Genomic DNA, 55,427 nt, shown 5'->3' with positions numbered 1-55,427 from the left:
TGCGAATATTCATGCAGAATTCATGAATATTAAATTGTAATAAACAAAACCCAATGCCAGAGCGACTTGTGTGACAATATGAAATTGGTAAGACCAATGCTTGCATTAATAAAAGTACTGTTTATGATGCGGGCGGATAATTGCCACCTATCGTTAAAATCCGGCAATTCATCGTAGATTCAGGAACTTTAGCCGAACCTGCATGGACTGAATGAACTCAGGTGTAGCTGGCTTTTGTCAGTTCTGAAATATTTTTACAAATGCCGACAGCGCGCTGTTGAGTTAAACACGGGTGTCCAATATCATAGCGCCCAAATTTCTAGCCTTTTTCAGATGTTCAGAGGTGTTTCCCGGTGGCAGGCCAGCTTTCAGTCCTAAGTCTTATTCTCGAAGCCAGTATCGTTGTAAAAATCGTCATGTTGATACTGATGTCCGCTTCCATTGTGTCTTGGGCCATGATCATTCAACGCAATAAGGCGTTGAGCCAGGCACTGGATGAAAGCAAAAAGTTTGAGGACCGATTCTGGTCCGGTATTGACTTATCCAAGCTTTATAATGAAGTCAGTGCACGAGCCAGCGTGACCGGTATGGAATCCCTGTTCAAAGCCGGTTTTAAAGAGTTTGCCCGCTTACATAAAACGTCAGCGCGCTCACCAGGTGCCGTGATGGAAGGAACACAGCGCGCAATGCGAGTAGGGCTTTCCCGTGAAGTTGAGCGTCTGGAAGCGCATTTACCATTTTTGGCTACCGTTGGGTCGATCAGTCCGTATATCGGCTTGTTCGGCACAGTCTGGGGGATCATGAACGCGTTCATGGCTCTGGGTGCAGTGCAACAAGCCACACTGGCGATGGTTGCACCGCCGATCGCGGAAGCTTTGATCGCAACAGCGATCGGTTTGTTCGCGGCGATCCCTGCCGTTATCGCCTACAACAAGTTCTCTCACAGCGTCGAGCAGCTGGAAAACTCCTATGCGAACTTTGTTGAAGAGTTCTCCAACATCCTGCACCGTCAGGCTGTCAGCAGCGGAGACAGTCACTGATGTACGTGCGTAAAAAACGCCGGATGGTGGCGGAGATTAACGTAGTCCCGTATATCGACGTGATGCTGGTGTTGATGGTTATCTTCATGGTCACTACACCAATCATTACGCAGGGCGTGAAGGTCGAGCTGCCGAAATCCAAGGCAGAACCTATCGAACAGATGAAAGACAACAAAACGCCTATTGTTGCGACTATTGACGAAGCAGGACTGTATTACTTCGAGAAAGACAGCGTGCAGAAAGGTCCGTTTAACGCTGAAGCGCTGCAGGCAGAAGTCATGAGCACTCTGACGATTGAACCAGGCACCCAGGTAATTATCAAAGCGGACGGCCGGGTTGATTACAACTCAGTGATCCATTTACTCAACATGTTGAAAGAAGCTGGCGCCCCTGCAGTCGGACTGATGACTGAAGACGTGGAGTCTAAGTAAGATGGAACCGGCGTTTAAAAAGGCGCTGCAGATATCAGCGTCTCTTCATCTTGCATTGTTGTTGGCGATGTTTATCAATTTCAGCTTTTTTGATAAAAATGAAGTGGTCGAAGTGCCGTTGTATTCGGCGTCGAATGCACCGTTGCAGGCCAGTGTGGTCGAAAATCCCAATCTGAAAGAAGCTGACAAGCCAACACGCAAAAAGCCTGAACCGAAAAAAGAACCACCAAAACCTGAGCCAAAACCTGAACCGGAAGAAGATCCGCAGGAAGAACTGCAAAAGCAGGAAGAAGAAAGGAAGATCCAGGAACAAAAAGAAATCCAGGTTCGTAAGAAGCAGGAAGAAGCGAAAAAGAAAAAACAAGAAGCCGATGTTGCGCTGAAAAAGAAAAAAGAAAAAGAAAAGCTGGATAAGCAGAAAAAAGACGACGAACGCAAAAAGGCGGAAGCCGAAAAGAAAAAGAAAGAAGAATTAGCAAAGAAAAAGAAAGAAGAAGAACTAAAAAAGAAAAAAGCCGCTGACGCGAAGAAAAAAGCCGATGCTCTTAAAAAGAAAAAGGCCGAAGATAAATTGCGGAAGCAGGAGCTTGACCAGGCAGCTGAAGAGCTGATGCTCGAAGATGAGCTGGCTGAGGAAGCTGACGAAGCGCGTCGTGCAGCGCGTCAAGGCCAGTTACTGACCGAAAAACAGCGTTATGTTGCAATGATTGTCGAACGGGTCCGCCAAAGCTGGTTTACCGATGACACAATGAATGGCAAAGAATGTATTATTGAGCTGAAACTGGCCAGTAACGGTTTTGTCACCAGTCTTAATATTGTCGGTGGTGACGCCGGTGTGTGTAGTGCCGCGGAAAATGCGATTAACCGGGTTGGTCGTTTCCCGATGCCGGAAGATCCTGATTTAAACCAGGAATTCCGTGAATTGAAATTACCGTTTAAGAAATAACAGAGACGAGACTTTATGAATTTCAGATGGATAACGAAGTCAGTGATTGCAGTAGCGGCGCTGATGGCCAGCTACGCCCAAGCCTCATTGGAAATTATCATTACCGAAGGTGTAGACAGTGCGCGCCCCGTGGCCATTGTTCCTTTCGCTTTTGTTGGTGCTACAAAACCGACACAGGATATCGGCCAGATTGTGTCTGCCGATTTAATGCGCAGTGGCAAATTTAATCCAATCAATGCTATGCGGATGCCACAACAACCACAAAACAGCAGCCAGTTTAATGCCAGCGCCTGGGACAGAACTGGTGTTGAAGCTGTTGTGATGGGTACTATCAAAGAAGTAGGAATGGATCGATACACCATTAGCTACGAGCTTGTCGATGTGGTGAAAGCGAAAGGCGGCGTTGGCCAGCCAATGATGAATGCCGCAGGCCGTATTGTGGGTGGTACCAATCATATCCTGCATGCCAGTGAAATTACCATTACCGGTAAGCAGTTCCGGCAATATGCTCATCGCATGAGTGATGTGATTTACGAAAAACTGACCGGTGAACGTGGTGCGTTTTCTACGAAGATTGCTTATGTGCTGGTCCGTGATAAGCAGGAATATCGTTATCAGTTAGTGGTTGCTGATTATGACGGTGAGAACGAGCAAGTATTACTGCGGGCGAAAGAACCGTTGATGTCTCCGAGCTGGTCGCCCGACGGAACTAAATTGGCGTATGTAACTTTTGAACGTAAACAATCGCAGATTTACATTCAGGATGTGTATACCGCCCGTCGCAGTATTCTGACTTCATTTAAAGGCATTAACGGTTCACCGGTGTGGTCGCCGGATGGCCGCAAAATGGCAATGACATTGTCAAAAGATGGTAATTCAGAAATCTATGTGATGGACATTGCCACTAAAGCATTAACTAAAGTTGCACCACACCGCGCAATTGATGTAGAACCTACTTGGGCACCAGATGGAAAAAGTATTTTGTTTTCATCCGAACGCGGTGGCCGCCCACAACTTTATTCTGTAGAACTGGGCTCAAACCAGGTTTCCCGGGTTACTTTTGAGGGTGAAATGAACCTGGCAGGCAAATATACGCCAAATGGTCAAGCAATAGTTATGGTAAACCGGACAAACGGTCAGTATAATATCGCCCGCATGGATAGAACTACAAAGTTTATGCAAGTGCTGACTCGTACTTACCTGGACGAGTCACCGAGCATTGCGCCGAATGGCTCAATGATTATCTATAGTACTTTGCATGGTAGTAATACCCAAGTACTGGCACTGGTGTCCATGGATGGTCGCTTTAAAGCAAGGTTGCCAGCTACCAATGGCCGGGTTAAATCGCCGGCCTGGTCGCCGTTTTTATAAAATACAAAAATTTGGTTAAATCGTAATACTAAGGACAACATCATGAACTTAAATAAAGTTTTAAAAGGTTTGTTAGTTGCTGTGCCAGTGCTGACTTTAGCTGCATGTAGCTCTAACAATGAAACTGACGCTGGCGATGCAAACGCAAACGCTACTCAGCCAGTAGTTGCAGATCAAGGCATGAGCGATGCAGAACAACTGCGTCAGCAATTAGAAGCCCTGCGTCAGCAAAACACTATCTACTTCGACTTCGACAAGTCTGATATCCGTTCTGAATTCGCTTCAGTTCTGGATGCACACGCTGCATTCCTGCGTGCTCGCACAACTATCTCTGTAACTATCGAAGGTCACACTGATGCACGTGGTACTCCAGAGTACAACATCGCACTGGGCGAGCGTCGTGGTCAATCAGTTCAGAAATACCTAGAAAACCTGGGTGTTGCTGCTGGTCAGATGTCAGTAGTGAGCTACGGTGAAGAAAAACCAGTTGATGCTGGCAACACCGAAGAATCATTCGCTAAAAACCGTCGCGCTGTTCTGGTTTACTAATTTAAGTTGTGAGTTTGCATGACCGTTAAGACGTCGTTTGTTACTGTATTAACATTGCTTGCAACCGCTGTGGTTGCTGATCCTGCTCCTGTAGCAGATCTCAGCCGCAGCAGTGCTCAGGGTATTTCTACACAGACTGCTGTTCGCAGCGGGTCAGTTTCAGAGCGGCTTGCTGCTTTGGAGCGTGTAGTTGAGGCCAGGGCAGCTGCTCAGCTTTCAATGCAACAACAGCTCGAGACTTTGTTAACAGAAGTCAGTGAGTTACGCGGGACGACGGAAGAGCACTCATACAAATTAGAACAGATATTACAGCAGCAGCGGGATATCTATCAGGAAATTGACCGCCGACTCGGTGGTGCAGCAGCGGGTACGACGTCTTCACAGACGACGGGCCCTGCGCAACAACCAGAAGCCGTAGTGCCGGCGGGCAATCCTGCAGCCGTTGTAGCAGCCGATGAGGCTGCTGCAGCGGAATCTGCAGTACCAACACCACAACCTACAACTGGTGGTGCTTTAACCGAAGCGCAGGCTTACGAGCAGGCCATCAATTATGTTGTGAAAGACCGCAACTATACTGCGGCGATCCCGGCATTCGAAGAGTTTATCCAGAATTACCCAAACTCTGAATACACATCTACCTCTCATTATTGGTTAGGGCAGCTGTATTATCAGAAAAACGAATTCGCAAAAGCCAAAACGCATTATGAGCGTGTGGTAAAACAATTTCCGAACTCCAGTAAAGTTCCGGACGCATTATTGAAGCTTGGTTTAGTCGCTGATAAACAGAATGATGCTGCAGCTGCAAAAAAATACTACAACCAACTCATCAAAAGTTTTCCAAAATCTAAGGCTGCAACAACTGCAAAAGCCAAATTAGAATCCCGATAAAACCGCCAGAGTGCGGTTTTTTCTTATCTGTAAAGACGAATTTCCCTGCAGTCAATCATTCACTCTTTTGCCGGAATGCTGATTTTTTCAGCACTGTCGAACTCCCCGTGTTGAAGATACAATATTGTATCAACTGACCAGATCTGTTACTTCTTCGCCATAGTGCCGCACTTTTAAGCAGTCAGTACATGAAAACGATGTTTTTGCCAGATTTTGGTTGCACTGTGCGCGTAAATAAGTAAGATATGCGTCCTCGAGAGGGGTCATTAGCTCAGCTGGTAGAGCAGCGGACTTTTAATCCGTTGGTCGATGGTTCAAATCCATCATGACCCACCACCTTTCGCAGTTTAGTCTGAATTGGGTCATTAGCTCAGCTGGTAGAGCAGCGGACTTTTAATCCGTTGGTCGATGGTTCAAATCCATCATGACCCACCAGTTCAGACAGTCAGATTGGGTCATTAGCTCAGCTGGTAGAGCAGCGGACTTTTAATCCGTTGGTCGATGGTTCAAATCCATCATGACCCACCAATCTGACACACCTCTTATGAGGGTCATTAGCTCAGCTGGTAGAGCAGCGGACTTTTAATCCGTTGGTCGATGGTTCAAATCCATCATGACCCACCAATTTTTTGAATCACCGAATAGCCTATCCCGCGTGTGTCTCTCTGCCATAAAGCTGTGTATAATACGCCACCTTTTTCTGCCCGGAGTTTATCCGCATGAATCAAGCGCTGCATTTTAACGAACTCGATTTTGTCTTTCCCAAGAAGCCTGTGCCATTGTCCTTCGAAGACAAGCAAGCGTACAAGGCCCGGATTAAAACCCTGTTACAGCAAAAAGACGCCGTTCTGGTCGCGCACTATTACACAGACCCGGAAATTCAGGCTTTAGCTGAAGAAACCGGTGGTTGTGTTTCAGATTCCCTTGAGATGGCGCGTTTTGGCAACGCACATCCGGCGAAAACTCTGATTGTTGCCGGCGTCAAATTCATGGGTGAAACCGCAAAAATCCTGAATCCGGAAAAAACCGTCTTGATGCCCACGCTGGAAGCGACCTGTTCGCTTGATCTGGGCTGCCCGGCCGATGCATTCGCTGCGTTCTGTGATGCGCACCCAGACCGCGTGGTGGTGGTGTATGCCAATACTTCTGCTGCAGTGAAGGCTCGTGCTGATTGGGTCGTTACTTCGTCAATTGCGTTAGATGTAGTTGAGCATCTGGATAGTGAAGGCAAAAAGATCCTCTGGGGCCCGGATCGGCATTTGGGCGCTTATGTCCAAAAGCAAACCGGTGCGGACATGATTTTATGGCAAGGCGCTTGTATCGTACACGACGAGTTCAAGGCCAAAGCGCTGGTTGAACTGAAAAAACAGCATCCGGACGCTGCTGTGCTGGTGCATCCGGAATCACCGGCAAACGTGGTCGACCTGGCCGATGCCGTGGGTTCTACCAGTCAACTGATTAAAGCCAGTCAGACCATGCCGAATTCAACGTTCATCGTCGCCACAGACCGCGGTATCTTTTACAAGATGCAGCAGGCGATGCCAGACAAGACTTTTATCGAAGCACCCACGGGCGGTAATGGTGCCACTTGCCGCAGCTGTGCGCATTGCCCATGGATGGCGATGAATGGCCTACAGGCGATTGAAGCCGCGCTGACGGATGGCGAAGGTCACGAGATTTTTGTCGATGCCGCTTTACGTGAACAGGCGTTGGTGCCTTTAAACCGGATGTTAGGTTTTGCCAAAACCAATAAGGTCGCTGTCAAAGGCAATGCCTGAAGAATCAAAGCGCTGCGAAACTGCTGAAAAATACAGCGAATAGTGCCGCGCGGCTAATTTCCAGTTGCCAAGGCATGGGATTTTACCTAGTATGTCGGCGCTTGCTTCGGCAAGTCCCGGAGAGATGGCTGAGTGGCTGAAGGCGCACGCCTGGAAAGTGTGTTTAGGTTAACCCCTAACGAGGGTTCGAATCCCTCTCTCTCCGCCATATTCAGCGAAAAGCCCCGCATTTTAATGCGGGGCTTTTTTGTTGCTGCAGCCAACACTTTGCCGGTTTGTGGCCTGTGTTGGTTTTTCCGATTATTCCATGCGACCCGGCGGTGGTTTTGCTAATATTGCCACTTTGACCTCCATCGGATCCGTAATTTGTACTGCGAAGCTTTTGCCAGTGGCAAGTGTGTGTCTTGCCCGCATATCCATCAATCCTATTTGCAGCAGTTGCAGCGCAAACAGGCGCTACTACAGCAGATTTTCCCGGGGCTGCCGCTAGAGCTGCCGTGCCCAAGCGAGACTGCGCATTTCCGCAATAAAGCCAAAATGGTGGTGATGGGAACCAGCCAGGCACCGGTACTCGGGATCCTCAATGGGGAAGATCAGGTCGACCTGACTGCTTGCCAACTTTATCCAGCTAGTTTTCAGCAAGCTTTTGCCGATCTGGTTGATTTTATCCGCTTAGTCGGCATGGAACCTTATCAGTTGGACAGCCGGCGCGGTGAGCTGAAGTTTATCTTGCTCAGTTACAGCGAGTTGGATGGTTGGTTACTGCGGTTTGTCTTGCGCTCACAACATCATCTGGCCGCGATCCGCAAGCATCTGCCGGCCCTACAGCAGCAATGGCCAGCCCTGAAGGTTGTCACGGTGAATCTGCAACCGCAGCACAAGGCGATCCTGGAAGGGGAGCAGGAATTTGTGCTGAGCGCAGAAGCGATGCTGCGCCAGCAACTGAATGACGTGGTGCTTTATCTGCAGCCGCAAAGCTTTTTCCAGACCAATAGTGATGTTGCCGCTGCGTTGTATCAAACCGCCCGTGATTGGTCTGCTGCGCTAAAGCCTGCCCGGATCTGGGATTTGTTTTGTGGCGTCGGCGGATTTGCGTTGCATTTGGCGTCACCTGAAGTGCAGGTCACCGGTATCGAAATCTCGGCCCCTGCCATTGACTGTGCCGGCCGGGCTGCTCGTGAGCGCGGTGTCAGTATTGATTTTCGCGCCTTGGATGCCACAGCTTTTGCTGATGCGGCCGCACAGGCGCCTGACTTACTGGTCGTCAATCCGCCACGCCGGGGATTGGGGGAGGCGCTATGCCAGCGCATAGACGCGTTAAAACCCAAAGCGCTGTTATATTCGAGCTGTAATCCCATCACTTTGGCAAAGGACCTGCAAAATTTGGCGGCCTATCAGCCGCAGCGGGCGCAACTCTTTGACATGTTTCCGCATACAGAACACGCCGAAGTGCTGGTGCTATTGCAGCGTCATGGCGACTGACAGACGTTAGCGCTGGCAAAGTGCTGGCAGAGGCAGTTGCAGAATTTGCATCGACCATTGCTCACCGGCGCGGGTCAGCTGATAAATCCGGCCATAATCATCTTCCTGCAGCGCCGGTGCAGCCAGTTGACTCAATAACGTTGCCAGTTGTGGCGTGGTGTTGCTGTGACCGACCACCAACGCGTTAGCTTCGGTATTACGCAGTTGTGCGGCCAGTGCCGGTAAATCTTTTGCATCATACTGCTGGAGCTGCCGACCCGCTTTCAGGCTGGCTGCTGCAGTTTGTTGTGTGCGCTGATACCCGCTGTGGTACAACAACGGCAAGTTCACATCCTGTAATAAGGTCGCCAACGCAGTGGCTTGTGCCTGACCACAGGCAGAGAGCACCGGGTCTTTGCTGAGATCGGCTTTTTCAGCATGCCGGACCAGATAGAGCTGCTGGATATCAGCGGCCTGTGCTGTGGGCAGCCAAAGCGCACTCAATATGAAACCTGTACTAATGGTTTTGACCGCGTGAAAAAATTTTAACACCATGTTCACCCCTTTTATTTTTCTGCTGCGTCCAATCTCTGACACCGGAGCATCAGGCTTCGCATCGCGCTAAAACGCGCTTTTCTTGGAGTAGCATCATGACAACCATTTCAATGCGAGACAATCCTCAAGTTTCTGCCGTACTGCTGGATCAGCAGCATGATTCGCAGCCGTTAACTCCGCTGCCAGCGCTTGGACGGGGCCTGACCATGACCCTCACTGCTGCACTGATTAGCTTTGCCTTGTTTCAGCTGATGGCGCAGCTTGTTCAGTCTACAGCGCCGATCACAGCGAAGGTCGATACCGTGTTCGATGTCACCCCGTTGGTGCCGCGAGAGGAATCTGCTGCGAAAAAAATCATCCGCGAGATCCCGCCGCCGCCGGTGCCACAGCTGATACCAAAGCTTACGGTTCCAACATCAGCTGAACCGGGAGATTTGCTGGATGTGCCAATCAGCGCCCAACAGCCGGTGATGTCATTACAAGGGCCGACATTAGAGACTCCGGCGGGCCATGATAAAGCTGCCACCCCGCTTGTGCGGATTGAGCCTAAGTATCCGCCGGCAGCTGCCCGGGATGGGGTGAACGGCTGGGTCCGGCTGCGTTTTAACATCGCCGCAGACGGCCGGGTCACTGATGTGAAGGTGCTGGCCGCCGAACCAAGACGGGTGTTTGATCAGGAAGCGATGCGCGCACTGAAGAACTGGAAATATCAGCCAAAACTTGAAAATGGCCGTGCCGTTGCGCAAAGTGATTTGGAGGTTCAATTGGACTTCCGGCTTGATCAGCAAGGCTAAAGATGATCTGATGCCAGCGCAAGTCGCAGTGGCTGTTGGCAGCGCTTGATGGCAGGGGGATGTTGTATGGGATGGAAGTGGATGGGGCGGTTGGCGCTGCTGGGGCGCCCGCAAATGGCCGGTATGCTGCAGACTGACAGCCGGTTGTTGTTGCTGCAGTATCAACAACAGCCTGATCCGGCCTTATTACAGCAGTTATTTTTACGCTATGCCGATGCTTTGTATCATTTCTTGCTGAAACAAAGTGATGCTGAAATGGCGCAGGATCTGAGTCAGCAAGCCTGGATCCAGTTAATGCTGCATGCCGGCAGTTATCAGGGGCAAAGTTCAGTCAAAACCTGGTTGTTCAGCATTGGCCGCAATCTGCTGATTGATGAGTGGCGCCGGCAAAGGCCGCAAGCCGAGCAGGAGCTGCTGGAGCAACTGCCGGATCCGGCAGCAAAACCACTACAACAATTGCTGCAGGCCGAACAACTTGCTGATTTAGACCAGGCGATCCAACGTTTACCTGCGGTGCAACGTGAAGCTTTGCTGCTGCAACTGGAAGATTTTTCGCTGGCTCAAATCAGTGAAATTACCGGTGCCGGTGCTGAAACGGTAAAAACCCGGCTCCGGTATGCGCGGCAACAATTGCAACACTGGCTGACGCCGGCTGAGGAAGAGAGCGATGAGCACAGATAAATCAGTTCCTGTACCGCAGGAACCCGGTACCGATAGTCCGGCCGCCACGGAAAGCATTGCCGCGCAACAGCTGGACCAGGCGCTACGGCAGTGGCATCAGCACAGCAAGCAGCACCATCGGCTGGATAGTGCACAGCGTCTGGCATTGCAGCAGCTGGTATTGCAGGAAAAACCGCTACGCCGCAGCGGGCACTGGCAACGCGGTGTGCAACAAGTGGTCGCGCTGGCTGCCTGTGTTCTGGTGTTGGTGGTCTGGTTAACGCCGCCTGAGTTGATATATCAGATTGAACAGCAGCAACAAGGTTTATATACCATTCAGGTCCATCAACTGTCGCCGGCTTCTGACTTACACCAGCCTGCACCGGTGGCATCGGCGCCGACTGCTACACAACAACGACAACAGCAATATCAGCTGGTGTATCAGGATTATCTGCGCAGCCAGCAACAGGTGGCCCGCACGGTGTCAGTCTGGCGCGAGTCCACGGCAGACGGCTGGCAGTTACAGAGTTGCGATCATTTACAAGTGCAGGTGCAGGCCGATTTGTTGGCGGCGCTCAAACAGCAACAAGCGGATCAACAGCAATGGCAGATGCTGGAACAGAGTCGTTATTTGTTGCTTACCACAGGTGCGCAGGGGCAAATTCTGGCGCTGAAGCCAGCTACTGAAGCGCCGCACTGTGCGATCTAACCGCTGCCCCAACACAGGTTGGCTTGGTCGGCGCTGGCGCGGCGGGTACAATAGTGTTTTTGGCATTCGCAGCAACACTCGCAGCGTAGTAACAAAGGGGCAAAGCGCCGGTGGATTTACCTTATTTACGGCAATATCCGGAAACGATCCAGCAGCAGGTTCGGGCTTTAGTGCAGGCCGGCACTCTCGGCAGCTCATTAAAAAAACGCTATCCGGATACTGTCCACGACATTCAGTCGGATGCCCGCCTCTACGAATTTACCATGGCGCTGAAACAGCAGTTTATGCGTAGCTCAGCGCCAATCAGCAAAATCTGTTTTGACCCTAAAATTCATATCGTCAATAACGCGCTTGGGCTGCACAGCCAGGTGAGTCGGGTGCAGGGTAAAGCGCTGAAAAGCAAAAATGAAATTCGCGTAGCTAGCCTGTTAAAAACCTTGCCGATGCCACTGCTGAAAATGATTGTGGTCCATGAATTAGCGCATTTGCGGGAAAAAGATCATAACAAGGCGTTTTATCAATTGTGTCAGCATATGGAACCCCAGTATCATCAACTGGAACTTGACCTGCGGTTGTTTCTGACCTGGCAGGATCTGGCTGGAGGAGCACCGGATGCAACCAACTGAGCATATTTTCGTCTACGGCTTATTGATGTTTCCGGAGATTGTCGAAGCGATCGCCGGCGAGCGTTATCAAATGCTCGATGCCGTGTTGGCGGACCATCAGCGCCGTGGCCTCAGTCAAAGCCCGCTTGATGCACCTGTGCCTGTGTTAACCGAAGCGCCGGGGCGTGTCCAGCAGGGTAAACTGCTGCTGAATGTCGGTCCTGACGCCGTCAGAGCGCTGGATTTCTTTGAAGAAATCGATTCCGGTCATTATGTAAAAAAAGCCGTGCGGGTACAGGCAGCAGGGCAGTGGTATTCGGCATTCTGTTATGCGATTGGCCCGGCTTTAACACCTTATATTTCGGGTGACTGGCAACCGGAACTGGTCAGTGAGGCGCAAAAAGCGCATTTTATTCAGCAAGTGATCCCGCAGATGTTGCAGGCATTGGCAACAACAAAAAACTGATTTTGTTGTGACAGTGCTCTCCGGCAGGCCTGAGCTGCCCAGCTGTGACCGCGGGACAGGATATTCATCTATGTGGAAATTTACTGCAGTCGCAGGCCTGTTTTTATGGGCGGGTTCTGTGCTGGCTGCCCCTTCGATCGACGAATTCGCCAATCAGTTTCATCGCGAATTTCAGCAGAAAATGACAAAAAATCGGGTGCCCGGTGCCGTGTATGTCATTGTTAAAAATGATAAAATTGTTCGGGTTGGTGCTTACGGCGTGCGTGCCGTCGGCAGCAAAACGCCGGTCGACGCCAATACGATTTTCCGTCTGGCTTCAGTATCGAAAACCTTTGCGGGTGCATTAGCAGCACAACTGGAACATGAAGGCCGTTTTGACTGGAATGACCGCGTCACCCGCTACGTGCCGGGTTTGCAGTTCCGCAGTCAGGCGATGACGGCGCAGCTGAAAGTCGAACACTTGCTGGGCCAGAATGCCGGCTTAGTCGACAATGCGTTTGACGAGCTGATTGAAGCAGGTCAGACACCCGCACAAATCCTGCCTAAATTTCAGAATATCAACCCACGTTGTGTGCCTGGTCGTTGTTATGGCTACCAGAACGTATTATTCAGCCAGATTGAAACCGTGCTGCTGAAAACCACAGGTCTGCCTTATGAAAAGCTGATGGACCAGCGCATTTTTAAACCGTTACAAATGCACACCGCCAGTGTCGGTTATGCCGGCTTTCTGGCCAGTAAAAACCGCGCCATGCCGCATATCGGCACGCGCAAAGGCTGGGCCGAAACCAAAGTGGTGCCGACTTATTACCGGGTCAATCCGGCCGCAGGCGTCAATGCCAGCGCGATGGATATGGGCAAATGGCTGATTGCACGGCTCGGCCACCGGCCGGCGGTGCTGTCTGCAGCGGTACTCAACGATTTGCAAACGCCGCGCGTGAAAACGGCGGACAACCTGCAAGGCCGTACTTATGGGCCTTATGTCAGTACGGCGCAATATGGTCTGGGCTTGCGGATTTACCAGTTTGGTCAGCATAAAGTGTATCACCATGGCGGTCTGGTCCGCGGCTATCGCACGGACATGTCGTATTCGCCGGAAGCAGGCCTCGGCGTGGCCGTGTTGGTGAATGCCCAAACCAATGCGGTTGCTGAACTTGGCAGTTACTTCTGGCATCAAATGCTGGATACACCGGCGCAAGCCGTGCCGGTGCCGCCGAAAAAAGCCGGTAAAAAGCCGGTGAAGAAGCTGACTAAAAAGACGCAGAAACCACCGGTGAAGAAGAAACCGGCAGCGAAAAAAACAGCTCAGAAAAACGCCACAGCAAAAAAGTGACACACAGGCGCTACCACAATGGTTTGACGTAGCGCCTTCAGTCCCTTCGTCCGCGCAATACGGACCGACCTCTTTAGTCTTTCAGGTACAAGTCCAGATAAAAATCCAGCTGGATCGCCGGCAATTGCTGGCAGAGCGTCTCGCGCATCTGAGGATTGAGCTTGTAGGCCAGCGGGATCATCTCAATCAGCTGCAGCATCGCTGCTGCATCAGGCGCTTGCCACAAACTTTGCAAGCGCTCGCGGCGACAATGGCTAAAGCCTGCTTCAGTTTTCACTGTATCCGCATGCAGCCGGACTTCGTTGTAAGCTTGTTGCTTAAACTGCAGCAAATGCTCGGGTGCCGGACTTACAGTCAACAAATAGCCGCCCGGACGCAGTACCCGCGCCATTTCCACGGCATCAGAAGGGGCATAAATGCGTAACAGTGCAGCAAAAGCACCATCAGTAAACGGCAGGGCATAGCTGCTGGCGACACAACAACGGAGCTGTTTGTAGCGTTTAGCGGCGTAACGGACTGCGGTTTTGGAAATGTCGAGGCCATAAACGGTTAACCCAGGAATCGCATTAGCAAGTGCGGCACTGTAATACCCCTCACCACAACCAATATCCAGCAGCGCAGCAGGGCCCTGTTGCACCATGCTTGGTAGCACAGTAGTGAGCTGCTGATTAATCGCATTTGATAGAAACTGATAATGGCCGGCGTCCAGAAAGGCGCGGCGGGCCTGGATCATCTCGGCATTATCGCCCGGATCCAGTGACTTCTTTTGTTGCACCGGCAACAGATTGACATAACCTTCCCGCGCCATATCAAACTGGTGACCATGCTGACAACGCCAGGCGTTCGCTTGCTGGTGCAGTGTTTCAGCACAAAGGGGGCAACGATACATCTGATCTCCGGGGCTGGCGCAAAAGCGGCGATTATAGCCAAGGCCAGCGCGCCCCGCACCTTAATTCAGGATCTCGCCAGGCTGGTATTCGCGGTCATTCAGTTCAGCCATCAGCCCGGCAAAAATGTGGGTCCAGCCTTCAATTAATTGCTGTCGAAACGGCGCCCATTGACCTGATGTCTGATGACTGAGTACCAGCTCACAGCCCAAAGGATGTGATTGAAACTGCATTTGTACCATGTCGGGTTCACCCCGCCCAGGTTGGGTGCCACTGGTGGTGCAGCTGAATAACAATAAGTGTGGTTTGTGGATTTGGTGATATTCCCCGGTGTGCACCCAGGTACGGCCCTGCAGCTGTTCGGTCACGCGGAATTGATGATTGGGCGCGAGTTCGAGTTTGAGATGATGCATCCGGCCATGGGGCGTGGCAAACATCCAGCGGCCGGCCTGATGCTCGGCCAGCCAATGGTCAAACACCTGTGTTGGCGGCTGACGAAATAAATGACGCACCTGGACAAGCACCGAATCGACCATCACACCACTCCTTGTTGGCTGCAGTTCCCGGCCGCACTTGCCGGTCTGCTCAGTGTAGGAGTGGGAATGTGACTAACCCAAGTCAGGTCGATGATTTGTCACAAAAATATCAGCTATTTTTCCGTTCAATCAAGTCCCATAAGTTGCCATACAGGTCGGCAAAGACGACAACAGTGCCATAGGCTTCCACGCGTGGTTGTTCGTTAAACACGACACCAGCAGCCAGCATCCGTTGATAATCGCGTGTAAAATCATCAGTTTGCAGGAATAGCCAGACACGGCCGGCGCCCTGGCGGCCAATCAGCGCTTGTTGTTCTGTATCACTGGCGCGTGCCAATAACAAAGCCGAACCACTGTCGCCCTGCGGTGCGACTACAACCCAGCGTTTATGGCCCTGCGGGGTATCTTCAACCAGCCGGAAGCCGAGTTTCTGGCAATAAAATTCGATGGCTTCGTCATAGTCGCGGACGATCAGACTGACGAGGGCGAGTTGTTGTTGCATGATGACATTTTCCTGAAAGAGTTAATGCAATAAACCAAGGTCGATGGCTTTGAGTACTGCCTTGGTTCTGTCGCGCACGCCTAGTTTTGCCAAAATGGCCGACACCTGATTTTTCACTGTGCCTTCGGATTTAAATACGGCGGCGGCAATTTCCCGGTTACTGAAGCCGGCAGCGAGCAGTCGCAGCACTTCCAGTTCTTTGGGCGACAGATTTTCGCTGTCAGTGTGGCCGGCGTCAGCATTTCGGGCCTGCAGGATACGGTCGGTCAGCGCCGGTTGCAACAAAGTGCCGCCGGCGGCAACGGTACGGATCGCCTGCAGCAGCACATCCAGCGCCACATCTTTGAGCAGATAACCGCGGGCGCCGGCCAGCATTGCTTCCAGCACTTGTTGATGATCATCAAAAGTAGTCAGCATCAGCACCGGCACCCGCAGCTGCGCCTGTTGCAATAAGTGCAGCGCGTCAATGCCATTGACCAACGGCATGCGGATATCCATCAGCAGCACGTCTGGCTGAAACTGTTGCACCAGCGCGACCACGTCGCTGCCGTCAGCGGCCTGCGCGACGACTTCAATTTCGGCGTCCAGCTGCAATAAGCTGATGATGCCCTGACGGACTAAAGTCTGGTCGTCAATCACAATCAACCGGATGCTCATGCGTTCTCCGCCGGTAATTCAATATCGATCTGCAATTGTTGTTGCTGATTCGACAGCAGTAACTTGCCGCCGGCCTGCTCGATCCGTTCGCGCATGCCGGTCAGGCCATTGCCTTCATGAAGTGGCCAGTGTGACAGCGCCCCGTTGTCACGATAGCGAAAAAACACCTGCTGTTGATGAGTCCACACCTGCAACTGTGCCTGAGTGGCGCCACTGTGGCGGATACTATTAGTCACCGCTTCCTGACTGACGCGAAACAACAGCGCGGTCGACAGTGGGTCTGTCGGCAATCCGGGTGGAATTTGCAAATCTAACTGCAGTTGCGGCACATTTTGCGCCAGGGCTTTGAGTTGCAAAGCCAGCTGCGGCAGCGCCGGTTCACGCAGTTGTGACACTGTGTGGCGGATCTCCTGCAGCAGCTGTTTAGCTAAATCATGGCAATGATTAATTTGTCCGGTCAGCGCTTGCTGAGGCGCGCCTGGTACTGTGTCATCTGCCGCCAGCTGGCTACTTTGGTAGCCTGCCACTTGCAGCTGGATCACCAGCGCAGTCAGATGGTGGCCCAAGCTATCGTGCAGGTCGCGTGCGATGCGCAGCCGCTCTGCGTCCGCGGCCTGGATCGCCAATTGTGACTGTGCTGCCAGCAGCGCCTGATGCGTTTTTGCTAAGGCTTCGCGCGCCAGTTTTTCCTCACGCGCTTTGCTCATCGCATACATGGCAAAAAACTGAAAAGTGCCACAAACGAGCACCATCAGTCCTTCGCCAAGCTGTAAACCGTTCAGACTTTGCATGATCAGCACCGGCAATAAGGCTGGTGCAATCATCAGATATAACCAGCGTGCCGGCACAAACCAAGGCAACAGACAAACCCATAACACGCCAAGTCCGGCAGAAAAACCATTCGGTACCAGCACAGCCGTGGTGGTCATCGCTGCCCACATCAGCAACAACGCGACCGTTGGCGTGGAGTTTTCTTCACAGGACTGACAATAAAAAAACAAGCCAATAAACAGCAATAAACTGGCTGCGCACAGCAGGCTCAGCGGATGCCAGTTGCCAAAGATATGCATGGCGCCACTTTGCTGGATATAGGCAAACACCAGCCAGCTTAGTACTGCAGCCAGATTTTCTTTTTGTAGCCAGCGCGACGGTGGTACATCAGCAGGCAAGGGGACCGCAGGGTGAGTCATCAACAGCTCTTTATCAGGAAAAATTCAGCAAATGCCGCAGTATGCGCGAGGGCAGGTTCTGCCGGCAATAGGCCGGAAGTCACAGTGACGATCGTGACTTCCGGCACTGTGGCATGGCAAGCAGAACCGGCATGCTGACTACAGTGAATCCCGCAACAGCCTGGAGGGCTTATGCAAACTCTGCATCAATATTTATTAATACTGCATGTTGTCAGTGGCGTGTTGGCATTGTGCGTGTTTTGGGGGCCCATGCTGGCGAAAAAAGGCAGCCCCTGGCATGTGCGCAGTGGGCGTTGGTATAGCCAGCTGATGTATCTGATTTGCAGCGCTGGGATCCTGATGTGCGCGCTGGTGTTGACCGCGCCGCTGGTGGTGAAAGCGGCTGATTTATCGCCGGGCCAAGATCCCGCCAAGTTTGCGGCCGCTGTGCGGCAAATGTCCGGTTTTTTATTGTTGTTATGTCTGCTGGCATTGATGAATTTGCGCCAGGGATTACTGGCCCTGCAAGCCGGCCCAGCGCGTTTGTCGCTGCGGCACTGGACCCATCAGGGCTTAGTGGTTCTGACTCTGCTTTGTGCGTTCTGGACTTTGTGGCAGGCGGTGCCACGTCAGTTTGTGTTAGGGCAGATCTTTGGTGGTATAGCGCTGTTTAGCAGTGTTGGTTGTCTGCGGTACATCCATCGCGCCAGCGTTGAGCGCTCAGATCTGTTAAAAGAACATATCGGTAATATGCTGGCGTCTGCGATTGCTGTATTTACCGCGTTTTTTGCCTTCGGCGGCCGCAAAGTGCTGGATCTTGGCCCGGAGTTGCAATTGCTGAGCTGGATCCTGCCGTCAGTGTTGGGGATTGGCGCCACGCTTTGGTACAACCGGCGTTATGTAAAAGGTCGGGCGGGCCTCAAGACGGCAGCAGCGCGCTGAGATATACTGTGCCCGTTTTTATCAGCGGGGATGTGGAATGTCGGATAGTTTAGAACTCTGGTCGATGGATGAACTTTGTGATCATGCCTTTGCCATTTTTGAAGAACTGGCCAGTGAGAATCTGAGTCCTGAGGACTATGCGCTGTACCAGCAACAGTATGAAACGCTGGCTTATGTTGACCTGGTCCCTGCCGGCGAAGACTGGCTGGAACTGATTGGTGCCGAGTTAGATGCCGAACTGCATCTGGAAGCGCTGATCGGCCTGAGCGGCATTGATGGCGCCCCTGATCTGGTATTAGCGCGCATTTTGCTAAGCCGGGAAAAACACGACTCGCTGTGCCATGCCCAGTGGCGTGGACAATAAGTGGCGTGGGCAATAAGCGGCGCGGGCAATAAGCAGCGTGTGCAAAAAGCGGTCGTGACGGAGAAGCAATGACAATCATTACCACATTGATCCCGGCATCACAGCAAACCGTGACGCAATGGGCTGGTGGTGAAACCAGGCAGTTGGCCATAGCGCCTGCCGGTGCCACCGTTGCTGCCCGTGATTTTCACTGGCGTTTTAGCACGGCAACTGTGTTGCAATCCGGCCCCTTTACTACTTTTGATGGCTACAACCGTTATCTGGCGATACGCAGTGGCGCCGGCCTTGAGCTGGCGGTGACAGCGCCGGGGGCGCCCCAGCAGCGGATGCAGCTGACCAGCCCGCAGCATCAGGCCTGTTTTGCCGGTGCTGCAGATACTGCGGCGGAGCTGCTTGATGGTCCGGTGCGTGATATCAATCTGATGTTGTCTGCCGGCTTACAAGGCGGGTTGCGTGCACTGCAACTTTTCGCGCAACAACCTATGGCATTGACTTGTGTGACCAACGCCAGTTGGCTGCTTTATGCTGATGGTCTGCCTGCAGGTCAGCACATTCAGGTACAAAGCGGAGCGCAGCACTGGCTGTTAGTTGCCGGTGATGTGCTGATCTTACCTTTGGCAAACTGCACTTTATCAGCAGCTGTTGATTGCAACTTGGTCGCGGCCTGGATCGCGCCCACAACATAAAGTCAGCTGGTTTTTACTGCTGTAAGAATGAATTGTCTATCGGTGGCAGAATCTACTGGTACTCAGACGCTATTTTTGGCAAGCTCAGGTGCATGCTTATCTTGGGAATGCCGGCATGTTGCAGATCCGCGCTCTTTCTTTTTTAAAATTGTTTATTCACAGCGCTGCTCGTTTGCCAGGCAAGTATTGGCGGACGCCTCTGTTCATCGCTGGACTCTCAGTTGGACTTGCGGCTGCAGCGCCGGCAGAAGCCGCTGATCCGTTAGCAAATCCGACAGCCAAAATTACTGCGCAGGCAGAGGCAAAACCCGCTTCGAATCCAGTGTTGCTGGCGCCCGTATTGCGATTGCCCGTACCGTCTGAAATCTCGCTCGGTGAGGACAACTTTAGACGATGGCAACAACAAGCAAAGGCTCTGCTCAACAATGCCTTGTTGTTGCCAGCGGCAGATCCAGCCTTGATCGCGGCAGCAACACGGATCAATCCTCAAGACAAAACCAGCTCTGAACAGTGGCGACTGCAGCTATGGCAGCCGCTGGATTTGTATCTGTACAAACCGGTCACCCTGCGCCAGGACGCGGTGAATGCGGTGATCCTGTTACATGATCATGGCGCCGAGTTTCGCATTGGCAAAGACAAATGGCTGCCGCCCGGGCTAAGCGACCAGCCTGAACTGGTAAGCCAGTGGCAGCAGAAGTATTTTGATGGTGTCGCTATTGCTGAACTGTTGCGGGCGCAGGGATATCTGGTATTGCTGGCGGATGCGCCGGGTTTTGGTGCGCGTGGCCCGCTGCAATACAGTGAGCAGCAACAGCTCGCTGCGAATCTGCAGGCCCAGGGCTTGAGTCTGGCAGGCCTGATGGCGCGGGAAGATGAAGCGGCAGCAGCATTTCTGGCACGGCAACCTGGAGTGAACGGCATCGCTGCGGTTGGGTTTTCAATGGGCGGGTTTCGCGCCTGGCAGCTGGCAGCTTTGTCTGCGGATGTGGATGCGGCAGTCAGTGTTGGTTGGTTCAACAGCCTGCGGTTTTTGCGGGAACCAGACAATAACTTCAGCCGTGGTCAAACTGCTTTTTACCTGATCCACCCGGGGCTGTACCGGCAATTAGATTTAACGGATATCGCCGCGCTTAGCGCGCCAAAACCGCTATTGTTTCTGCACGGAACTGAAGATCCGCTGATGCCGCTGCATCAGGTCGAACTGGCATTTAAACGCATTCAGCTGCGTTACCGGCAGTGCGGGGCATCAGGCCCTATGCTGCGAGTGGCAAAGGGGCAGGGTCATCGGTTTGGCCAGTCCTTGCAACAACAGATGCTGCAATGGCTGGCTGATCTTCAGTTACCCGTGGCAGGCTGTAACAATTGATCAAGCTGCCAGGCCAGCCGCACCGCGGCCTGTAGCAGGCGTTGTTCGATCACCGGACCGTCCCGGTCCAGCTCTGGCTGGCTGAATAACATGCCCGGTTTGTAGTCCCGGTAGATACGCCGGGTCTGGTCCAGTGATTGCTGCGCCCAGACCAGCGGCTGACCGCTTTGCCAGCGCCGCACTGTCGCCGGTTGTAACTGCGCCAGTTTGTTTACCGCCAGTTGCGGATGTTCCGGATAGCCGAGACTTTTCAGCATTTCACTGTCCCAAACACTATGCAGATTCCAGGGCTGGCCAAAATAATACAAGGCTGTTTTCCCGCCTCCCAGGTCGTCGGCATAACTGACGTGCAATGGCTGATGCAAGTCAGCGATAAAATGACTGTAAAACAACAAGGCTTCCGCCCGTTGCCGGGTTTGTCCACCTTGTTTTAACAATGCGCCATAGTGCTGTATTGCGCTCAACAGACAACCTTTGGCGGCACAATCTGTTGGTTTGACCTGTTGTTGCTGGCGTGGCACATTCAGATAATGATGCGGCGCCGTGAACTGATAAGCTGCTTCGCTGCGCATTTCGTCTGGCCAGACACAGCCTCTGGCAAACTGTTGCTCCGGGCCAATCGCCAGCAAAGCATCAATCTGTTGTTGTGTGGCGGGTTTCACCAACTGATAGGCTAGCGAGCAGATCTGTTGATGGCCGATGGCGCCAAATGCCAATGCTTTAGCCGGTAGCCACAGCAGGAATGCCCCAACGAATAGGGTGAACCGCATTATTCCTCCACCAGCTGCTGAACTGTCCACTGCACCTTGGAGCCCAGCAGCGGTGCGATTTCGCTCAGCGCCTCACGCATGTCATTGGCCAGCGTATACGGCGGGTTGATCACCAGCATGCCACTGCCAGTCATGCCAAAACCGCTGCTGTCCGGCAGCGGGCACAGTTCAATGCGTAATTGATTGCGGATGCCGGTTCCGACAATCGCATCAATGACGGCTTCAATACTGGCGCGTTCAATCACCGGATACCAGATGGCAAAAGTCCCTTGCGGAAAACGCTGTACCGGTTGCTGCAGGCCTTTGACCAAATCCTGATATTCGGTTTTCAGCTCATAGGGTGGGTCAATCAGTACCAGACCGCGTTTGTGCAGCGGCGGTAACATGGCGCGAAGGCCGGCGTAGGCGTCCATCTTTTCAATGCGGCAATGCCGGCGGCCCTGAAACTGAGTTTCTAACAGCGGGAAATCCGCCGGATGCAATTCAGTTGCCTGAATGCTGTCACCGTCACGTAGTAACAGCCGGGCGATACCGGGTGACCCCGGATAAAACTGCAGCTGACCATCAGGGTTCAGTTCACGCACCAGCTCCAGATAGGTCTGTACTGCGCTATTGTGGGCCTGATGGTGGAACAGCTTGCCAATGCCGGTTTGGTATTCACTGGTTTTGAGCGCCTGCGCGCTGTCGAGACTATATAAACCGGCACCGGCGTGGGTGTCGTGGTAGCAAAACGGTTTATCTTTTTTCATTAAATACATCAGGATAGCGACTTCTACCAGATGCTTGATCACGTCGGCGTGATTGCCGGCATGAAAACTGTGACGGTAACTGAGCATATATATTCCGAAACGGCGCAAATTGGCGCCAGCTTACTGCAGCCAATAACAAACTCAAGTCTTTCTTCGATACGGCGGGTTTTTGCGTTAAACTGAAAGCTTTTCCGGCCTGCAGGCCCGTCAGATACAGGATCTTTTATCGTGGCATATCCGCCGAAAAAACCGAGCCAAACCTCATCTTCCCGACCGCCCCGTCAACGCGATAGCGACGGCGCTTTATTGCAAAAACCATGGAAAGGCGCTGCCGGTAAAAATACTGACGCAAAGCCCGCTCAGCCGCGTCAGCACAGTGGCCGCCGGCCGGAGCGCGCAGAAGGAGCAGCCACCGAGCGCGCCGCCAAAGTTGCAGTGCCGGCAAAAGCCGTTTCACCATCGCAGCTGAAACAACAAGGCCAGCATGAAAGCCGGGTGCTCGGCGAAAATGCCTGCCGTGTCTGTTTTAATGAGCGGCCGGATGCGGTGATCAAGATGTACCTGCATGCCGACTATGCACCGCGTTTTGCCGACGTGATGAAATACCTGGCGGCAAACAAACGGGCTTATCACATCGTCGACAATACTGAATTAGAGAAAGTCAGTGGCAGTCAGCACCACGGTGGCGTGATCTTCGTGGTGAAAAAGCGCGAATCTCTTTCAGTTGCAAGCTATCTGACTTTGCACCGGAAAAAAACGCAGGATTGTTTGTTGGCGCTGGATGGGGTCGGCAATCCACATAACCTCGGCGCAATCGCCCGCAGCTGCGCCCATTTTGGCGTCAGTGGCATTATTCTGACCGCACCAGAAGCATTGCAATCCGGCGCAGCAGCACGCACTGCCGAAGGCGGCCTGGAGTTTGTTGAAGCGCTGCAAACCGACCATCTGCCACTGGCACTGAAACTTTGTAAAGAAGCAGGTTATACGCTGATCACAACGTCAAGCCATGCCGGGGTGTCGTTGTACAACAGCCAGTTGCCGAAAAAAGTGGTGGTGGTATTTGGCGAGGAGATGCAAGGTGTGTCAAAAACGGTCGCGAACAGTGCCGAAATTGCCTTGCAGATCCCGGGTACCGGCAAGGTTGAATCACTGAATGTCAGTGTGGCAGCTAGTTTGATCCTCGGCGAATGGTATCGTCAGCAGCAATAGATCCAGCTGGTTTGTGATGATGGAGCTGCCTGACAATTCCCTGATCAGCGGCTATAAATGAAACAACTCCGCTGAGCGGCAGCGGAGCTTGTTTGCAGGAGACTTTATGCTCGACCAGACGGCCTTGTTACTGCTGATTAAAGCATTTAAAGATCAACAAATCTCGGCGGAGGCGTTTTACCGTCAGCTGACCGAAACCATCACCAAACAACTGCATTGTTCCCGCGCCAGCTTGTGGCTTTATTCCGACGCACTGCTCAGCGAAATTATCGCCGTCGACTTGTACGACAGTAACGAGGATGCCCATTATCAGGGCATTGCACTGCATGAAGATGATTTTGCACCTTATTTTGAGGCTATGCGCAATAACGGTGGTATCAATGCGCCCGATGCCGCTACCCATCCGGCGACTTCCTGTTTTAACGACGCTTATTTTGAACCCAATGACATTCTGTCGTTGCTCGATGTTGGCATCCGCTACAATGGCCAGTTGGTTGGTGTGTTTTGTTGTGAACAGGTGGGCAGTATTATGAAATGGGATGCCAGCCAGATCACTTTCCTGGAGCAGGCCGGCAAACTGATCACTTTTGCGTTAAAACCATTATTGCAGGAAAAATTTGCCGCGCTGTTTTAACCATTGCCGCGCTGAAAAACAAAACGGGGCAGAAGCCCCGTTGTATTTCGCGACGCACAGGCTTTTATCATTCGCGCATATGGTCATCCGGGACAGTGATCCGGCCTGAGATCTGCTGGTAACTCAGTTCGCCCGAACCATCATCATCCACGGTCAGGCCACCGGCCTGAGCAACCCGAATATCGCCCGAGCCATCTTCGATAGTGACGGTGCCCTGGACCTGACTAATTTCGACATCGCCTGAGCCATCCGTCAAAGTCAGCGTGCCGCCGATCTGGCTGGCGTTGATATCGCCAGATCCATCATCAATACTGACGTTGCCAGTCGTTTGCGCCAACGACAAATTACCCGAACCATCTTCAATCGTGACCTGACGACCGCCAGCAACTTGCAGATTACCGGAACCATCCGAAATCAGCAGGTCACCGGTTAAGCCTTCAACCCGCGTATCGCCTGAACCGTCTTCCAGTTTCAGCGCAAAACGTTCCGGCACCCGAACCACTAAATCGACCGAAGCGTTATCAACATAACCAAAGGACACTTGTTCTTTATTGCGGGCAATCAGCACTGCAGCATTGCCTTTGGCTTCCAGTGTCAATTCCAATTGGTCGATGTTATCAAAATTGATGCGTGCTTCGACTTCAATCTGCTCACGACCTTTTTCACCAATAATATGCAGATCGCCGGCTTCTGTCTCGGCAACCAGTTGTTGCAGGTTATTGGCATTGAGTTGTAACTGACGGTTCTGAATATGGGCAGGCTCGTTCGCGCCGACATGGATCACACAGGCATTTAATAAGGTTAACGAACAAATGAGTGGAACAATCTTTTTCATGACACATCCTTTTTAGTGAGAGTACAGACTCGTGGGCAAAAGCTATACCATATAAAATATTTAATAAAATCAATATTATGTAGAAATAGGTGCCATGGGTCACTGTGTGTTTCACCAAAATTTAGCCAAATTGGTGATGGACTGCATGGGTTCTTAAAGTGATAGTCGCGGCAGCGCTTTGAATGGTTTAAATCAGCTGCAAATAAAATGGCTGTAGATATTTAAAGCGTGGCGGACTGTTGCTGATAACGACGAAGCAGGATATCCACACGCTGTAAATAAGCGCGGGTTTCGGCATATGGTGGTACCCCAGCATGGCGGCTGACGGCGCCGGGGCCGGCATTATAAGCCGCCAGTGCCAGACGGCGGTTGCCACTAAACTGCTGCAATAAGCTGGCGAGGTAAGCTGCACCGCCCTGGATGTTTTGCTGCGGCAACCAGACATCACCGACCCCCAGCTCTTTCGCGGTGTCCGGCATCAATTGCATCAACCCCTGCGCACCCGCTTTTGAATAGGCTCTTGGATTAAAACCGGATTCTGCATGGATCACCGCGCGAAGCAGACTGGGTTCAAGCTGATACTGCCGGGCTGCAGTCTGAATTTCCTGATGATACTGCTGTAAAAACAATGGGGTCGTATGAAAGTTAACACTGGATGTGACGCCACAGGCGAAGCAGTCGTAGCGTAATACTTTAAAAGGACTGTCAGCGGGTGGTTTATCGCTAAAAGCGACAACACCATTTGGCTGAGTGTATTGATATACCTTTAACTGCTTGCTGTGAGCCGGTACGCAGGATAACAAAAGCAGGCAGGCGAGGGCGCCTGCTGCTTTTATCAGAACGTTTTGTTTCATTCGATCTAGCGACGGAACGAGAAAACAGAGCGGAAACCGCCACCAGCAGAAGATCCGCTGCGTTTCTCCGCGCGCCGGCGCCGTAACCAGGAATGCAGTTCCTGTTTTTTCGTTTCCAGCCAGTCAGCCTTGCTGATCTGAGCGTCCGGGCCACGGCGTTCGATTTCATTGGCACGGAAAGTACAAAATTCGGTATAGGCTTCAAAATCATCCGCCAGCGACTGCACAACCAGTTCGATCATGATGGCATCATCGAGGAAACCCAGAACTGGCAGGTGGTCTGCAATTAAATCTTCCGGTTTGGTGAAGTAGGCCAGTGCAGACAGCACATCCAGCTTCTCTTCTTCGGTCAGATCCCAATCGGCGTCTTCGACCATCGCCACCAGTGTTTCCAGTTTTTTCAGCCGGACCGACACAAATTCTGGCACCTGATTTTGTACTTCACCGGCCAGTGCTTTAGCGGCGTTCAGGATCTCTTCACTGTTGTGATGACTGACCACACGCTCAGTTTTTTGCATTAATTGACGGAAGTAATCTAAATCCTGCTCTTGCAGGTCAAAGCTGATGGTCAGTGCCATGGTCGTTCCCTTGTTTTTTTGGTCGGAGTTACAGTATAGAAAGCAGACTTCGCAGCGACAAGCCAAGTCAGCCCGGCTGATTATTGCGCTAAAAATTACATCAATTCAACAAAATAAATACGCGACGCTCTGTAAGGGCGGCTATCATGGGCTTTTGCCGAAGTTCAGGAGTTTCAGATGCAAAATCAATCGCTTGCCCAAGCAGTGGGTCCTAACTTTTCAATAGCCGCGATGCAACAGGCGCAGACGCAAGCGTTGTTGGTGCTGCAGCAGCTTGCCGGCCAAATGCAGCCTGGCATGACTGAGCAACAAGCCTGCACACTGGCGCAGCAATTATTGCAACAAGCCGGTGCTGAGCAGCACTGGCACCCGCCTATTGTCAGATTTGGTCACAATACTGCGAAAATTTATAGCGAAGCGTCCGATGCTACAGTGTTGTTGCAGGCCGAGGATATCTTTTTTGTCGATATCGGGCCGGTGTTTGCCGGTCATGAAGCCGATGTCGGCGCCACCTTTTGTCTGGGGCAAAATCCGCTGCATCATAAAGTACAACAAGCTGTACATCAGGTGTTTGACCAGGTTGCAGCTCACTGGCGTCAGACCGGCTGTTCTGGCGAGGCGTTGTATCAGTTCGCTGCAGATGCGGCCGCACAATATGGCATGCAGCTAAACCATCAAATCAAAGGCCACCGGGTCGGTGATTTTCCGCATAAGTTGTATGCCAGCGGTCAGCTGGGGGGTTGTGACGGCGAAGTCCGCAGTGGTATTTGGGTGTTAGAGATCCAACTGCTGGATCCAGCCACCGGCTTAGGTGGTTTTGTTGAGCAAGTGTTGTTTTAACTGCGCTTACTTATGATTGTTCCTGTGGCAGGTTGATGCCACGGAAGCGCTGGATCCCTAGCTGCTGCATCAGTTTGTACAGGGCCTGCCGTAACGTCTGATTTTGTGGGTCGTAGCGGCAGGCTCGACGCAGCATTTTGGCCGCGGCCAGCAGATTTTGTTGTTGTAGATATCGGTTGGCCATTTGTTGATAGGCGACCGCTCTGATTGCGGCTGGATAAACCAAATCGAAAGCGTGCTGGTGTAAACAGCCAATAAATACCCGATGGCAGTTGTCCAGCATCGACTGGATTTGGTTGTCCGCGTAAAACAGCAAATCGGCGGCCAATTGGGTTTGCTGCAGACTACTAAATACCAGTGCCGCATGGCACAGCACGTAGGCCGGTTGTTGTTGCCATTGCACTTCGCGTAAATGATCCTGGATTAACTGCAGCGCTTTTTCGGTACTGTCGCGGAATTGCCAGACATGCGCTTCCAGTAAACACACCGACACAGCAAACACAGTCGCAGTTTTGTCTTGCCGAATTTGTGTCTGTAGCTGTTCCAGCTGACTTAACAAGGCCGGATGCTGCTCGGCGGCGCTGTGTTGCAGCCGCCATAAAACGGCCCGCGTCTGTGCGATACTGAGCTGGACATATAATTCCCCCCGCACTGCTAACCTGCGTTTACGCTCAATAAAATCCTGCGCCCGTTCAAATTCGCCTGCCAGCATCATCACCAGGTGGGCGAGGCGCACTAAATTACTCGACATGCCAACCGCCGGAATCTGATTCACCACCTGCAGTGCTGCGGCATAATCGCGCTCCTGCAACGCAAGATAGATCAACCAGAGTTCGCGTCGTTGCATGTAACGGGCGAGTTCTTCTGAACTGTCTGTCAGAAAAGCCTGACAGGCTGCTATATCGCCACGCTCATATCGGACGCGGAACAGTGCCCACAATGCCCAGCCTTGTTGTTCCGCAATAGGGGTTTTCAGCAGCGGAACGACGGCATCAAACTTGTGTAAGTCCAGCATCAATTGGACCCGCAGGCGTTGTAATATCTGTTCAAGGCCGGGTGGTAATGGCTGGCTTTGGGTGTGTAATAACAGTTTCAGACAATCGGCATAGCGGCCAAGCCCAGCCAGTGTCAATAATGGTCGCAGCTGCGGGGAATACAGCACATGCTGTTTCAGCTCTTGATCTAAAGTGACCTTATTAAATGGCCGTTCCAGATAACTGATTAAATGATATGGATATTCAATGGCATATTGCGCCCGGTCATTTTGTTGTGCCATCAGGACCAGCCGGGTCCGGTTTGGCAGGATACCGTGCTGGATCAGCTGGTCGACAATCTCACCCCCGGTCAAATGGGTGTCGACGGCGTAATCAAGAAAAATAATATCGACATTGACCGGCGTCTCCCGGGCCAGCAACTCGTCGATTTGCCGCGCGGTTTCAATCTTACGGATCCCCAGATTCAGCAGCATTTGTTTAAACAAATGCAATAAATCAGGGTCTGCTTCTATCAGCAGCACCTGCAGGTCGAACAATTTGCTTAAATCGAGTTTAAATTGGTTCATTGGCTGGTTGATGTCTGCCGGAACACCGGAAAAATCACGCTTAATCAAGGTGTAACATTCAAGCAGCTTAGACGGCACTCTCTGATGTTGCAATGTGCCGGCCGAACTTGCCTGCTTGCTGAGTTTGTTGGTTTTTTGCAAAAAACTCTATTGTGTTCTGCGACTTGCGCCCCCATTTCCGATGCAGCAGTAATTGTTGCCGGATAGGGCTGTCAGACGGACAAAATGCGTGTTTTTCATCGTTAAAATAGATTAGATGAATTCATTTTATTCGTTATACGCAATTGTCACACTGGACTACTATGCTTGCAACGCCACAGCTTTTGTAGACAAAGCATTCATATTAACCACAACATGGAGAACGACAAATGTCGATTATCAACAGCAAAATCAAGCCATTTAATGCTCAGGCTTTCCATCAGGGTAAATTTGTTTCTGTATCTGATCAGGACCTGATCGGCAAATGGTCTGTCGTTGTGTTCTACCCGGCTGACTTCACGTTCGTCTGCCCAACTGAATTAGGTGACCTGGCTGATTTCTACCCGAAATTCCAGGAAATCGGTGTTGAAGTGTACTCAGTGTCAACTGACACGCACTTCACACACAAAGCGTGGCATGACGCTTCTGAAACCATCAAAAAAATCAACTACCCGATGGTGGCTGACCCAACAGGTACTATCACCCGTAACTTTGATGTGATGATTGAAGAAGAAGGTCTGGCACTGCGTGGTACTTTCGTGATCAACCCGGAAGGTGTGGTGAAAGTTGCTGAGATCCACGATCTGGGTATCGGTCGTTCAGCTGCTGAACTGTTCCGTAAAGTGCAGGCTGCACAATACGTTGCAAACCATGACGGCGAAGTATGTCCGGCAAAATGGACTCCAGGTGAGAAAACTCTGGCGCCATCATTGGACCTGGTTGGTAAAATCTAACTAAGCCTCATTTAAGGCATTGAATAATAACAGCCGGACTTTGTCCGGCTGTTTTGTTTTTGGCTGGTCCGAATGCAGTCAGTGTGCAATTGCAATCGATAAAACAAATTGAATGAATCCGTTTAATTCGTTTTATAAGATTGGTGATTTTGCCTAAGATAGCTTTATCAAACAGAAACCCAGTTGCCGGTCAATTGAAAAACGGGCAACACCCAGCTTTCGCCATGAAGAGGAACTCAGCATGTTAGACAACAATTTAAAATCAGCATTAAAAGGCTACCTGCAACACCTGAAGACACCAGTGGAACTGGCGTTGGCAGTTGATCAAAGCGAAAAAGGCTTAGAGTTAAAAGCACTGGTTGATGATATCGCCAGTCTGTCGGAATTGATTGTCGTCACGCAAAACCAAAACGCGAGCCGTGTGCCTTCGATGCAGGTGCGTTCACAGGCTAAAGGCACAGTGATGACCTTTGCCGGTGTGCCAATGGGCCACGAATTTACATCACTGGTGCTGGCGCTGTTGCACTCCGGTGGCCATACCATCAAAGAAGAAGTTGCGGTATTAGAGCAGATCGCGGCGCTGCCAGGTCAGCTGAATTTTGAAGTCTACGTATCGCTGAGCTGCCAGACCTGTCCGGAAGTGGTACAGGCGCTGAATCTGCTGGCGGCCGTCAACCCAAATATCACCACGACTATGGTGGATGGTGCTGTGTTCCCGCAAGAAGTGGCCAATCGCAACATCATGGCGGTGCCAACGGTGTATTTAAACGGCGAACAGTTCTCGCAGGGCGCCATCAGCCTTGGCAATATTCTGAACAAAGTCGATGCGTCTGCAGCAACCCGTCAGGCCGAAGCACTGGCGAAAAAAGATAATTTTGATGTACTGGTCGTCGGCGGTGGCCCTGCAGGCTCTGCGGCAGCGATTTATGCAGCGCGCAAAGGCCTGAATACCGGTGTAGTTGCAGAACGTTTTGGTGGCCAGGTTGCTGATACTGTCGGTATTGAGAACTTTATTTCAGTCAAAGAAACTGAAGGGCCGAAGCTGGTGGCGAACTTAGAAGCCCATGTGCGTCAGTATGAAGTCGACATTATGCACAGCCAGAAAGCGGTGAAGTTGTCGCAAAACGAACTGTTTGAACTGGAACTGGCAAACGGCGCCGTATTAAAAGCCAAAACCGTGATCCTGTCGACCGGCGCGCGCTGGAGAGAGATGAACGTGCCGGGTGAAAAAGAGTATCGCGGTCGTGGCGTGGCTTATTGCCCGCACTGTGACGGCCCGCTGTTTAAAGGTAAACGCGTCGCTGTCATTGGTGGCGGTAACTCCGGCATTGAAGCGGCGATTGACCTGGCAGGTATTGTTGAGCATGTCACAGTGCTGGAATTCGACAGCAAATTGCGGGCCGACGCTGTACTGGTGAAAAAAGCCCAGTCGATGGGCAATATCGACATCATGTTAAATGCACAAAGCACAGAAGTGCTGGGCGATGGCAGCAAAGTGACCGGCATCAACTACACAGATCGCGTCACCGGCGAAGCGAAGCATGTGGCCTTAGCTGGTATCTTCGTACAAATCGGTCTGGTGCCTAATACTGAATGGCTGCGCGGTACGCTGGAGCTGACCAATCGCGGTGAAATCATCGTCGACAGCCATGGCCAGACGTCAATGAAAGGGGTGTTTGCCGCCGGTGATGCGACCAATACACCGTTTAAACAAATCATCATCGCGATGGGATCTGGCGCGACCGCATCATTGGGTGCCTTCGATTACCTGATCCGGAACTCTTAATTAAGTAAGGTGTTCCTCAGCACTATCAGCAATCAGTGTCACCCCTGATTGCTGAGTTCCCTGCACCGCAGCTAAGCTGCGTTTTTTTTAAGCCGGGATCTGCAACTGGATCTGTTCAGTCACCTGCGCTGGCATCAACTCCCGCCACCAGGCATGGTGCAGGGCAGGGGCGAAGCTCAGCTGCGACAAATCGACTGACGCACCAAATAACGGCGTCACCAGCTGCGCCTGATAGGCATCTGCCGCAGCAGCTAATCGTTCCAGCGGCTCGTACCAGGCATGCATGGCAAGGTCAAAACTACTGTTATGAATGGGAATCAGGTAAGCGGCCTGCAGATCCAGATGCGCGCGCAGGCTTTGCTCCGGTTGCATATGAATATCAGCCCAGAGTTCGTCGTAAGCGCCGGTTTCAACCATAGCGACGTCAATAGGGCCAAAACGCCGGCCTATCTCGGCAAAGCCACTGAAATAACCACTGTCACCGCTGAAGAACAGTCGTTTCTGGCTGGACTCAATGACAAAAGAAGCCCACAGCGTCTGGTTTTTGTCGTTTATACCGCGACCTGAAAAATGCTGCGCTGGAGTCGCGTGGACGGTTAAGCCGGCAAATTCCGTCTGTTGCCACCAGTCCAGTACTGTGATCATATCGTTTGGCACACCAAAACGACGTAAATGGGCATCAACACCAAGCGGCACAATAAAGCGGCGGGTTTTGCTGATTAAAGCGCGGACGGCATGTTTATCCAGATGATCATAATGATCGTGTGAGATCAACACTGCGCTGAGTTGCGGTAACTCATCCAGTTGCAGTGGTAGGGCGTGAAAACGTTTTGGCCCGAGCCATTGCAGTGGCGACGCGCGTTTGCTGAACACCGGATCTAACAACAGATACTGTCCATCGAGGCGCAGCAATACAGAGCTGTGGCTAATTTTCAGCAGCATGTCATGGCTGCCAGATAGATCCGCAGCTTGTACCGGGATGCTTTGGCGGGGTGTTTTGTCAGCCACTTTTTGCGTCAGATAACGCCAGATGATCTGGCCCAGTGCAGCACTGCCATCCAGAGTTTTAGCGCCATTCCGAAATCTGCGGCGCGCTGGTGCTGGCGTTGTGCCTGGTCGTAAAAAAACACAAGGTTTATCGGCGATGCTCATCCTGGGCTCCTACTGTGAGTGGCTGGCGTGGACTTGATAAAAGTAAACTACACGGTGTAGTTTAATGTTAAAATAGCAAAAGTAAACTCCTTAGTGTAAAATTTTCTGCAAGAGTGTGATGCTGTGGCCAGTTGCAGTTGCGGTAATGAAGTTGAATAAGAGGGTAATGATGGAACCTGTAGGTCGTTCAGCGCAGAAGCGTCAGGCGGTGGTAAATGCTGCATTGGCAGAATTTAAAGACAAAGGTTTTGTCGGTGCCAGCATGGACGCGATTGCCGAGCGCGCGCAGGTCTCCAAACGCACCGTGTATAACCATTTTGCCAGCAAAGAGCTGTTATTCAATGAAGTAACCAGCTCATTTTGGGTACGCAGTAAACAAGCGGCCAGCCTGCAATTTGACGCCAGTCGCCCAGTTGAAGAGCAACTGCTGCAAATTGCCCGTTCAGTCTGGACTGTGTATCAGAGTGAAGAGTTGATCGAACAGGCGCGGATTGTCTTAGCGGAACTGATCCGACAGCCCGAGTTGGTGGAGCAGGCGTTAGCGCAGGTCAATGATCAGGAATGCGGTCTCTTACCATTTTTACAGCAAGCGGTCAGCGCCGGTGTTTTACAAATCCCGGATATCAAAATCGCTGAAACTCAGTTTTGGGGACTAATGAAGAGTTTTGCTTTTTGGCCGGCAGTGTTCCGCTTTCATGATTTTTCTGCTCAGGCAGACCAGGTGCTTAACAGCAATGTGCAGATGTTTGTCAGACAATATTTACCCGGCTGAAATCCGCTTTTAAGGTTCCAGGCTTAGCATCGGGTTTGGCGTCATTGCAGTCAGATCCGGCAACTTAAACTGGGTCTGCAGTTGTTGAAATAACGCCGGTCGATATTGCTGCAGACGTTTTAAGCGTGACAAGTGCGACGGGCGCAACCTTTCAGTTTCCTGCAGAATATAAAACAGTGCCGGATGCAGTTTTTGCTGCAGGTAACTGGCATCCAAAGCCAAATCCAGCGCATCCGGGCCTAACGGATTTTGTTGCAGCGGTACTTTAGCGTTAATCAATAAACTCACCGCCTCAGTGCTGTCGGCAAAGGCCAGCGGGTATAAATTGCGGCCTCTGGTGTCGGTGATCCCGAGGTCAAAACCGTTTTGCTGCATAACCTGCCAGTGTTTGGTGCCTTCATAAGTTAGTAGGTTCTCAAGCGTACTGACCGCCAGACCATTTGGCCAGTGCTTCGCCCACTGCGGTTGCATCGACAACACAAGCAGTAAATCAGCGGCTTGCTTAGGGTCTGGATTATTCTCGATGGCTTTGACAAATTCAGCTTCGGTGCTGGGCACATCACCATAGGATGTTGCCAATCCCGTATCCTGCTGTTGCCAGTAAAACGCCAATAACGCCGGGTCTTGTTGATGCAACAGCTGTGGCAGTTCGCCGGTGCTATGTTGTTGCGTCAGTTTGTCCAATTGGAAAAGCAGCTCGTGCTCAGACCATAAGCCTTGTGCTGTCAGTTCAGTATTCTGCTCTGCCAGACAAGCCGCTTTGATTCGCTGTTGCTCCAGGCCCAGCTGTTGATATTGCATTAGTAAAGCTCTGAGCGGCTCAGGCGCAGTCAGGCTTTGCAGCGGTAACAGCTGCTGGGCCTGGGCAAGATTAATGAGGTCTTCGTCGTAGCTGATAAATCTTGGTTCAACCACAGCAGATACCTGCAGAAAAACCTTGCCGTTTTTCATTGTGTTCAGTTTCCCATGCAGCGGATAACCGAGAGTTTGCAGGAATTGGATCGTTGCTTGTTGGCGTTGCCGGCGCTCAGCCTCGTCCCAGCCTTTTTTTCGCCAGGTACTGCTAAAAGCAAGATCCATCGCACTGAACAGTCCATCCTGACGGCTTGGCAGCACTTGATAACGCGCGAGCAGTGGTAGCAAGTCGTCTCTGAAGTGATACACCGCCAGATCGGCCAGGTTCAGCAGGTTGTGCCGGCTTTGCAGATCATCTGTTTGTTGCAGTAGCTGTTCTAACTGTTGGGTGTTGAGGAGTTCACCCAGCAGCATACTGTAGTCTCGTGGTAAAAAACGCAGGCCAGTCAAAGCCTCGTCAAATTGGCGTTGTCTCAGTGCCAGTAACAGTAAGGTGGTTTTTGGCTGAAAATCATCCAACCGGCCTGAAGGTTCCAGATATACCAGTTCGATTTCAGGGGCTGTGCGCAGATAGTCGATTTTCTCCGCAGGGGCAAACCGCCTCAAACCCTCGAAAAAATCACTGTATGCTTTTTGTCGAAACACATACTTAATCAAGCTACCTTCATAACGACTCAACGCATCCAGCAATTCAAACTGCAGTTCAGCCTGACGTTGGCTTAGTGCTTTGTCTGGTGACGATCGGTCGCGCAGCATCAGTAATAACTGCTCAGGGCTGTCGCCTTGTTGTAGTCGGTTAAACAAATACTGACGAATGGCGGTTCGTTCTGGTCTGTCGATCCAGTCCTCATCAGGCAGTACTTGCTGGCAGGCGGCGGGTTGTTTTGGTGGTTTGGCATCTGCAGCGGCTGTGATGTCTTTGTCGATGGTCGAAGCGCCGCTCGATTGTTGCTGGAATGGTGTTTGATAGGGAGTCTGCGTCGTCTGGCTGGGCTGGTGCCACAACCACCAACCCAGCAATATCACAGCAGCGCCAATCAGTATCAGCGAACGCTTGAACATTTAGTTTTTGATAAAAGTTTCAAACACGCTGCTGTAATCTTTGCGATAGGCCTGCGCCATCGCATCGCTCAGTGTGTCGTGATAAAAACCATAGAGTTCACGGGCCTGGTTCGCGATATTGCTGCCTTCACCACCCTGACGGGCCAGTGAGCTGACGACATGCTGCAGGCTTTTTTCCACCGTTTGTAAATCACGCTGTTCGGCTTCCATCAGTAAACTGATTTCGCTCAGTACTTTGTAGATGTCTTTCAGTTGTTCGATATGTTCTTTGTGCACGTCGATGGAGAAATCCGTGCTATGGATGCGGAATTTCAGTTCAACGTCCAGATCGATAGTCCCGGCGGTTTCGAGTAACACGTTGCTGATATCGGCATTGATGTATTCGTAGCGCTTCAGCAGACGTTTTTTACTGAGCGCAGTATTGCCGTCCAGATGCAGCAAAGCGAAGTTGGTAAAACAATATTCGTCAGTTTTGCTTTTGATTAAAAAGAAGATTTTTTCGCCGGTTTCATGCTTGATGTAATCGTCGGCTTCCACTTTGTGGTAGTTGTCCGGGCTTATCACCCGGCCGATATCACTTAATCCCAGTGCTTCTGATGCTATTTTGCCAAACATAACCTGTTCCTTGTCTTTGCTATGGAAACTAAATGTCAGAGGCCAGAGCTTACCAAGTGGCACAAGGCGCGGCAAGATACAAGATGTTTACAATAATGTCAGCAAGCGGAGTGCCAGGGACTGCAGATGGATAGTGCAAAGCCGCAGGTTTTCAGGCCTACGGCTTCGGCACCCGCCATCATTTCTGATGACGGGCTTTTAATACATCAATGACGTCGTTCAGTTGCAGATCCTGCGAGCGCAGCAGCACCAGCAAATGAAAGATTAAATCTGCGGCTTCATTTTTCAGCTCTTCGCGATCGCCGGCCATTGCTGCCAATGCCGATTCCACGCCTTCTTCACCGACTTTTTGTGCGATGCGTTTGACGCCGCGCGCAAACAAGCTGGCGGTGTAGCTGGATTTTGGATCCGCATGCTGGCGGCTGGCGATCACTGCTTCTAAATCGGTTAAAAAGCTAAGAGAAGGAGCATTACTGTTTTGGTCATGCCAGCAGGTTTCGGTGCCGACATGGCAGGTTGGGCCGTCCGGTAGCACGAGAGCCAGCAGGCTATCGCGATCACAGTCGGCACTTAAGCTTTGCAGCTGTAAAAAATGACCTGAGCTTTCGCCTTTGGTCCAGAGCCGGTTTTTACTGCGGCTGAAAAAAGTCACCCGGCCACTTTGCAGCGTGGTGGCGACAGCGTCGCTGTTGGCAAAGCCCTGCATCAGCACTTTACCGGATACGGCGTGCTGGACTATTAATGGCAGTAAACCGTCGGTGGGCCATTTCAGCTGTTCCAGTTGATCTGGCAGTGGCGCATTAGCGTCCAAAAAAAAACTCATGGCCGGATCTCCACGTTGGCAGCGATCAGCGCTGCTTTTAAATCAGGAATAGCAATAATGCCTTTGTGAAATACCGATGCGGCCAGTGCACCGTCGACGTCTGCATCACCAAACACGTCGATAAAATGCTGCACCGCGCCGGCGCCACCGGAGGCAATCAACGGCACCTGGCAATACTGGCGCACTAAGGATAACTGCGCTAAATCATAGCCTTGGCGCACACCGTCCTGATTCATACAATTCAGCACGATTTCACCGGCGCCGCGGCGCTGCACTTCTTCCACCCAATCGAGCAATAACCAGCGCGTTTTCTGGCTGCGCGATTCATCGCCGGTGTATTGGTACACCTGATATTGCCCTGTGGTGGCATCAAAATAACTGTCGATCCCGACCACCACGCATTGCTGGCCAAAGGCGGCATTCAGCTCGCTGATCAGTTCAGGCCGTGCCAGTGCCGGGCTATTGACCGAAATTTTGTCAGCACCGAGCTCAAGAATTTTACCGGCGTCGGCGACGGATTTAATGCCACCGGCGACACAAAACGGAATATCGATGACTTCGGCAATTTTACGCACCCAGCTTTTGTCGACAACGCGGCCGTCGCTGGATGCAGTGATATCGTAAAACACCAGCTCGTCGGCACCTTCTTCGGCGTAGCGTGCGGCCAGCGGGACTATGTCGCCGATGATTTCGTGATTGCGAAATTGCACGCCTTTAACGACGACGCCATCGCGCACATCCAGACAAGGAATTAACCGTTTTGCCAGCATGCGATCGCCTCCTCAATGGTGAATTTGCCTTCAAGCAACGCTCTGCCGAGGATCACCCCGGCCACAGGCGACGGTTTGCCTTCTTGACCGCGCAAGCTGCGGATATGGTCTAAGTGGCCAACACCGCCGGACGCTTGCCAGGCGATACTTAGATACTTCGCCGCAAGTTCCTGATACAGGCCAACGTTTGGCCCTTGTAACGTGCCATCACGGCTGATATCAGTACAAAGCACATGGCGCGCGCCGGCATCCAGCATGCCATCCAGCACCTGTTCCAGCGTGATACCTGAGGCTTCAATCCAGCCATGGCTGGGCAGCGTTTTTTCGCCGCGCTCGTTAATGGATACATCCAGCGCCAGCACGATGCGCTCGCCGCCATATTGCCTGAGCCACTGCTGCACCAAAGCGCTTTGCCGAATGGCTAAGGAGCCAATCACCACCCGGCTGGCGCCGGCTTCTAACAAAGTGACTAAATCGGCTTCGCTGCGCACACCACCGCCCACCTGGACCGGTAACGGGCTTTGTTGCATTAGTTCGCGTAGCAATGCAGTCTGGCGTTTGCTGGCATCTTTGGCGCCGGACAAATCAACCAGATGTAACACGCCAGCGCCCGCAGCGGCGTAGCGGTCGCGTAGCTCAAACGGTGTTTGGGTATAGTGAGTGGTCTGGTCATAACTGCCCTGATACAGGCGCACGGTCTGACCATCAATTAAATCTATTGCCGGGATTATCATGGTACTTCCTGTGCTCAGTCTGGCGCACGCAGTGATTGCGCGTCCAGCTGTAAGAAATTCTGTAAAAGGCGGGCGCCGACTTTGCCGGAGCGCTCCGGGTGAAACTGCATGCCGAGAAAATTACGCCGGCCAATCACGGCTGCAAAAAGGCTACCGTAGTCACAGCTGGCGAGCATATAAGGCGAAGGTTGCACCGCAAAGCTATGCACAAAGTAGACGTAATCCGCCGCAGTGATGCCTTGTAGCAGTGGATGCGCAGGGCTTTCCACCTGCAGCGTGTTCCAGCCCATATGCGGCAGACGCAGCCCTTTGGCTTCAAGCGGCGCGACTTGACCCGGAATTAAACCGAGGCAAGTCACATCGCCTTCAGCCGAGTGTTCGGTCAACAACTGCATGCCAAGACAAATGCCGAGCACCGGTTGCGTCAGTTGCTGTAAGGTGCTGCGCAGGCCTTTGGCGTCGATATTGGCCATCGCTTGTTTGGCAGTGCCAACACCCGGAATAATCACCTTTTCTGCCGCGCGGATCACGGCCGGATCAGCACTGATCTGCACGCTGGCACCGAGCCGTTCCAGCGCACAAAACACAGAAGTGATATTGGCGCAGCCGGTATCAACAATCACCAGCCGGGGATTAGTTGCTTGCTCAGTCATATTCAGAGCACACCTTTACTGCTTGGCAGCGCATCGCCGGATTTTAAAATGGCCTGACCTAAGGCCCGGCCGAAGGCTTTAAACAAACCTTCCACCATGTGGTGTTTATTGCCAGGAGATACCGACAAATGCAGCGTCATCAGCATCGCATCACACAGGCTTCTGAAGAAGTGTTCAACCATTTCCAGATTCAGCTCACCCACTTTACCTTCGCCAAGCGCAGCATCAAATTTCAGCAGCGGCCGGCCGGATAAATCCAGCACGGCTTCAGCGCGGCATTCGTCCATTGGCAGCACAAAACCAAAACGGTTGATGCCGCGTTTATCGCCAATGGCTTGTTTCAGTGCCTGACCAAGCGCCAATGCAGCATCTTCGACACTGTGGTGGTCGTCGATGTGCAAGTCGCCGGTCACGGATAACTGCAGCGAAAAACCGCCGTGGGTGGCAATTTGGTCGAGCATATGGTCAAAAAAGCCAATGCCGGTGCTGATTTGATTGCCGCCTTTGCGGTCCAAATCCAGCTGTACGCTGATATCGGTTTCGCGGGTGGTGCGACGCACTGAGCCTACGCGGCTGCGGCTTAACAGCTGGCGGGTGATTTCAGCCCAGCCAAGCGTGGCGCGGTCATAACGAAACGACGGCAAGCCCATGTTTTCAGCCAGCTGCACGTCGGTTTGGCGGTCGCCAATCACATAAGAGCGGCTGAAGTCGATACGGCCTTGTTGCAGGTAATCTTTAACTAAACCGAGCTTTGGTTTGCGGCAGCTGCAGTTGTCGCGCTCAAAGTGCGGACAAATCAGCACGTCGTCAAAGCGGATGCCTTGTGACTCTAACAGCAGCATCATCTTGTTGTGCGGCGCATCAAATGTCGGGCGTGGAAAACTGTCGGTGCCAAGGCCATCCTGATTGGTCACCATCACCAAACGAAAACCGGCGTCCTGCAGTTTCAATAAGGCCGGCACCAGCCCTGGCTCATAGGCCAGTTTTTCTAATGAATCCAGCTGCTTATCAATTGGTGGTTCTTCCACCATAGTGCCGTCACGGTCGATAAATAAAATAGGCTGTCCGGCCATTATTGTTCCCCTGAACTGCGAGTAGTGGTTGCTTGTTGTGCACAAAATGTCTGGATCGCCTGCTCGAGCAGCGCCATTTCTGCCGGGCTGCCAATCGACACCCTGACGACCTGCGCGCAACCGATCCGATCTAAACCGAGCTGGCTGGATTGGTTACGAATCAGGATGCCTTGTGAAGCAATGCCCTGCACCCAGGCTGCCGCGTCTTCGACAGCCAGCAATACGTAATTGGCATTGGAATTAAACACCCGGTGCACCTGCGGCAGGCTCGCGGCAAAACGGCCAAACGCAGCGCGCAGCTCGTTGATGGTTGCTACGCTTTGGCGCATCCGTTGTTGACCGGTGGCAGACAGCGCCTGAGTGGCGATGTCAGCGACAGGCGCTGCGATCGGATAGGGCGCAATCATTTTTTTCAGCGCGCGAATCACATCCGGGTTCGCCAGCGTGAAACCACAGCGCAGGCCGGCCAGCGCAAACGCCTTGGATAAAGTGCGTAAGATCACCAAATTTGGATACTGCGCCAATAAGTCCACCGTGGACGCCTCTGGCACGAATTCGATATAGGCTTCGTCGACGACCACTAAAGCGCTGTCGCGGTAGAAATCCAGCAAATCTGTGATTTGCGAGCGTGGGATCAAATCACCGGTTGGATTATTCGGGCTGCAGATAAACACCAGCTTCGTCTGCAGGCTTTGTTTAATCGCGGCTAAGTCCAATGTCAACTCAGCCGTTAAAGGCACTACAGTGCGGCCGACCTGATTGCTTTGCGCGCTGATGGCATACATGCCATAAGTCGGCGGGCAAATGACGATATTGTCTGTGCCGGGTTCGCAGAAGCTGCGGATCAACAGCTCAATGCCTTCATCCGCGCCACGGCTGACTAATACTTGTTCAGGTGCCACCCCGGCATAAGCGGCATAGGCGGCAATCAGCGCCGGTGGCTGACAGTCCGGATAGCGGTTAAAGCTGCCGTTTAACTGATACTCTGGCGCTAAAGCATTTTCGTTGGCGTTCAGCCAGACCGAACCACCGGACATCGACAACCGCGCTGAGGCATAAGGCACCAGTACTTTGATGCTGTCTCTGGCTAAATTACTGATACTGCTCATTTATTTTCTCTTATTTACTCTCTGGCGGAATAGGGGTGAATTCGTCTTGCTGCTGCAGCTTTTTGCTCAGGCTTTTCAGCCGTAAACTGACGGCATTGGCGTGGGCGTTTAAGCTCTCAGCAGTCGCGAGCGTGACAATAGCCGGACCGATTGCCTGCAGGCCTTTGCTGGTCAGCGTCTGCACTGTGTAACGCCGGTAAAAATCCAGTAGCGATAAGCTACTGTGATTGCGGCTGTAGCCGTAAGTCGGCAATACGTGATTGGTGCCGCTGGCGTAATCACCGGCCGATTCCGGGGTCCAGGGGCCGACAAAAATGCTGGCGGCATTTTTCAGTTGCGGCAGCAGCTTGTCGTCCTGGGCGGTCTGGATAATTAAGTGCTCCGGTGCGTACTGATTGGACACCTGCGCGGCCTGCGGTAAATCTTCTACCAGAATAAAGCGGCTGTGATCCAACGCCTTTTTCGCGATGATGGCGCGGGGTAACACGATTAATTGGTCTTCCAGCCTGGCCATAGTGTCTTTCAGTAATTTCTCACTGGGGCTGAGCAGCATGACCTGCGAATCCATACCGTGCTCGGCCTGCGACAACAAATCGGCGGCGACAAAAGCCGGATCTGCGGTCTCGTCGGCGATCACCAGCACTTCAGAAGGGCCGGCCGGCATATCAATCGCAGCACCCTGCGCGTCGCGTGACACTTGTTGTTTCGCTTCTGTGACATAGCGATTGCCCGGGCCAAAAATTTTATCGACTTTAGCGATAGTCGCAGTGCCGTAGGCCAGAGCTGCGATCGCCTGAGCGCCGCCGATGGTGTAAATCTCGCGAATGCCACACAACTGGGCGGCATAAATGATCTCAGGCGCGATATCGGACGCGAGCGGAGCGCCGGGCGGCGTGACCAGCACGACACGACGACAACCAGCCAGTTGCGCCGGTACGCCAAGCATCAGCACCGTCGATGGCAGTGGTGCGCTGCCGCCCGGGATATACAACCCCACAGCGTCCATCGGCGCATATTTCAGCTCACAGACCACACCGGGTGTGGTTTCCACCAGCAGATCCTGCGGTTTTTGCGCGGCGTGGAATTTGCGGATATTGCTATACGCCAGTTCAATGGCGCTGCGGCGTTCATCGCTGAGTTTGCCGAGCAGCAATTGCTGCTGCACCAGGCTAAGTTCCAGCGGGTTGTTATCAATACTGTCGAACTTCTGGCTATAGAACTTCAGCGCTTTGTCGCCGGTGTTACGCACAGCTTTGATAATGCTGGCGACTTGCTCCGGCAGCTCTTCGGCGTTTTTCAGTTTGGGCCGGCTCAATGCACGGTTTCTGCCGGCATCATCCAGATCGGCCCAACGGGTGATACGGATCTCGAGCATGATTCACTCCATCATTTTTTCGATCGGTAGTACCAGTATAGAACTTGCGCCCAATGCTTTGAGCTGTTCCATCGTTTCCCAGAACAAAGTTTCACTGCTGACCACGTGTAAGGCCACCAGATCATCATTACCGGCCAATGGCAATAAGGTTGGATTTTCTGCACCGGGCAGCAGGGCAATGACCTCCGCCAGGCGGGCGCGTGGCGCGTGCAGCATAATGTATTTGCTTTCATTGGCCTGCATCACGCCTTGGATGCGCGGCATTAATTTGGAGATAAGTTTCAGCTGTTTGTCGTCGTTAAGATCCCGGCGTTGGATCAGCACCGCTTTGGAACGGTAAATCACTTCGACTTCTTTTAAGCCATTGGCTTCCAGCGTCGCACCGGTCGAGACCAGGTCACAAATGGCATCAGCGAGACCGGCACGTGGTGCGACTTCGACCGAGCCTTTTAAGTTCACAATCCGGCAATTGACGCCATTCTGTTTCAGGTAGCGATTGAGCAGCCGCGGGTAGGTGGTGGCGATTGTACGGCCCTGCAGGTCCTGAATAGACTGGTAGTTTTCTTCCTGTGGTACCGCAATCGACAGGCGGCAGCCACCAAAATCAAGGCGTGCCAGCACGGTGTAATCGTAGCTTTCGTTGTCGAGCTGTCGCTGCAGCGACATTTCTTCCAGCACGTTTTCGCCGACAATGCCCAAATCGCAAACACCGTCCATCACCAGTCCCGGAATATCGTCATCCCGCACGCGCAGCAAATCGATGTCCATATTCTCGACATGCGCAATCAGACGTTGCTCACGCAGATTGATCTTCAGGCCGCAGCTGGTCAGCAGTGCCTGCGTGTCCTGTGACAGACGACCGGACTTTTGCATGGCGATACGCAGTTTTTTGCTTTCGATTAACGCGGACATCGGTATTTCCTCTGATTTAAAGTATAAAAACAACAGCCCCGGATCTCTCCGGGGCTGTTGTTACACACTAAACACACCGGAGCTATCTATCAGTCATAGCCACCGGCCTCTCAGGCCTGGCTATGAGATCAGATGATGATGATGGTGCAGTGTTGCAATTAATGACATGGTGAATGAGTTCCGGCTGCAAACGACGTCGTTTGACTGCGTTTCTGATGTATACAACTTAAAGGTTTTTTTCTGCGGCTGCAAGCCGGGTTAAGAAGAAAATAACCACACAGCACCTTTGATTTGAATAATGCAAATTATTGAATAAAAATACAAATAACGGTTTTCACTTAAATTTACAGTAAAATTACCCGAAAAATAAAACACGGATAAATTACAGTGGTTGATTGAAAAATAATCAAGTTGTATAGTTTATTGGCCTATGTTGGCAATACGTGTTCAGATATTTAGTTGTAGCGATTTGTGCCGATACAGCGATCAGTTACCCTGTTCAACGCAGGTCAGATCATCGCCCCGGGAGCCATTGATGGATGCAATTTTTCCTTATTTGATTCGTAATACGCCGGCCGCGGAGCCGTCACAGCGTTTAATCGAACCGGTCAGTAAATACGCCCGGTTCAGTCCGGATGCGCATGGTCATCATCATGAAATCTGGCAATACCGCATCAGCGAAAAGTATCCACAGTCGCAACAAAAACAATCCCAACAACAGTCACAACAACAGTCACAACAACAGCAAACAGCGCCGGAACAATCAGCCGAACCGGTGGCAACGGCTGAAACGCATTATTTGTCCACCAGTCATGCGGTAACGCCGGAAGCCGACCAACATGCTGACGCCGATGGCCATCTTGATATTTACATCTGAGACCTTGCTGACGCGAAGTGTTTGGACCGCATCGTCGTCCTTTGGCATAATGCCGCCTTTACGCTGAACCCCGGGGTCTGCTTGTCCATTGCATCATTTTTGCTGTTTTCTGCCACGCGAGTGACGCTTCCGGCTGCCGGAGTCTCTGATGCAGGCTGAAATCAAAGCCGCCTTTGGATCTGGAGGCGCGCTGGAGCGTGCGATCAGCGGATTTCGTTCCCGCGATGCCCAACTCGAAATGGCCATTGCCGTGTGCGACAGCATCCGCGATGGCAAAGCGTTAGTGGTAGAAGCCGGCACCGGTACCGGTAAAACCTTCGCTTATCTGGTGCCTGCGCTTTTGAGTGGCAAAAAAGTTATTTTGTCGACCGGCACCAAAAACCTGCAGGAACAGCTGTACTTGCGCGATTTACCGCGCATTCAGGCCGCTTTGGCTCAGCCGGTTGCCACCGCCTTGTTAAAAGGCCGTAGCAACTATTTATGTACTTTTCGTCTGACTCAGCATTATCAGCATGTGCCAGTGCAGGATGATGCTTTGATCCAGGATTTAAGCCTGATCAAAAAATGGTCAGCCGAGACCCAAAGCGGCGATATTGGTGAATTGACCTATATCGCTGAAGATTCTAAGGCACTGCCTTATGTCACCAGTACCACTGACAATTGTCTCGGCAAAGATTGCCCGGATTTTGACGAGTGTTATTTACTGAAAGCGCGCAAAAAGGCGATGAATGCCGATTTGGTCGTGGTCAACCATCATCTGTTTTTCGCCGATATGGCGCTGAAAGATACTGGCTTTGGCGAATTGTTGCCCAATATGGATGTGGTGATCTTCGATGAAGCGCACCAAATTCCCGACATTGCCAGTGATTATTTTGGCGAGACCTTTTCCAGTTCAGTGTTACTGGATCTGTGCCGCGACATCGATATCGCCTGTAAAACTGAATTGCGTGATCATCCGCAATTGGCCAAAACCGCCGACAAACTGGTCAGTCTGACCAAAGACTGGCGTCTGCTGTTGCCGGACGACCCGCAAAAGGGCAATTGGCGCGATCTGTATCAGAAACCGGATCAAAAGGTCGCCCTCAGCCGCATCAGCGACGTGATGCAAATGTTGTATCAGGTGCTTAAAGGTAGCCTGGGTCGTTCTGATCTGGTCGATAGCTGCTATGAACGGCTGGCGCTGCTGCGTAACCGGCTGGAAAAATTACTCGACGTCGATAAAACCGGTATCAGTTTCTGGTTTGATACCAGCAAACGCCATATCAGTCTGCATTACACACCATTATCGATTGCCGATAAGTTTCAGGAACTGGTGTTTGCGCAACCGCGTTGTTGGGTGTTTACCTCGGCGACGCTGTCGGTCGATGGTGGTTTTGACCATTTTACCCGCCAGATGGGCTTAAGCGCGGCGCGTACGTTGCAGCTTGATAGTCCGTTTGATTATCCGAATCAGGCCATGTTGCTGGTGCCGCGTTATCTGCCGGAACCGACTGATGCCAAAATGGCGCAGGCGTTATTACAGCTGGCTGTTCCTCTGATTGAAGCGAATGAAGGCCGTTGTTTTTTCCTGTTTACCAGCCATCGTATGTTGCAATGGATGGCCGGGGAGTTGCCGAACTATATTCGCCTGCCAGTGCTGGTGCAGGGCAGTACCAGTAAAAGGGTGTTACTGGAGCAGTTTGTCCAGCTGAAACACGCAGTATTGCTGGGCACCGGTTCGTTCTGGGAAGGCGTTGATGTACGCGGCGATACGCTGAGTCTGGTGATCATTGATAAACTGCCGTTTGCCTCACCGGATGAACCGCTGTTGCAGGCGCGTAGCGAAGATGCGCGCTTAGCCGGGCAAGACCCTTTTGCCGTGGTGCAGTTGCCGCAGGCCGTTATCACGCTGAAGCAAGGAGTGGGCCGGCTTATTCGCGATGTGTCTGACCGTGGCGTGTTGGTCATCGCCGATAACCGGCTGGTCAGCCGGCCTTATGGTGAAGTCTTTTTAAAATCGCTGCCGCCAATGCGCCGCAGCCGCAGTCCGCAGGCCGCGATTGAATTTTTAACGGCGATCCACGCTGACAGTGGATCTGAGCCGTCATAAGCATAACAGGAGCTTGATGTGAAATTACTGGCGCTGGATACCTCCACCGAAGCCTGTTCAGTGGCGCTGCAATATAACGACCAGCGGCTGACGCTGGATGAAGTCTGTCCGCAGCAACACAGCAAACGTATTCTGCCGATGGTGCAGCAACTGTTAGTCGAATCAGGCCTTGGTTTGCACCAGCTGGACGGCATTGTATTTGGCCGCGGCCCCGGCAGTTTCACCGGTGTGCGGATTGGCGTTGGCGTGACCCAAGGCCTGGCTTTTGGCGCCGATTTACCGGTGTTTGGCGTGTCGACATTGCAGGCAATGGCGCAAGCCGCGGTGCGGCTGCATCAGGCCAGTCAGGTGATTGCAGCCATTGATGCGCGGATGGCCGAAGTTTATCTGGCACTGTATCAGCAAGGCGCTGATGGCCTGATGCACGCCATTGGCGACGAACTGGCGCGCAAACCGGCGGACTTGCCAGCGCTGTCCCTGCAGGGAAATATTTGGGCAGTAGGCACAGGTCTGGTCACTTATCCTGATGCTTTTACGCAGTGGGCTGCAGACCAGCAGTTACAGATCAGCAGTCAGGTATTGCTGCCATCGGCGCAGGACATGCTGACGCTGGCGACTCCGGCCTGGCAGCAGCAGTTGTTTGTTGCGGCAGAATTGGCCGAGCCAGTTTATGTGCGCGATGAAGTCACCTGGCAAAAACTGCCGGGCCGTTGAGCCGACGCTAAGTAAATTCAAAGTAAAAAAGCGGCAATTTTCTGCCGCTTTTTATTGGGCTGTAAGCCTTGCCAGACAAGGTCTGCAGCCATTTTTATTCAAGGCTTGGCAACGGTCATTTTCTGGTTATAATGCCTGATAATTGTTCATTTTTTTCCTACGGATGTTTTGCATGTCAGTGACGCTCAGTCAGGATCTCAATCGTGCCGGTGGCCTGCGTCAGGTCAATGGTGGCGTGGGTCCGCGCGCGCTGAAAGATGCAACGCAAAGTCCGTCACAAAGTGCACAAAATGCCACGCCGCAGGGGCAGGGAGTTAAAAGCTCCGCCGAGGTCATGGCACTGCTGGATACGGATCAGCTGGCACGAGCCGGCTACGACGAGCCGGATCAACGCCAGCAAAAAGCCATTTCTGCTTATCAGTCTTTTGCCAGTCAGGATAAACGCGAGCAGCTGCAGCAGATGTTTGCTGTTGACCTCTACGCCTGAATTTTTTCCTTTTTCATCGCTGTATCGAACAATTCGCTGGTTTTTCGTGCCGGCATCAATCCATCTGTCTCTGCCCGCCGTAACTGATCCAAAGCCTTACTGATAGGATTTGTTATGCAGACTCAGTCTGTTTGTTTAGTGACAGGCGCCAGTTCAGGCCTCGGTCGTGCTATCGCCCTGCAATTTGCCCACAGCGGCTGGCAAGTGGTCGCGTTGGCCCGCAGTCAGGCGCTGCTGGAACAGCTTCGGCTTGAACATGCCGGTATTGATATTCTGCCGGTTGATCTGACCGACAGTGCGCAGCTTGCCGCTGCGACCGCTGAGTTGTCCGCGCGGTATGGCCGGCTCGATCAGGTCATCCTGAACGCCGGTACCTGCGAATATGTCGAGGCAGAAAATTTAGACCTCGGCGCCTTCGAGCGCACCTTCCGTCTCAATGTACAGGCTGTGGTGGCTTGTACTAAAGCCTGGTTACCGCTGTTACAGTTAAGTACCACGCCAAGGCTGGCCATTGTCAGCAGTCTGGCGCATCTGTTTCCGTTTGGCCGGGCTGAAGCCTATGGCGCCAGCAAAGCGGCCATCAGTTATTTCACCGACAGTTTACGGGTGGATTTGGCGGACACACCGATCCGGGTTTGCCTGATTGAACCGGGTTTTGTTGACACGCCACTGACGCAAAAAAATGATTTCCCAATGCCGTTTTTACTCAGTAGTACGGACGCAGCCCGCCGCATTTACCGGGCGCTGGCGCTGGGGAAATTGCGCTTGCAGTTTCCGTTGCGACTGACGCTGAGCCTGAAGTTACTGAACCTTTGTCCCTATGGCCTTAGGCAGAAACTGGCGGCCCGAATGGCGCGGCAAGCAAAACAAGGACAGCACTGATGACACAGCTCAGTCAACAATGGCTTAGTTTCAGTGCCCCGGGGTGGCGTCAATTGTTGCTGTTTAAAGCAGGCTGGCTCGCGCTCGTGTTGCAGCCGGTTTACAGCGCGGCAGTGGTGGCGTTGTTGTTAGTGTGGTTTATCTGGCAACTGAAGCCGCAACAGCGCCAGGCGATGTTCACGCTATGGGGTTCCGGGCTTTTGCTGGATACCGTTTTGTATGCCAGTGGGTTGTTTCAGTTTGACACCGTCTGGTTACCTTATTGGCTGCTGTTGTTATGGGGCTGGTTCAGTTTGTTCTGGCTGATGCTGTTTTCGCGTTGGTTGCAAAGCCCGGTCCTGGTGGCGCTGTTTGGCCTGGTTGGCGGACCTTTGGCGTATTGGGGTGGTGCACAACTGAGTACCAATATGCTGATCCTGGATGGTGCAGAGTTTTGGCTGGTGATGGCACCGGCCTGGGCCGCTTTACTGTTGTGGTCGCGCCAGACAGAAGCCTGGTGGCACAGCTATTACACTAAGATGCAAAGGAGCCGCACCCATGTTCATTAAATACCGTTTAAGGCAACTACTGCTGAGTGCGTTGGTACTTTGCACAGCACCGGCAATCGCAACTGAAACAGCGCTGCAGACCGTCGGGCAAGGTCAGTTTAGCTATTTGTTCTGGGACTTGTATGAAGCGCGCTTAGCGACAGCGGACGGCCAGTTCAGCAGCTATCAGCAGAACAAGCCGGTGTTGCTGGAACTGACTTACCAGCGTGATATCAGCAAAGCCGATTTTGTTGAAGCGACGCTCGATCAGTGGCAGGCGCAGCAAGGTACTTTGCAACAGCGTCATCAGGACTGGGCCAAACAATTGACGCTGTTATGGCGTAACGTGAAAAAAGGCGACCGGCTGGCTTGTTTGTACCGCGCCGATGGTTTAGTTGAATTCAGCTTTAACGGCCAGTCGCTCGGAGTGGTGGCAGATCCGGCTTTTGGCGCCGAGTTTCTCGATATCTGGCTGGGCGCGAAAACCACGGCGCCAAAACTGCGGCTGGCACTGCTGGGACAGAATAAAAAAGGCAGCTAAAGCTGCCTDTCAGACTGCTGACAAAGGCCTGGACGTAGATCCAGGCCTTTGATCTAATAGAGGGAGTCCAAACAGGAGCTGCCCTCATGCTCAGAGATATCTCCCCGCAACAACATCAGCTTGAAATGGTGACACTGGAACAGCTGGTGCCACAAAACCATCTGGTTCGTAAAATCGATACCACCATAGATTTTGAATTTATCCGTGCTGAAGTCGCTGATTTGTATTGTAAAGACAATGGCCGGCCGGCGATTGACCCGGTGATGCTGTTCAAAATCATGCTGCTTGGTTATTTGTTTGGCGTGCCCAGTGAGCGCCGGCTGATGCAGGAGATTGAGGTCAATGTGGCCTATCGCTGGTTTTTGCGTTTGTCGCTGACCGATAAAGTACCGGACGCTTCAACGCTCAGTCAGAACCGTATTCGCCGTTTCAACGGGACTGATGTGTTCCAACGGGTCTTCGACCGGATTGTTGAGCAGGCCATTGCCAAAAGGTTGATTGGCGGCCGCGTGCTTTACACCGACAGCACGCACTTAAAAGCCAGTGCCAATAAGAATAAATCCATCAATAAGTTAGTGGCAGCCAGTACCTCGGCCTATGTCGACCAGCTCAACGCGGCGATTGAGGAGGAGCGCAAAGCCGCCGGAAAAAAGCCACTGGCTCCCAAGGATGACAGCGTCTGTGAACTGAGCGAGATAAAAGCCAGTACCACAGACCCTGACAGTGGTTTTATGACGCGCGAAGGCAAACCGCAGGGCTTTTTTTACCTCGACCACCGCACCGTCGATGGCCGGCACGGCCTTATTACTGACACGCACGTCACGCCTGGCAATCAGCACGACAGTCAGCCTTATATTGCGAGGCTTGACCGGCAACTGCAGCGTTTCCAGCTTGAGCCGGTCGCGGTTGGGCTGGATGCGGGCTACAACACTGCGATGCTGTGCCACCTGATTAAAGCGCGGCAAATTGAGCCGGTGATGGGCTACCGCCGGCCCAACAAAGGCAAAGACTTATTGCGCAAAAGCGCGTTTGACTACGATAAAGACAGCGATTGTTACCGCTGCCCGCAAGGCGAACTGCTGCAGTACAGCACCACCAATCGTGCCGGGTATCGTGAGTACAAATCCGACCGCAACAAATGCAAAGATTGTCCTATCCGCAGCCGCTGCACGAAAAGTGAGAATCACACCAAAGTATTGACCCGACACGTATTTGAAACGGCCAAAGAGGCAGCCAATGAAACCCGGTTAAGCGCATGGGGCAAGAAGATTTACAAAAGGCGCAAAGAAACAGTAGAGCGTAGCTTCGCGGACGCCAAACAACACCACGGCCACCGCTATGCCCGCTTCAGAGGGCTGGAAAAAGTCCAGATGCAATGTCTGCTGGCGGGTGCTGCGCAAAACATCAAGAAAATGGCGTTACTGCTGGCCGCCTGAGCCAGTCTCAAGCCTAAATCCCTATCAACCAAGCCAAATGCCGGCTCATTCAACACCAGCCCAATCAAATTCAACAACCCACAACTCATTATTAAGCCATGACCACTGACGGAGAATGCACCACTCCTGAAAAGCACAAACCCCAGAAAACTGGGGTTTGTCATTAATCTGAAAGGCAGCTAAAGCTGCCTTTTACTACAAACGCTATGCGTGGCGTTATTTTTTCTCAATAAAATTCAGCAGTTTGCTGGCAATCGCTGTGTTGTCCTGAAAGCCGGCAAATTGCTGTGCATCTTTGCCATAGGCCAGCACAGGCACATCAATCGCGGTATGGGCGCCGCTGGTCCAGCCGGTATTGGAATACTTGTCGATCAGCTTTTTCGCCTGTTTCGCCAAAGGTTCCAGCAAATCAGCTTCGGCTTCCAGCACGTCCACTTCATTGCTCCAGTCTTTGGCAGCATAAACTGGCGCCAGCTGATTGATTTGTTGGCTCAGCGCCTGCCATTCGCTGTCGGTTAACTTCAGGCCGGTTTGCGCCAGCCAGACCTGTTTTTGCTCTGCCGTTTTGGCTTTCACCAAAGATTTTGCCAGCACCGGCCCAGTTTGTTTCACCGCTTTAATCACATCGCGGTTCCAGGCATAAATACCGTTGGCGCCGAGTGACAGTCCGCCAGTTTCATGGTCGGCGGTGATCACTAATAAAGTATCGGGGTTGGCATCAACAAAGGCCTTAGCCGCTTTGATGGCGTTACCGAAATCATGCATTTCTGCCATGGCACAAGCAATGTCGTTGGCATGGCCACACCAGTCGATCTGGCTGCCTTCAATCATCACCACAAAACCTTTGCCTGCACTGCTCAGTAATGTCAGTGCTTTTTCGGTCATTTGTACCAGCGGTTGCTGCACCTGATTGTCCAGTGTGCTTGGGAAGCCAACCGGTGCCAATAGAGCTAAAGCCGGTAAAGATCTGATTTTATTGAAGTCCTGCCAGCTGTTGGCATATTGATAACCCGCTTGTTTAAACTGATTCGCCAGATGGCGGTCTTTACGCTCGAAGTAGCTGGTACCGCCGCCAAACATCAGATCCGCCACAAATTTGCCGTCGACTTTGTTATCAAAATAATCATTGGCAATTTCGTCGTAAGCTTTGCGGGTTTTGTTGTGTGCCACAAAAGCGGCTGGTGTTGCGTGGTTGATTTGCGCGGTGGCAACAATCCCGGTGGCTTTGCCCTGGTGCTTGGCAATTTCCAGCATGGTGGTCAGATTTTTATGGTCGTGATCGACGGCAATCGCGCCGTTATAGCTTTTATGACGCGTCGACAGTGCGGTCGCGCCGGCGGCAGAATCCGTCACTATAGTGTCATCATCCGGGTATGTGGTGGCAACACCGACCCAAAGTTCATCAAAAATGGTGGCTTCAACCGCTTTAGTCGCCGGGTCATCCATATAGTAGCGATATGCAGACAAATAAGCCGGGCCCATGCCGTCACCGATCATATAAATGATATTTTTTGGCGCTGCCATCGCAGACGCGGGCAGCAGGGCGGCCAATACAGCCAGAGAAAGTTTTTTCATGATGGTTCGCCAGGGGTTGGGTTTGATTACTTAAGCATGCGCTGAAACAGTGCCATTGTAGGGCTTTGCGTGTTGATTCGACAACAACTGCGATCAACGAAAGTCTGCATGCGGCAGATGACAAAAACATGACCAGAAGAACTTTGTCGCTGCTCTTGCGTGACGCAAGTGTCTGACTTATTGTGCTATAACAAAATTTTCGACATTGCTGCAACTTTAGCCGTCGTGCCAGGGTCGAACCTCTGCCGGTTTCTGTAAATGGTCCAGTTCGCGGAGTTCGGCAGCGAAGCACCCGGTGTTGGCCGGGTGGAAGTATCAAAATGCTGTGACATTCAACAGCAGTAAACAAGGATCTGACGTCGTATGAAATTTATCCCGATCCTCTTCAGTTCATTATTAGTGTTAGCTGGCTGTGCCAGTTATCCCGAACAAGTCCGGGTTGCCGATGAGGCGACGCTGGTCAGTTTTCCCGCCACGATAAAAGCCGGTTTGACTCAAGGGCCTGCCCGCTGGAGTGGTGTTATTGCCAAAGTGCAGAACAACAGCCAGAACACCAGGCTGGAAATCGTTTATTTCCCAAGCGGCAGCCATGGCCGGCCCTTAGTGGAGAAAAATACGGAAGGTCGTTTTGTCGCATACGCCAAAGGCTTCCTGGACCCGGTGGTTTATCAGAGTGGCAAACAAGTGACCGTGCTGGGGCAACTGGCCCCATTTGAGGCTGGCAAGGTCGATCAGTATCAATACAGTTATCCGGTGATTGAAGCATCAGCGGTTTATTTGTGGCCAAAACAGCAGGAAACGACCCGGGTAGATGTTGAACCCTGGCCGCTGTGGCGCGGACCCTATCCGTACTGGGGCTATGGCTCTGGCATTCGGATCAGAACAACAATTCCAACAGGTGAAACACCGACACAAGGCCCGGCTCATGTTCAACATCAAGACCAAGGTTCGCAACAGCGTTAATTCGGCTGTGTTCGTTTTGTGCTGTGTAGTTTCTGTCGCAGAAGCGGCAGTACCGGAAGGTTTGCAACAGTGGCTTGATTCTCCGCAGCGCAGCAGTGAAAACAAAGCGCGGGATCAATACCGGCATCCCGGTGAAACACTCGGATTTTTTGGCTTACAGCCGACGCAAAAAGTACTGGAAGTGTGGCCGGCGCGTGGCTGGTATACCGAAATTCTGGCGCCTTACTTAAAAGATCAGGGCGAGCTGACCATTGCCAATTTTCGACATAACGACGGTTCGCTGGAAGACGAGAAAAAAATCTTCTGGGCCAAATTATCTTCGCGCCTGGACGCCGATATCCGGAAAAACCCAAAGCATTTTGGCGCGGTGAAGGATCTGGAATTTGATCCACCGGCCATGATGCAGCTTGGCCCGGTAAACTATTACGACAAAGTACTGAGTTTTCGCAATTCCCATATCTGGAATGAAGCCGGATATCTGTTGGATGTTTATCGCGCCTTATTTGACGTATTAAAACCCGGCGGCACTTTGGGGCTTGTTGAACACAGATCGAGCCGTTTGTCTGAGATCTCCAGTCGCGCCGGTGAAGGTTATCTGGATGAATATTATGTGATTTCTGTCGCCCAACAAGCTGGTTTTGTGCTGGTTGAACGCTCTGAAATCAATGCCAATCCTCGTGATACTAAAGACTATCCGAAAGGTGTATACGCGTTGCCACCTACGTTGGCGATGGGTGAAAAAAATAAAGCCCGTTATCTTGCCATCGGCGAGAGCGATCGGATGACGCTGCGCTTTATCAAGCCGCTGCCGACTGTGCAATAAGGCGGATTGTTTGTATCCGCCAGTCTGCTATTCATTGCCGTCTGGCCTGCAACTGGCAGGCTGGTATGCCGGTGCTGAGCCACTGACGCAGCCGGTACTGTGCCTGCATGGCTGGCTCGATAACGCCAATTCGTTTTTACCACTTGCGCAAACGATGCCTCAATTGCCATTGTTGGCGCTGGATCTGGCTGGCCATGGTCTCAGTAGCCACCGCAGTGCAGATGCCCATTATTATCTGCTCGATTATGTCGCTGATCTTGCCACGTTATGCCGGCAGCAAGGCTGGCAGCAGCTCACGGTAATAGGGCATTCGATGGGCGGTATGGTCGCGACTATACTGGCCGCCAGTTTCCCGGAGTTAGTCAGTCAACTGGTGTTGATCGATAGTTTGGGGTTCATCACTACAGCTGCAGATGCCACTGCATCACAACTGCGTAAAGCAGTGATTTCACGCGAACAAAGCCATCACAAACAAAAACCTCAATATCAGACTCTGGCGGCTGCGGCCGCAGCCCGGCAGCAACAAAGTGATTTTGACGATGCGACAGCGATGTTGCTGACTGAACGGGGTTGCGAGCCAATTGCGGCAGGATTTAGCTGGCGGGCAGATTTGAAATTACGCGAAGTGTCGGCATTTCGTCTATCAGAGACCCAGGCACAGGCGCTGATCCGCAGTCTGCAATGTCCGGTACTGGCGCTGATGTCTGCACAAGGCCCAACCGAGATCCGTAATGCAATGCAGCAGTATCAGGCTGATTACCCTCAACTTGAGCTGGTGCAATGCCCGGGTGGCCATCATTTACACATGACGCATGCCAGCGACTGTGCCAGCGAGATCCAACGTTTTTTGCTGGAAAAGCGGCCATAAGCAGATATATTGGCTGCGCAGATTGTCGACAAAGCAGCAGATAGTGGCCAATTGTATATCAGAAAAAATTGTGGGATGATTGAGGATTAGAGTAAAAACTCAGAAGTCGCCGTTTAACGTAAATATGATGCTGATTATTTGCATAAGCCGGTGAACATACCTATAAAAACAAATAGAAAAAATGACGAGGAGACGAAGGTGGAGAAAGTCTGGTTAAAGCGTTACCCGCCTGGCGTACCGGCAGAAATCAATGCCGACCACTACAGTTCGTTAGTGGATATTTTTGAACAATCCATTGCG

Annotated in this window: 60 protein-coding genes and 5 tRNA genes (1 of these 65 cut by a window edge); 41 read left to right on the top strand and 24 right to left on the bottom strand. The window is 52.1% G+C overall.

Going from position 1 to position 55,427, the window contains the following annotated elements:
• Nucleotides 1-353 precede the first annotated feature (353 nt).
• The 13 genes from tolQ (at nt 354) to rlmC (ending at nt 8,485) form a co-directional block, all read left to right on the top strand.
• Nucleotides 354-1,040 carry a protein TolQ gene (tolQ, locus tag ATY27_RS00845; protein ID WP_208932259.1) on the top strand — a complete coding sequence of 229 codons (687 nt, stop codon included), beginning with the start codon at nt 354-356 and terminating at the stop codon, nt 1,038-1,040.
• On the top strand, nt 1,040-1,471 hold the full coding sequence (gene tolR, locus ATY27_RS00840; RefSeq protein WP_208932258.1) for a protein TolR: 432 nt from the start codon (nt 1,040-1,042) through the stop codon (nt 1,469-1,471). Before tolQ ends, tolR begins: the two co-directional genes overlap by 1 nt.
• A gap of 1 nt (nt 1,472) precedes the next feature.
• Nucleotides 1,473-2,417 (top strand): cell envelope integrity protein TolA, encoded by a 945-nt coding sequence (gene tolA, locus ATY27_RS00835; protein WP_208932257.1) that lies wholly within the window; start codon nt 1,473-1,475, stop codon nt 2,415-2,417.
• Between the two features lie 15 nt (nt 2,418-2,432).
• Nucleotides 2,433-3,788 carry a Tol-Pal system beta propeller repeat protein TolB gene (gene tolB / locus ATY27_RS00830; RefSeq protein WP_208932256.1) on the top strand — a complete coding sequence of 452 codons (1,356 nt, stop codon included), beginning with the start codon at nt 2,433-2,435 and terminating at the stop codon, nt 3,786-3,788.
• Nucleotides 3,789-3,830: 42 nt separating this feature from the next.
• On the top strand, nt 3,831-4,337 hold the full coding sequence (gene pal / locus ATY27_RS00825) for a peptidoglycan-associated lipoprotein Pal (protein ID WP_208932255.1): 507 nt from the start codon (nt 3,831-3,833) through the stop codon (nt 4,335-4,337).
• An 18-nt stretch (nt 4,338-4,355) separates the two neighbouring features.
• Nucleotides 4,356-5,225 (top strand): tol-pal system protein YbgF, encoded by an 870-nt coding sequence (ybgF, locus tag ATY27_RS00820; RefSeq protein WP_208932254.1) that lies wholly within the window; start codon nt 4,356-4,358, stop codon nt 5,223-5,225.
• A 260-nt stretch (nt 5,226-5,485) separates the two neighbouring features.
• A tRNA-Lys gene (locus tag ATY27_RS00815) sits at nt 5,486-5,561 on the top strand.
• A 23-nt stretch (nt 5,562-5,584) separates the two neighbouring features.
• Nucleotides 5,585-5,660 (top strand) — tRNA-Lys (locus ATY27_RS00810).
• Between the two features lie 17 nt (nt 5,661-5,677).
• Nucleotides 5,678-5,753 (top strand) — tRNA-Lys (locus tag ATY27_RS00805).
• 20 nt (nt 5,754-5,773) lie between these two features.
• Nucleotides 5,774-5,849 (top strand) — tRNA-Lys (locus tag ATY27_RS00800).
• Nucleotides 5,850-5,944: 95 nt separating this feature from the next.
• A complete protein-coding gene (nadA, locus tag ATY27_RS00795) occupies nt 5,945-7,003 on the top strand; it encodes a quinolinate synthase NadA (RefSeq protein ID WP_208932253.1) in 1,059 nt (352 codons plus the stop codon).
• A 118-nt stretch (nt 7,004-7,121) separates the two neighbouring features.
• A tRNA-Ser gene (locus ATY27_RS00790) sits at nt 7,122-7,211 on the top strand.
• A gap of 158 nt (nt 7,212-7,369) precedes the next feature.
• Nucleotides 7,370-8,485 (top strand): 23S rRNA (uracil(747)-C(5))-methyltransferase RlmC, encoded by a 1,116-nt coding sequence (gene rlmC, locus ATY27_RS00785; RefSeq protein WP_208932252.1) that lies wholly within the window; start codon nt 7,370-7,372, stop codon nt 8,483-8,485.
• A 6-nt stretch (nt 8,486-8,491) separates the two neighbouring features.
• On the opposite strand, the gene ATY27_RS00780 is transcribed toward rlmC, so the two are convergent.
• Nucleotides 8,492-9,019 carry a phosphoglycerate mutase family protein gene (locus ATY27_RS00780; RefSeq protein WP_208932251.1) on the bottom strand — a complete coding sequence of 176 codons (528 nt, stop codon included), beginning with the start codon at nt 9,017-9,019 and terminating at the stop codon, nt 8,492-8,494.
• 95 nt (nt 9,020-9,114) lie between these two features.
• On the opposite strand from ATY27_RS00780, the gene ATY27_RS00775 reads away from it, so the two are divergent.
• The 6 genes from ATY27_RS00775 to ATY27_RS00750 all read left to right on the top strand — a co-directional run bounded on the left by ATY27_RS00775 (nt 9,115) and on the right by ATY27_RS00750 (nt 13,583).
• A complete protein-coding gene (locus tag ATY27_RS00775) occupies nt 9,115-9,813 on the top strand; it encodes an energy transducer TonB (protein WP_208932250.1) in 699 nt (232 codons plus the stop codon).
• 66 nt (nt 9,814-9,879) lie between these two features.
• Nucleotides 9,880-10,494, top strand: coding sequence for a sigma-70 family RNA polymerase sigma factor (locus ATY27_RS00770; RefSeq protein WP_208932249.1), 615 nt, complete (start codon nt 9,880-9,882; stop codon nt 10,492-10,494).
• Complete coding sequence (locus tag ATY27_RS00765) at nt 10,481-11,182, top strand: hypothetical protein (RefSeq protein WP_208932248.1); 702 nt, start codon at nt 10,481-10,483, stop codon at nt 11,180-11,182. The genes ATY27_RS00770 and ATY27_RS00765 overlap by 14 nt, the downstream gene beginning before the upstream one ends.
• Nucleotides 11,183-11,292: 110 nt before the next feature.
• On the top strand, nt 11,293-11,808 hold the full coding sequence (locus ATY27_RS00760; protein ID WP_208932247.1) for a M48 family metallopeptidase: 516 nt from the start codon (nt 11,293-11,295) through the stop codon (nt 11,806-11,808).
• Nucleotides 11,795-12,253 (top strand): gamma-glutamylcyclotransferase family protein, encoded by a 459-nt coding sequence (locus tag ATY27_RS00755; protein WP_208932246.1) that lies wholly within the window; start codon nt 11,795-11,797, stop codon nt 12,251-12,253. The genes ATY27_RS00760 and ATY27_RS00755 overlap by 14 nt, the downstream gene beginning before the upstream one ends.
• A gap of 70 nt (nt 12,254-12,323) precedes the next feature.
• Complete coding sequence (locus ATY27_RS00750) at nt 12,324-13,583, top strand: serine hydrolase domain-containing protein (RefSeq protein ID WP_208932245.1); 1,260 nt, start codon at nt 12,324-12,326, stop codon at nt 13,581-13,583.
• A 73-nt stretch (nt 13,584-13,656) separates the two neighbouring features.
• Here the strand turns inward: ATY27_RS00750 and rlmA are convergent, their stop codons facing one another.
• From rlmA to ATY27_RS00725, 5 genes are all read right to left on the bottom strand, one after another.
• The gene (gene rlmA, locus ATY27_RS00745; RefSeq protein ID WP_208932244.1) at nt 13,657-14,472 is read right to left on the bottom strand and encodes a 23S rRNA (guanine(745)-N(1))-methyltransferase; all 816 of its coding nucleotides are present in this window, start codon (nt 14,470-14,472) and stop codon (nt 13,657-13,659) included.
• A gap of 60 nt (nt 14,473-14,532) precedes the next feature.
• Nucleotides 14,533-15,006 (bottom strand): SRPBCC domain-containing protein, encoded by a 474-nt coding sequence (locus ATY27_RS00740; protein ID WP_208932243.1) that lies wholly within the window; start codon nt 15,004-15,006, stop codon nt 14,533-14,535.
• 109 nt (nt 15,007-15,115) lie between these two features.
• Nucleotides 15,116-15,508, bottom strand: coding sequence for a VOC family protein (locus ATY27_RS00735; RefSeq protein ID WP_208932242.1), 393 nt, complete (start codon nt 15,506-15,508; stop codon nt 15,116-15,118).
• Nucleotides 15,509-15,529: 21 nt separating this feature from the next.
• On the bottom strand, nt 15,530-16,165 hold the full coding sequence (locus ATY27_RS00730; RefSeq protein ID WP_208932241.1) for a response regulator transcription factor: 636 nt from the start codon (nt 16,163-16,165) through the stop codon (nt 15,530-15,532).
• Nucleotides 16,162-17,355, bottom strand: a complete 1,194-nt coding sequence (locus ATY27_RS00725) for a histidine kinase (RefSeq protein WP_208932240.1) — start codon at nt 17,353-17,355, stop codon at nt 16,162-16,164. The genes ATY27_RS00730 and ATY27_RS00725 overlap by 4 nt, the downstream gene beginning before the upstream one ends.
• A 171-nt stretch (nt 17,356-17,526) precedes the next feature.
• On the opposite strand from ATY27_RS00725, the gene ATY27_RS00720 reads away from it, so the two are divergent.
• From ATY27_RS00720 to ATY27_RS00705, 4 genes are all read left to right on the top strand, one after another.
• A complete protein-coding gene (locus ATY27_RS00720; RefSeq protein ID WP_208932239.1) occupies nt 17,527-18,276 on the top strand; it encodes a hypothetical protein in 750 nt (249 codons plus the stop codon).
• A gap of 37 nt (nt 18,277-18,313) precedes the next feature.
• Nucleotides 18,314-18,640, top strand: coding sequence for a DUF440 family protein (locus ATY27_RS00715; protein WP_208932238.1), 327 nt, complete (start codon nt 18,314-18,316; stop codon nt 18,638-18,640).
• 68 nt (nt 18,641-18,708) lie between these two features.
• Nucleotides 18,709-19,326 (top strand): HutD family protein, encoded by a 618-nt coding sequence (locus ATY27_RS00710; protein WP_208932237.1) that lies wholly within the window; start codon nt 18,709-18,711, stop codon nt 19,324-19,326.
• 340 nt (nt 19,327-19,666) lie between these two features.
• Nucleotides 19,667-20,692: a dienelactone hydrolase family protein gene (locus ATY27_RS00705; RefSeq protein WP_208932236.1), complete on the top strand. Its 1,026-nt coding sequence runs from the start codon at nt 19,667-19,669 to the stop codon at nt 20,690-20,692.
• On the opposite strand, the gene ATY27_RS00700 is transcribed toward ATY27_RS00705, so the two are convergent.
• Entirely contained in the window at nt 20,662-21,462 is an 801-nt protein-coding gene (locus ATY27_RS00700) for a S1/P1 nuclease (protein WP_208932235.1), read from the bottom strand. The genes ATY27_RS00705 and ATY27_RS00700 overlap by 31 nt on opposite strands.
• Nucleotides 21,462-22,298, bottom strand: a complete 837-nt coding sequence (rlmJ, locus tag ATY27_RS00695) for a 23S rRNA (adenine(2030)-N(6))-methyltransferase RlmJ (RefSeq protein ID WP_208932234.1) — start codon at nt 22,296-22,298, stop codon at nt 21,462-21,464. Before rlmJ ends, ATY27_RS00700 begins: the two co-directional genes overlap by 1 nt.
• A gap of 141 nt (nt 22,299-22,439) precedes the next feature.
• On the opposite strand from rlmJ, the gene ATY27_RS00690 reads away from it, so the two are divergent.
• Together ATY27_RS00690 and ATY27_RS00685 are read left to right on the top strand one after the other, a co-directional pair.
• Nucleotides 22,440-23,420: a tRNA/rRNA methyltransferase gene (locus ATY27_RS00690; RefSeq protein ID WP_244151377.1), complete on the top strand. Its 981-nt coding sequence runs from the start codon at nt 22,440-22,442 to the stop codon at nt 23,418-23,420.
• Nucleotides 23,421-23,526: 106 nt separating this feature from the next.
• A complete protein-coding gene (locus ATY27_RS00685) occupies nt 23,527-24,054 on the top strand; it encodes a GAF domain-containing protein (RefSeq protein WP_208932233.1) in 528 nt (175 codons plus the stop codon).
• A 67-nt stretch (nt 24,055-24,121) separates the two neighbouring features.
• On the opposite strand, the gene ATY27_RS00680 is transcribed toward ATY27_RS00685, so the two are convergent.
• From ATY27_RS00680 to ATY27_RS00670, 3 genes are all read right to left on the bottom strand, one after another.
• Entirely contained in the window at nt 24,122-24,889 is a 768-nt protein-coding gene (locus ATY27_RS00680) for a DUF4097 family beta strand repeat-containing protein (RefSeq protein WP_208932232.1), read from the bottom strand.
• A 221-nt stretch (nt 24,890-25,110) separates the two neighbouring features.
• A complete protein-coding gene (locus ATY27_RS00675) occupies nt 25,111-25,743 on the bottom strand; it encodes a lytic transglycosylase domain-containing protein (protein WP_208932231.1) in 633 nt (210 codons plus the stop codon).
• Between the two features lie 5 nt (nt 25,744-25,748).
• Nucleotides 25,749-26,321: a YkvA family protein gene (locus tag ATY27_RS00670; RefSeq protein ID WP_208932230.1), complete on the bottom strand. Its 573-nt coding sequence runs from the start codon at nt 26,319-26,321 to the stop codon at nt 25,749-25,751.
• Between the two features lie 177 nt (nt 26,322-26,498).
• Between ATY27_RS00670 and ATY27_RS00665 the strand changes: the two genes are divergently transcribed.
• Nucleotides 26,499-27,161 (top strand): M24 family metallopeptidase, encoded by a 663-nt coding sequence (locus tag ATY27_RS00665; protein ID WP_208932229.1) that lies wholly within the window; start codon nt 26,499-26,501, stop codon nt 27,159-27,161.
• A gap of 10 nt (nt 27,162-27,171) precedes the next feature.
• Here the strand turns inward: ATY27_RS00665 and ATY27_RS00660 are convergent, their stop codons facing one another.
• Nucleotides 27,172-28,863 carry a hypothetical protein gene (locus tag ATY27_RS00660; RefSeq protein WP_208932228.1) on the bottom strand — a complete coding sequence of 564 codons (1,692 nt, stop codon included), beginning with the start codon at nt 28,861-28,863 and terminating at the stop codon, nt 27,172-27,174.
• Nucleotides 28,864-29,090: 227 nt separating this feature from the next.
• On the opposite strand from ATY27_RS00660, the gene ahpC reads away from it, so the two are divergent.
• Entirely contained in the window at nt 29,091-29,654 is a 564-nt protein-coding gene (gene ahpC, locus ATY27_RS00655) for an alkyl hydroperoxide reductase subunit C (protein WP_208932227.1), read from the top strand.
• A 241-nt stretch (nt 29,655-29,895) separates the two neighbouring features.
• Nucleotides 29,896-31,440 (top strand): alkyl hydroperoxide reductase subunit F, encoded by a 1,545-nt coding sequence (ahpF, locus tag ATY27_RS00650; protein WP_208932226.1) that lies wholly within the window; start codon nt 29,896-29,898, stop codon nt 31,438-31,440.
• 87 nt (nt 31,441-31,527) lie between these two features.
• On the opposite strand, the gene ATY27_RS00645 is transcribed toward ahpF, so the two are convergent.
• Nucleotides 31,528-32,592 carry an MBL fold metallo-hydrolase gene (locus ATY27_RS00645; protein ID WP_208932225.1) on the bottom strand — a complete coding sequence of 355 codons (1,065 nt, stop codon included), beginning with the start codon at nt 32,590-32,592 and terminating at the stop codon, nt 31,528-31,530.
• A gap of 166 nt (nt 32,593-32,758) precedes the next feature.
• On the opposite strand from ATY27_RS00645, the gene ATY27_RS00640 reads away from it, so the two are divergent.
• Nucleotides 32,759-33,364, top strand: coding sequence for a TetR/AcrR family transcriptional regulator (locus ATY27_RS00640; RefSeq protein ID WP_208932224.1), 606 nt, complete (start codon nt 32,759-32,761; stop codon nt 33,362-33,364).
• Between the two features lie 9 nt (nt 33,365-33,373).
• Here ATY27_RS00640 and ATY27_RS00635 read toward each other — a convergent pair whose 3' ends face one another.
• From ATY27_RS00635 to hisG, 10 genes are all read right to left on the bottom strand, one after another.
• Nucleotides 33,374-35,281, bottom strand: coding sequence for a hypothetical protein (locus tag ATY27_RS00635; RefSeq protein WP_208932223.1), 1,908 nt, complete (start codon nt 35,279-35,281; stop codon nt 33,374-33,376).
• Complete coding sequence (locus ATY27_RS00630) at nt 35,282-35,896, bottom strand: PH domain-containing protein (protein ID WP_208932222.1); 615 nt, start codon at nt 35,894-35,896, stop codon at nt 35,282-35,284.
• A gap of 178 nt (nt 35,897-36,074) precedes the next feature.
• A complete protein-coding gene (gene hisIE, locus ATY27_RS00625; RefSeq protein WP_208932221.1) occupies nt 36,075-36,719 on the bottom strand; it encodes a bifunctional phosphoribosyl-AMP cyclohydrolase/phosphoribosyl-ATP diphosphatase HisIE in 645 nt (214 codons plus the stop codon).
• The gene (gene hisF / locus ATY27_RS00620) at nt 36,716-37,489 is read right to left on the bottom strand and encodes an imidazole glycerol phosphate synthase subunit HisF (protein WP_208932220.1); all 774 of its coding nucleotides are present in this window, start codon (nt 37,487-37,489) and stop codon (nt 36,716-36,718) included. The genes hisIE and hisF overlap by 4 nt, the downstream gene beginning before the upstream one ends.
• Nucleotides 37,471-38,223, bottom strand: coding sequence for a 1-(5-phosphoribosyl)-5-[(5-phosphoribosylamino)methylideneamino] imidazole-4-carboxamide isomerase (locus ATY27_RS00615; protein ID WP_208932219.1), 753 nt, complete (start codon nt 38,221-38,223; stop codon nt 37,471-37,473). Before ATY27_RS00615 ends, hisF begins: the two co-directional genes overlap by 19 nt.
• A 14-nt stretch (nt 38,224-38,237) precedes the next feature.
• Entirely contained in the window at nt 38,238-38,876 is a 639-nt protein-coding gene (gene hisH / locus ATY27_RS00610) for an imidazole glycerol phosphate synthase subunit HisH (RefSeq protein WP_208932218.1), read from the bottom strand.
• 2 nt (nt 38,877-38,878) lie between these two features.
• Nucleotides 38,879-39,949 (bottom strand): bifunctional histidinol-phosphatase/imidazoleglycerol-phosphate dehydratase HisB, encoded by a 1,071-nt coding sequence (gene hisB / locus ATY27_RS00605; RefSeq protein ID WP_208932217.1) that lies wholly within the window; start codon nt 39,947-39,949, stop codon nt 38,879-38,881.
• The gene (gene hisC, locus ATY27_RS00600; protein WP_208932216.1) at nt 39,949-41,058 is read right to left on the bottom strand and encodes a histidinol-phosphate transaminase; all 1,110 of its coding nucleotides are present in this window, start codon (nt 41,056-41,058) and stop codon (nt 39,949-39,951) included. The genes hisB and hisC overlap by 1 nt, the downstream gene beginning before the upstream one ends.
• A 10-nt stretch (nt 41,059-41,068) precedes the next feature.
• Complete coding sequence (hisD, locus tag ATY27_RS00595; protein WP_208932215.1) at nt 41,069-42,433, bottom strand: histidinol dehydrogenase; 1,365 nt, start codon at nt 42,431-42,433, stop codon at nt 41,069-41,071.
• Between the two features lie 3 nt (nt 42,434-42,436).
• A complete protein-coding gene (hisG, locus tag ATY27_RS00590) occupies nt 42,437-43,345 on the bottom strand; it encodes an ATP phosphoribosyltransferase (RefSeq protein WP_208932214.1) in 909 nt (302 codons plus the stop codon).
• A gap of 535 nt (nt 43,346-43,880) precedes the next feature.
• Between hisG and ATY27_RS00585 the strand changes: the two genes are divergently transcribed.
• The 8 genes from ATY27_RS00585 to ATY27_RS00550 all read left to right on the top strand — a co-directional run bounded on the left by ATY27_RS00585 (nt 43,881) and on the right by ATY27_RS00550 (nt 50,898).
• Nucleotides 43,881-44,222: a hypothetical protein gene (locus ATY27_RS00585; RefSeq protein WP_208932213.1), complete on the top strand. Its 342-nt coding sequence runs from the start codon at nt 43,881-43,883 to the stop codon at nt 44,220-44,222.
• Between the two features lie 148 nt (nt 44,223-44,370).
• Nucleotides 44,371-46,311 carry an ATP-dependent DNA helicase gene (locus tag ATY27_RS00580; protein ID WP_208932212.1) on the top strand — a complete coding sequence of 647 codons (1,941 nt, stop codon included), beginning with the start codon at nt 44,371-44,373 and terminating at the stop codon, nt 46,309-46,311.
• 18 nt (nt 46,312-46,329) lie between these two features.
• Nucleotides 46,330-47,025 carry a tRNA (adenosine(37)-N6)-threonylcarbamoyltransferase complex dimerization subunit type 1 TsaB gene (tsaB, locus tag ATY27_RS00575; protein ID WP_208932211.1) on the top strand — a complete coding sequence of 232 codons (696 nt, stop codon included), beginning with the start codon at nt 46,330-46,332 and terminating at the stop codon, nt 47,023-47,025.
• Nucleotides 47,026-47,197: 172 nt separating this feature from the next.
• Nucleotides 47,198-47,512, top strand: coding sequence for a hypothetical protein (locus ATY27_RS00570; protein WP_208932210.1), 315 nt, complete (start codon nt 47,198-47,200; stop codon nt 47,510-47,512).
• 114 nt (nt 47,513-47,626) lie between these two features.
• Nucleotides 47,627-48,394 carry an SDR family NAD(P)-dependent oxidoreductase gene (locus ATY27_RS00565; RefSeq protein WP_208932209.1) on the top strand — a complete coding sequence of 256 codons (768 nt, stop codon included), beginning with the start codon at nt 47,627-47,629 and terminating at the stop codon, nt 48,392-48,394.
• Nucleotides 48,394-48,942 carry a DUF2878 family protein gene (locus tag ATY27_RS00560; RefSeq protein ID WP_208932208.1) on the top strand — a complete coding sequence of 183 codons (549 nt, stop codon included), beginning with the start codon at nt 48,394-48,396 and terminating at the stop codon, nt 48,940-48,942. Before ATY27_RS00565 ends, ATY27_RS00560 begins: the two co-directional genes overlap by 1 nt.
• Nucleotides 48,932-49,462 (top strand): chalcone isomerase family protein, encoded by a 531-nt coding sequence (locus ATY27_RS00555; protein WP_208932207.1) that lies wholly within the window; start codon nt 48,932-48,934, stop codon nt 49,460-49,462. The genes ATY27_RS00560 and ATY27_RS00555 overlap by 11 nt, the downstream gene beginning before the upstream one ends.
• 86 nt (nt 49,463-49,548) lie before the next feature.
• Nucleotides 49,549-50,898: an IS1182 family transposase gene (locus ATY27_RS00550; protein WP_208932133.1), complete on the top strand. Its 1,350-nt coding sequence runs from the start codon at nt 49,549-49,551 to the stop codon at nt 50,896-50,898.
• A gap of 216 nt (nt 50,899-51,114) precedes the next feature.
• On the opposite strand, the gene ATY27_RS00545 is transcribed toward ATY27_RS00550, so the two are convergent.
• On the bottom strand, nt 51,115-52,473 hold the full coding sequence (locus ATY27_RS00545) for an alkaline phosphatase (RefSeq protein WP_208932206.1): 1,359 nt from the start codon (nt 52,471-52,473) through the stop codon (nt 51,115-51,117).
• Nucleotides 52,474-52,836: 363 nt separating this feature from the next.
• Between ATY27_RS00545 and ATY27_RS00540 the strand changes: the two genes are divergently transcribed.
• The 4 genes from ATY27_RS00540 to fadD all read left to right on the top strand — a co-directional run.
• A complete protein-coding gene (locus ATY27_RS00540; RefSeq protein WP_208932205.1) occupies nt 52,837-53,436 on the top strand; it encodes a Slp family lipoprotein in 600 nt (199 codons plus the stop codon).
• Nucleotides 53,399-54,259: a methyltransferase gene (locus ATY27_RS00535; protein ID WP_244151376.1), complete on the top strand. Its 861-nt coding sequence runs from the start codon at nt 53,399-53,401 to the stop codon at nt 54,257-54,259. Before ATY27_RS00540 ends, ATY27_RS00535 begins: the two co-directional genes overlap by 38 nt.
• 10 nt (nt 54,260-54,269) lie before the next feature.
• Nucleotides 54,270-55,127 carry an alpha/beta hydrolase gene (locus ATY27_RS00530; RefSeq protein ID WP_208932204.1) on the top strand — a complete coding sequence of 286 codons (858 nt, stop codon included), beginning with the start codon at nt 54,270-54,272 and terminating at the stop codon, nt 55,125-55,127.
• Between the two features lie 198 nt (nt 55,128-55,325).
• A protein-coding gene (gene fadD, locus ATY27_RS00525) for a long-chain-fatty-acid--CoA ligase FadD (protein ID WP_208932203.1) crosses the window boundary here: on the top strand, nt 55,326-55,427 show its start. Its footprint extends 1,551 nt past the window's final position; the window shows 102 of its 1,653 coding nt (coding positions 1-102); it begins with the start codon at nt 55,326-55,328; the stop codon falls past the right edge of the window.

It is taken from the genome of Rheinheimera sp. F8, assembly GCF_001518915.1.
This window is presented reverse-complemented; position numbering and strand designations above follow the sequence as displayed.

Coding starts and splice junctions, on each gene's coding strand:
- rlmA (WP_208932244.1), bottom strand. CDS start 14,472: ATGTATCGTTGCCCCCTTTGTGCTGAAACACTGCACCAGCAAGCGAAC.
- hisIE (WP_208932221.1), bottom strand. CDS start 36,719: ATGAGTTTTTTTTTGGACGCTAATGCGCCACTGCCAGATCAACTGGAA.
- hisH (WP_208932218.1), bottom strand. CDS start 38,876: ATGACTGAGCAAGCAACTAATCCCCGGCTGGTGATTGTTGATACCGGC.
- tolR (WP_208932258.1), top strand. CDS start 1,040: ATGTACGTGCGTAAAAAACGCCGGATGGTGGCGGAGATTAACGTAGTC.
- ATY27_RS00765 (WP_208932248.1), top strand. CDS start 10,481: ATGAGCACAGATAAATCAGTTCCTGTACCGCAGGAACCCGGTACCGAT.
- ATY27_RS00755 (WP_208932246.1), top strand. CDS start 11,795: ATGCAACCAACTGAGCATATTTTCGTCTACGGCTTATTGATGTTTCCG.
- ATY27_RS00535 (WP_244151376.1), top strand. CDS start 53,399: ATGTTCAACATCAAGACCAAGGTTCGCAACAGCGTTAATTCGGCTGTG.
- ATY27_RS00740 (WP_208932243.1), bottom strand. CDS start 15,006: ATGGTCGATTCGGTGCTTGTCCAGGTGCGTCATTTATTTCGTCAGCCG.
- ATY27_RS00550 (WP_208932133.1), top strand. CDS start 49,549: ATGCTCAGAGATATCTCCCCGCAACAACATCAGCTTGAAATGGTGACA.
- hisG (WP_208932214.1), bottom strand. CDS start 43,345: ATGTCCGCGTTAATCGAAAGCAAAAAACTGCGTATCGCCATGCAAAAG.
- ahpC (WP_208932227.1), top strand. CDS start 29,091: ATGTCGATTATCAACAGCAAAATCAAGCCATTTAATGCTCAGGCTTTC.
- ATY27_RS00640 (WP_208932224.1), top strand. CDS start 32,759: ATGATGGAACCTGTAGGTCGTTCAGCGCAGAAGCGTCAGGCGGTGGTA.
- ATY27_RS00680 (WP_208932232.1), bottom strand. CDS start 24,889: ATGAAAAAGATTGTTCCACTCATTTGTTCGTTAACCTTATTAAATGCC.
- ATY27_RS00615 (WP_208932219.1), bottom strand. CDS start 38,223: ATGATAATCCCGGCAATAGATTTAATTGATGGTCAGACCGTGCGCCTG.
- ATY27_RS00730 (WP_208932241.1), bottom strand. CDS start 16,165: ATGAGCATCCGGTTGATTGTGATTGACGACCAGACTTTAGTCCGTCAG.
- ATY27_RS00630 (WP_208932222.1), bottom strand. CDS start 35,896: ATGTTTGGCAAAATAGCATCAGAAGCACTGGGATTAAGTGATATCGGC.
- ATY27_RS00700 (WP_208932235.1), bottom strand. CDS start 21,462: ATGCGGTTCACCCTATTCGTTGGGGCATTCCTGCTGTGGCTACCGGCT.
- tolB (WP_208932256.1), top strand. CDS start 2,433: ATGAATTTCAGATGGATAACGAAGTCAGTGATTGCAGTAGCGGCGCTG.
- ATY27_RS00580 (WP_208932212.1), top strand. CDS start 44,371: ATGCAGGCTGAAATCAAAGCCGCCTTTGGATCTGGAGGCGCGCTGGAG.
- ATY27_RS00645 (WP_208932225.1), bottom strand. CDS start 32,592: ATGAGCATCGCCGATAAACCTTGTGTTTTTTTACGACCAGGCACAACG.
- ahpF (WP_208932226.1), top strand. CDS start 29,896: ATGTTAGACAACAATTTAAAATCAGCATTAAAAGGCTACCTGCAACAC.
- ATY27_RS00545 (WP_208932206.1), bottom strand. CDS start 52,473: ATGAAAAAACTTTCTCTGGCTGTATTGGCCGCCCTGCTGCCCGCGTCT.
- ATY27_RS00715 (WP_208932238.1), top strand. CDS start 18,314: ATGTCGGATAGTTTAGAACTCTGGTCGATGGATGAACTTTGTGATCAT.
- ATY27_RS00540 (WP_208932205.1), top strand. CDS start 52,837: ATGAAATTTATCCCGATCCTCTTCAGTTCATTATTAGTGTTAGCTGGC.
- pal (WP_208932255.1), top strand. CDS start 3,831: ATGAACTTAAATAAAGTTTTAAAAGGTTTGTTAGTTGCTGTGCCAGTG.
- ATY27_RS00780 (WP_208932251.1), bottom strand. CDS start 9,019: ATGGTGTTAAAATTTTTTCACGCGGTCAAAACCATTAGTACAGGTTTC.
- ATY27_RS00750 (WP_208932245.1), top strand. CDS start 12,324: ATGTGGAAATTTACTGCAGTCGCAGGCCTGTTTTTATGGGCGGGTTCT.
- hisB (WP_208932217.1), bottom strand. CDS start 39,949: ATGGCCGGACAGCCTATTTTATTTATCGACCGTGACGGCACTATGGTG.
- hisC (WP_208932216.1), bottom strand. CDS start 41,058: ATGAGCAGTATCAGTAATTTAGCCAGAGACAGCATCAAAGTACTGGTG.
- ATY27_RS00720 (WP_208932239.1), top strand. CDS start 17,527: ATGCAAACTCTGCATCAATATTTATTAATACTGCATGTTGTCAGTGGC.
- ATY27_RS00775 (WP_208932250.1), top strand. CDS start 9,115: ATGACAACCATTTCAATGCGAGACAATCCTCAAGTTTCTGCCGTACTG.
- ATY27_RS00585 (WP_208932213.1), top strand. CDS start 43,881: ATGGATGCAATTTTTCCTTATTTGATTCGTAATACGCCGGCCGCGGAG.
- ATY27_RS00735 (WP_208932242.1), bottom strand. CDS start 15,508: ATGCAACAACAACTCGCCCTCGTCAGTCTGATCGTCCGCGACTATGAC.
- ATY27_RS00635 (WP_208932223.1), bottom strand. CDS start 35,281: ATGTTCAAGCGTTCGCTGATACTGATTGGCGCTGCTGTGATATTGCTG.
- ATY27_RS00670 (WP_208932230.1), bottom strand. CDS start 26,321: ATGGCACTGACCATCAGCTTTGACCTGCAAGAGCAGGATTTAGATTAC.
- hisD (WP_208932215.1), bottom strand. CDS start 42,433: ATGCTCGAGATCCGTATCACCCGTTGGGCCGATCTGGATGATGCCGGC.
- ybgF (WP_208932254.1), top strand. CDS start 4,356: ATGACCGTTAAGACGTCGTTTGTTACTGTATTAACATTGCTTGCAACC.
- ATY27_RS00560 (WP_208932208.1), top strand. CDS start 48,394: ATGACACAGCTCAGTCAACAATGGCTTAGTTTCAGTGCCCCGGGGTGG.
- rlmJ (WP_208932234.1), bottom strand. CDS start 22,298: ATGCTCAGTTACCGTCACAGTTTTCATGCCGGCAATCACGCCGACGTG.
- ATY27_RS00770 (WP_208932249.1), top strand. CDS start 9,880: ATGGGATGGAAGTGGATGGGGCGGTTGGCGCTGCTGGGGCGCCCGCAA.
- ATY27_RS00725 (WP_208932240.1), bottom strand. CDS start 17,355: ATGACTCACCCTGCGGTCCCCTTGCCTGCTGATGTACCACCGTCGCGC.
- tolA (WP_208932257.1), top strand. CDS start 1,473: ATGGAACCGGCGTTTAAAAAGGCGCTGCAGATATCAGCGTCTCTTCAT.
- ATY27_RS00555 (WP_208932207.1), top strand. CDS start 48,932: ATGTTCATTAAATACCGTTTAAGGCAACTACTGCTGAGTGCGTTGGTA.
- nadA (WP_208932253.1), top strand. CDS start 5,945: ATGAATCAAGCGCTGCATTTTAACGAACTCGATTTTGTCTTTCCCAAG.
- ATY27_RS00685 (WP_208932233.1), top strand. CDS start 23,527: ATGCTCGACCAGACGGCCTTGTTACTGCTGATTAAAGCATTTAAAGAT.
- ATY27_RS00675 (WP_208932231.1), bottom strand. CDS start 25,743: ATGAAACAAAACGTTCTGATAAAAGCAGCAGGCGCCCTCGCCTGCCTG.
- ATY27_RS00565 (WP_208932209.1), top strand. CDS start 47,627: ATGCAGACTCAGTCTGTTTGTTTAGTGACAGGCGCCAGTTCAGGCCTC.
- ATY27_RS00570 (WP_208932210.1), top strand. CDS start 47,198: ATGTCAGTGACGCTCAGTCAGGATCTCAATCGTGCCGGTGGCCTGCGT.
- ATY27_RS00710 (WP_208932237.1), top strand. CDS start 18,709: ATGACAATCATTACCACATTGATCCCGGCATCACAGCAAACCGTGACG.
- hisF (WP_208932220.1), bottom strand. CDS start 37,489: ATGCTGGCAAAACGGTTAATTCCTTGTCTGGATGTGCGCGATGGCGTC.
- ATY27_RS00665 (WP_208932229.1), top strand. CDS start 26,499: ATGCAAAATCAATCGCTTGCCCAAGCAGTGGGTCCTAACTTTTCAATA.